The 57,671-nt window shown below is 55.2% G+C and carries 55 protein-coding genes (1 of these 55 running past the window's edge); 22 read left to right on the forward strand and 33 right to left on the reverse strand.

The window, feature by feature from the left end; all coding sequences use genetic code 11:
- Positions 1-60: 60 nt before the first annotated feature.
- The 3 genes from L2W58_RS07540 to citC are packed head-to-tail and all read right to left on the reverse strand — an operon-like array spanning position 61 to position 2,215.
- Positions 61-942 (reverse strand): triphosphoribosyl-dephospho-CoA synthase, encoded by an 882-nt coding sequence (locus tag L2W58_RS07540; RefSeq protein ID WP_236102739.1) that lies wholly within the window; start codon positions 940-942, stop codon positions 61-63.
- A gap of 11 nt (positions 943-953) precedes the next feature.
- A complete protein-coding gene (gene citD, locus L2W58_RS07545) occupies positions 954-1,220 on the reverse strand; it encodes a citrate lyase acyl carrier protein (RefSeq protein ID WP_236102740.1) in 267 nt (88 codons plus the stop codon).
- Positions 1,221-1,225: 5 nt separating this feature from the next.
- A complete protein-coding gene (gene citC / locus L2W58_RS07550; protein ID WP_236102741.1) occupies positions 1,226-2,215 on the reverse strand; it encodes a [citrate (pro-3S)-lyase] ligase in 990 nt (329 codons plus the stop codon).
- Between the two features lie 171 nt (positions 2,216-2,386).
- Here citC and L2W58_RS07555 point away from each other — a divergent pair, with 171 nt between their 5' ends.
- From L2W58_RS07555 to citF, 6 genes are all read left to right on the forward strand, one after another.
- Positions 2,387-3,097 carry a GntR family transcriptional regulator gene (locus L2W58_RS07555; protein ID WP_236102742.1) on the forward strand — a complete coding sequence of 237 codons (711 nt, stop codon included), beginning with the start codon at positions 2,387-2,389 and terminating at the stop codon, positions 3,095-3,097.
- 110 nt (positions 3,098-3,207) lie between these two features.
- The gene (locus L2W58_RS07560) at positions 3,208-4,185 is read left to right on the forward strand and encodes a Bug family tripartite tricarboxylate transporter substrate binding protein (protein ID WP_236102743.1); all 978 of its coding nucleotides are present in this window, start codon (positions 3,208-3,210) and stop codon (positions 4,183-4,185) included.
- Positions 4,186-4,301: 116 nt separating this feature from the next.
- Positions 4,302-4,772 (forward strand): tripartite tricarboxylate transporter TctB family protein, encoded by a 471-nt coding sequence (locus L2W58_RS07565; protein WP_236102744.1) that lies wholly within the window; start codon positions 4,302-4,304, stop codon positions 4,770-4,772.
- Positions 4,773-4,786: 14 nt separating this feature from the next.
- The gene (locus tag L2W58_RS07570) at positions 4,787-6,277 is read left to right on the forward strand and encodes a tripartite tricarboxylate transporter permease (protein WP_236102745.1); all 1,491 of its coding nucleotides are present in this window, start codon (positions 4,787-4,789) and stop codon (positions 6,275-6,277) included.
- Positions 6,278-7,177, forward strand: coding sequence for an HpcH/HpaI aldolase/citrate lyase family protein (locus tag L2W58_RS07575; protein WP_236102746.1), 900 nt, complete (start codon positions 6,278-6,280; stop codon positions 7,175-7,177).
- Positions 7,174-8,736, forward strand: a complete 1,563-nt coding sequence (gene citF / locus L2W58_RS07580) for a citrate lyase subunit alpha (RefSeq protein ID WP_420827988.1) — start codon at positions 7,174-7,176, stop codon at positions 8,734-8,736. The genes L2W58_RS07575 and citF overlap by 4 nt, the downstream gene beginning before the upstream one ends.
- 49 nt (positions 8,737-8,785) lie before the next feature.
- On the opposite strand, the gene L2W58_RS07585 is transcribed toward citF, so the two are convergent.
- The 3 genes from L2W58_RS07585 to mnmL all read right to left on the reverse strand — a co-directional run bounded on the left by L2W58_RS07585 (position 8,786) and on the right by mnmL (position 12,922).
- A complete protein-coding gene (locus L2W58_RS07585; RefSeq protein WP_236102747.1) occupies positions 8,786-9,961 on the reverse strand; it encodes a hypothetical protein in 1,176 nt (391 codons plus the stop codon).
- Positions 9,962-9,970: 9 nt separating this feature from the next.
- Complete coding sequence (locus tag L2W58_RS07590) at positions 9,971-11,923, reverse strand: TcaA NTF2-like domain-containing protein (RefSeq protein ID WP_236102748.1); 1,953 nt, start codon at positions 11,921-11,923, stop codon at positions 9,971-9,973.
- A gap of 99 nt (positions 11,924-12,022) precedes the next feature.
- A complete protein-coding gene (mnmL, locus tag L2W58_RS07595; protein ID WP_236102749.1) occupies positions 12,023-12,922 on the reverse strand; it encodes a tRNA modification radical SAM protein MnmL/YtqA in 900 nt (299 codons plus the stop codon).
- 152 nt (positions 12,923-13,074) lie between these two features.
- Between mnmL and L2W58_RS07600 the strand changes: the two genes are divergently transcribed.
- The 5 genes from L2W58_RS07600 (at position 13,075) to L2W58_RS07620 (ending at position 17,915) form a co-directional block, all read left to right on the forward strand.
- Positions 13,075-15,180, forward strand: a complete 2,106-nt coding sequence (locus tag L2W58_RS07600; protein WP_236102750.1) for a HAMP domain-containing methyl-accepting chemotaxis protein — start codon at positions 13,075-13,077, stop codon at positions 15,178-15,180.
- A 58-nt stretch (positions 15,181-15,238) separates the two neighbouring features.
- Positions 15,239-15,781, forward strand: a complete 543-nt coding sequence (locus L2W58_RS07605; RefSeq protein ID WP_236102751.1) for a Fur family transcriptional regulator — start codon at positions 15,239-15,241, stop codon at positions 15,779-15,781.
- A gap of 79 nt (positions 15,782-15,860) precedes the next feature.
- Positions 15,861-16,211 carry a NifB/NifX family molybdenum-iron cluster-binding protein gene (locus L2W58_RS07610; RefSeq protein WP_236102752.1) on the forward strand — a complete coding sequence of 117 codons (351 nt, stop codon included), beginning with the start codon at positions 15,861-15,863 and terminating at the stop codon, positions 16,209-16,211.
- A 1-nt stretch (position 16,212) separates the two neighbouring features.
- The gene (locus L2W58_RS07615; RefSeq protein ID WP_236102753.1) at positions 16,213-17,058 is read left to right on the forward strand and encodes an ATP-binding protein; all 846 of its coding nucleotides are present in this window, start codon (positions 16,213-16,215) and stop codon (positions 17,056-17,058) included.
- A complete protein-coding gene (locus L2W58_RS07620; protein WP_236102754.1) occupies positions 17,055-17,915 on the forward strand; it encodes an ATP-binding protein in 861 nt (286 codons plus the stop codon). Before L2W58_RS07615 ends, L2W58_RS07620 begins: the two co-directional genes overlap by 4 nt.
- Positions 17,916-17,976: 61 nt before the next feature.
- Here the strand turns inward: L2W58_RS07620 and L2W58_RS07625 are convergent, their stop codons facing one another.
- The 12 genes from L2W58_RS07625 to L2W58_RS07680 all read right to left on the reverse strand — a co-directional run bounded on the left by L2W58_RS07625 (position 17,977) and on the right by L2W58_RS07680 (position 29,787).
- Positions 17,977-18,306: a NifB/NifX family molybdenum-iron cluster-binding protein gene (locus L2W58_RS07625; RefSeq protein ID WP_236102755.1), complete on the reverse strand. Its 330-nt coding sequence runs from the start codon at positions 18,304-18,306 to the stop codon at positions 17,977-17,979.
- Positions 18,307-18,394: 88 nt separating this feature from the next.
- Complete coding sequence (locus L2W58_RS07630) at positions 18,395-19,351, reverse strand: MBL fold metallo-hydrolase (RefSeq protein ID WP_236102756.1); 957 nt, start codon at positions 19,349-19,351, stop codon at positions 18,395-18,397.
- Positions 19,335-19,739: a cytidine deaminase gene (locus tag L2W58_RS07635; protein ID WP_236102757.1), complete on the reverse strand. Its 405-nt coding sequence runs from the start codon at positions 19,737-19,739 to the stop codon at positions 19,335-19,337. The genes L2W58_RS07630 and L2W58_RS07635 overlap by 17 nt, the downstream gene beginning before the upstream one ends.
- Positions 19,736-20,044, reverse strand: a complete 309-nt coding sequence (locus L2W58_RS07640) for a helix-turn-helix domain-containing protein (RefSeq protein ID WP_005660825.1) — start codon at positions 20,042-20,044, stop codon at positions 19,736-19,738. The genes L2W58_RS07635 and L2W58_RS07640 overlap by 4 nt, the downstream gene beginning before the upstream one ends.
- A gap of 148 nt (positions 20,045-20,192) precedes the next feature.
- Entirely contained in the window at positions 20,193-21,359 is a 1,167-nt protein-coding gene (locus tag L2W58_RS07645; RefSeq protein ID WP_236102758.1) for a succinylglutamate desuccinylase, read from the reverse strand.
- Between the two features lie 14 nt (positions 21,360-21,373).
- Positions 21,374-21,544, reverse strand: coding sequence for a hypothetical protein (locus L2W58_RS07650; protein ID WP_005660822.1), 171 nt, complete (start codon positions 21,542-21,544; stop codon positions 21,374-21,376).
- A 4-nt stretch (positions 21,545-21,548) separates the two neighbouring features.
- Positions 21,549-22,880 carry a TRAP transporter large permease subunit gene (locus tag L2W58_RS07655; RefSeq protein WP_236102759.1) on the reverse strand — a complete coding sequence of 444 codons (1,332 nt, stop codon included), beginning with the start codon at positions 22,878-22,880 and terminating at the stop codon, positions 21,549-21,551.
- Positions 22,881-22,946: 66 nt separating this feature from the next.
- Entirely contained in the window at positions 22,947-23,501 is a 555-nt protein-coding gene (locus L2W58_RS07660) for a DUF6305 family protein (protein ID WP_236099480.1), read from the reverse strand.
- A gap of 230 nt (positions 23,502-23,731) precedes the next feature.
- Positions 23,732-25,366 carry a dipeptidase gene (locus L2W58_RS07665; protein WP_236102760.1) on the reverse strand — a complete coding sequence of 545 codons (1,635 nt, stop codon included), beginning with the start codon at positions 25,364-25,366 and terminating at the stop codon, positions 23,732-23,734.
- A 202-nt stretch (positions 25,367-25,568) separates the two neighbouring features.
- Positions 25,569-26,252, reverse strand: a complete 684-nt coding sequence (locus tag L2W58_RS07670; protein ID WP_236102761.1) for a response regulator — start codon at positions 26,250-26,252, stop codon at positions 25,569-25,571.
- Between the two features lie 2 nt (positions 26,253-26,254).
- The gene (locus tag L2W58_RS07675) at positions 26,255-28,192 is read right to left on the reverse strand and encodes an ATP-binding protein (protein ID WP_236102762.1); all 1,938 of its coding nucleotides are present in this window, start codon (positions 28,190-28,192) and stop codon (positions 26,255-26,257) included.
- Positions 28,192-29,787, reverse strand: a complete 1,596-nt coding sequence (locus tag L2W58_RS07680; protein WP_236102763.1) for a dipeptidase — start codon at positions 29,785-29,787, stop codon at positions 28,192-28,194. The genes L2W58_RS07675 and L2W58_RS07680 overlap by 1 nt, the downstream gene beginning before the upstream one ends.
- Before the next feature lie 144 nt (positions 29,788-29,931).
- Between L2W58_RS07680 and L2W58_RS07685 the strand changes: the two genes are divergently transcribed.
- The gene (locus L2W58_RS07685; protein ID WP_236102764.1) at positions 29,932-30,999 is read left to right on the forward strand and encodes an NAD(P)H-dependent flavin oxidoreductase; all 1,068 of its coding nucleotides are present in this window, start codon (positions 29,932-29,934) and stop codon (positions 30,997-30,999) included.
- A 67-nt stretch (positions 31,000-31,066) separates the two neighbouring features.
- Here L2W58_RS07685 and ilvB read toward each other — a convergent pair whose 3' ends face one another.
- From ilvB to L2W58_RS07730, 9 genes are all read right to left on the reverse strand, one after another.
- Positions 31,067-32,734 carry a biosynthetic-type acetolactate synthase large subunit gene (ilvB, locus tag L2W58_RS07690; RefSeq protein WP_236102765.1) on the reverse strand — a complete coding sequence of 556 codons (1,668 nt, stop codon included), beginning with the start codon at positions 32,732-32,734 and terminating at the stop codon, positions 31,067-31,069.
- 38 nt (positions 32,735-32,772) lie between these two features.
- Positions 32,773-33,780, reverse strand: coding sequence for a ketol-acid reductoisomerase (ilvC, locus tag L2W58_RS07695; protein ID WP_236102766.1), 1,008 nt, complete (start codon positions 33,778-33,780; stop codon positions 32,773-32,775).
- A 4-nt stretch (positions 33,781-33,784) separates the two neighbouring features.
- Complete coding sequence (locus tag L2W58_RS07700) at positions 33,785-34,054, reverse strand: ACT domain-containing protein (RefSeq protein WP_236102767.1); 270 nt, start codon at positions 34,052-34,054, stop codon at positions 33,785-33,787.
- 244 nt (positions 34,055-34,298) lie between these two features.
- Positions 34,299-34,766: a hypothetical protein gene (locus tag L2W58_RS07705; protein ID WP_236102768.1), complete on the reverse strand. Its 468-nt coding sequence runs from the start codon at positions 34,764-34,766 to the stop codon at positions 34,299-34,301.
- Positions 34,751-35,605 carry a bifunctional 5,10-methylenetetrahydrofolate dehydrogenase/5,10-methenyltetrahydrofolate cyclohydrolase gene (locus L2W58_RS07710; RefSeq protein WP_236102769.1) on the reverse strand — a complete coding sequence of 285 codons (855 nt, stop codon included), beginning with the start codon at positions 35,603-35,605 and terminating at the stop codon, positions 34,751-34,753. The genes L2W58_RS07705 and L2W58_RS07710 overlap by 16 nt, the downstream gene beginning before the upstream one ends.
- Positions 35,606-35,697: 92 nt before the next feature.
- Positions 35,698-36,606 carry a glycine betaine ABC transporter substrate-binding protein gene (locus L2W58_RS07715; RefSeq protein ID WP_236102770.1) on the reverse strand — a complete coding sequence of 303 codons (909 nt, stop codon included), beginning with the start codon at positions 36,604-36,606 and terminating at the stop codon, positions 35,698-35,700.
- A gap of 16 nt (positions 36,607-36,622) precedes the next feature.
- Positions 36,623-37,264 (reverse strand): ABC transporter permease, encoded by a 642-nt coding sequence (locus L2W58_RS07720; protein WP_236102771.1) that lies wholly within the window; start codon positions 37,262-37,264, stop codon positions 36,623-36,625.
- The gene (locus tag L2W58_RS07725) at positions 37,261-38,370 is read right to left on the reverse strand and encodes an ABC transporter ATP-binding protein (protein WP_236102772.1); all 1,110 of its coding nucleotides are present in this window, start codon (positions 38,368-38,370) and stop codon (positions 37,261-37,263) included. Before L2W58_RS07725 ends, L2W58_RS07720 begins: the two co-directional genes overlap by 4 nt.
- 12 nt (positions 38,371-38,382) lie before the next feature.
- A complete protein-coding gene (locus L2W58_RS07730) occupies positions 38,383-39,027 on the reverse strand; it encodes an ABC transporter permease (RefSeq protein ID WP_236102773.1) in 645 nt (214 codons plus the stop codon).
- Positions 39,028-39,183: 156 nt separating this feature from the next.
- Between L2W58_RS07730 and L2W58_RS07735 the strand changes: the two genes are divergently transcribed.
- Positions 39,184-39,540, forward strand: a complete 357-nt coding sequence (locus tag L2W58_RS07735; RefSeq protein WP_236102774.1) for a helix-turn-helix domain-containing protein — start codon at positions 39,184-39,186, stop codon at positions 39,538-39,540.
- Positions 39,541-39,603: 63 nt separating this feature from the next.
- Here L2W58_RS07735 and L2W58_RS07740 read toward each other — a convergent pair whose 3' ends face one another.
- Positions 39,604-41,889, reverse strand: a complete 2,286-nt coding sequence (locus tag L2W58_RS07740; protein ID WP_236102775.1) for a mechanosensitive ion channel family protein — start codon at positions 41,887-41,889, stop codon at positions 39,604-39,606.
- Positions 41,890-41,996: 107 nt separating this feature from the next.
- Here L2W58_RS07740 and L2W58_RS07745 point away from each other — a divergent pair, with 107 nt between their 5' ends.
- From L2W58_RS07745 to L2W58_RS07780, 8 genes are all read left to right on the forward strand, one after another.
- Complete coding sequence (locus L2W58_RS07745) at positions 41,997-42,839, forward strand: M55 family metallopeptidase (protein ID WP_236102776.1); 843 nt, start codon at positions 41,997-41,999, stop codon at positions 42,837-42,839.
- Between the two features lie 145 nt (positions 42,840-42,984).
- Entirely contained in the window at positions 42,985-43,677 is a 693-nt protein-coding gene (locus L2W58_RS07750) for a GntR family transcriptional regulator (protein ID WP_236102777.1), read from the forward strand.
- A gap of 42 nt (positions 43,678-43,719) precedes the next feature.
- The gene (locus L2W58_RS07755; protein ID WP_236102778.1) at positions 43,720-44,640 is read left to right on the forward strand and encodes an ABC transporter permease; all 921 of its coding nucleotides are present in this window, start codon (positions 43,720-43,722) and stop codon (positions 44,638-44,640) included.
- Positions 44,633-45,502 carry an ABC transporter permease gene (locus tag L2W58_RS07760; RefSeq protein ID WP_236102779.1) on the forward strand — a complete coding sequence of 290 codons (870 nt, stop codon included), beginning with the start codon at positions 44,633-44,635 and terminating at the stop codon, positions 45,500-45,502. Before L2W58_RS07755 ends, L2W58_RS07760 begins: the two co-directional genes overlap by 8 nt.
- Positions 45,503-45,507: 5 nt before the next feature.
- Entirely contained in the window at positions 45,508-46,476 is a 969-nt protein-coding gene (locus L2W58_RS07765) for an ABC transporter ATP-binding protein (protein ID WP_236102780.1), read from the forward strand.
- The gene (locus tag L2W58_RS07770) at positions 46,463-47,428 is read left to right on the forward strand and encodes an ABC transporter ATP-binding protein (RefSeq protein ID WP_236102781.1); all 966 of its coding nucleotides are present in this window, start codon (positions 46,463-46,465) and stop codon (positions 47,426-47,428) included. The genes L2W58_RS07765 and L2W58_RS07770 overlap by 14 nt, the downstream gene beginning before the upstream one ends.
- 53 nt (positions 47,429-47,481) lie before the next feature.
- Entirely contained in the window at positions 47,482-49,065 is a 1,584-nt protein-coding gene (locus tag L2W58_RS07775) for a glutathione ABC transporter substrate-binding protein (protein ID WP_236102782.1), read from the forward strand.
- Between the two features lie 63 nt (positions 49,066-49,128).
- Positions 49,129-50,913 (forward strand): C69 family dipeptidase, encoded by a 1,785-nt coding sequence (locus L2W58_RS07780; protein WP_236102783.1) that lies wholly within the window; start codon positions 49,129-49,131, stop codon positions 50,911-50,913.
- A gap of 59 nt (positions 50,914-50,972) precedes the next feature.
- Here L2W58_RS07780 and L2W58_RS07785 read toward each other — a convergent pair whose 3' ends face one another.
- The 5 genes from L2W58_RS07785 to xth all read right to left on the reverse strand — a co-directional run bounded on the left by L2W58_RS07785 (position 50,973) and on the right by xth (position 57,114).
- Positions 50,973-53,027, reverse strand: a complete 2,055-nt coding sequence (locus tag L2W58_RS07785; RefSeq protein WP_236102784.1) for a methyl-accepting chemotaxis protein — start codon at positions 53,025-53,027, stop codon at positions 50,973-50,975.
- Positions 53,028-53,202: 175 nt separating this feature from the next.
- Entirely contained in the window at positions 53,203-53,679 is a 477-nt protein-coding gene (gene grdA, locus L2W58_RS07790; protein ID WP_236102785.1) for a glycine/sarcosine/betaine reductase complex selenoprotein A, read from the reverse strand.
- Between the two features lie 79 nt (positions 53,680-53,758).
- Positions 53,759-55,273, reverse strand: coding sequence for a YbaK/EbsC family protein (locus tag L2W58_RS07795; protein WP_236102786.1), 1,515 nt, complete (start codon positions 55,271-55,273; stop codon positions 53,759-53,761).
- Complete coding sequence (locus L2W58_RS07800; protein ID WP_236102787.1) at positions 55,267-56,322, reverse strand: DmpA family aminopeptidase; 1,056 nt, start codon at positions 56,320-56,322, stop codon at positions 55,267-55,269. Before L2W58_RS07800 ends, L2W58_RS07795 begins: the two co-directional genes overlap by 7 nt.
- 12 nt (positions 56,323-56,334) lie before the next feature.
- On the reverse strand, positions 56,335-57,114 hold the full coding sequence (gene xth / locus L2W58_RS07805) for an exodeoxyribonuclease III (protein ID WP_236102788.1): 780 nt from the start codon (positions 57,112-57,114) through the stop codon (positions 56,335-56,337).
- 73 nt (positions 57,115-57,187) lie between these two features.
- Between xth and L2W58_RS07810 the strand changes: the two genes are divergently transcribed.
- On the forward strand, positions 57,188-57,671 hold the 5' portion of the coding sequence (locus L2W58_RS07810; RefSeq protein ID WP_236102789.1) for a potassium channel family protein. Its footprint extends 521 nt past the window's final position; the window shows 484 of its 1,005 coding nt (coding positions 1-484); it begins with the start codon at positions 57,188-57,190; its stop codon lies beyond the right edge, outside the window.

Consider the following 57,671-nt stretch of genomic DNA (forward strand, 5'->3'; position numbering starts at 1 on the left):
TACGGTTCCAGATATCCGGCGACCACACCGCGTCGGACATAGACGCTGTACTGGATATCCTCAGGGAGTACAGGGAGAAACGGTAGGGTATATCAGCCACTCTCGCTCCACCAGGACAAGGAATACCGCCAAAGCCAGCATGTCGGCACTGCCTCCGGGACTTACCCAGTTGTCCAGACAGTAGCGTTCCATGGCGGCGACCTTGCGACGTCCCTCGGAGGTATTCATGCAACCAAGGCGCAAAGCCTCCTCGGCGGCCTCAGCCAGGTAGGCCATTTTTTCCCCTCCTCCTCGGGACAACACGTTGGTATCGTTTCCCGAGGCCACAACGGAGAGCAAAGCGTCGCACATGGCGGGAGACGATAGAGGATCGGGGTAGGCTCTAAGACGGGACAGGGCGACGAGAGCGCTGGGGAACCCTCTCTCCGCCTCTCCCCTGATCCCGTCGATCCCCATGTGGACGAAGAGCCTCTCTCCGGCGGAGAGGGGCTCTTCGTGCCTCAGGAGCAAAGGAGTCAGTTCCCTCTCGACTATTCCAGCCACGAAGGATCCTGCAGCCTTCGCCACGGCCTCTCCATGAGGGACCTCTCCTAAAGCCACGGTCCTCGATACTGCCGCCACGGCCAGCCCCATAGAGAAGATCGCGCCCCTGTGGGTGTTCACACCTCCGGTGGCCTCCTCCATCGACGACTCCGCCTCTCTTCCGGCGAATCTCAACGCCTCCAGACATTCCTCCGGAGGTTCACTGTGAAGCTTCGTTCCTATAGTGGCAGCCTGCTTGAAAAAACGCCCCAAGGCCAAAGCGCTGGCAACGAAGGACCCGAAATCCATGTCGTGGTGGGCTCCTCTGTCGATAGACGTTACCAACCCGGGTTTGGGCGAGGAAGCGGCCTCGTGGATAAGAGCCCTCTGAGCCAAGGTCGCCAACCTGTCGGACAGCATACTAGAGGAGCTCAGCGGGCTCCAGCCCTGTCTAAAACGGTGTTTATCCTCGCCCTCAGGGTGCACTCCAAGGCGCCTTTATCCTGAACTCTAAGGACACCCTTATCAAGGCCGACTTGGGAGACCAGCTCGTCGACTACCTCCCTTATTCTCCTGCCTCTTTGCTTCATAACGATACTCTCGACCTCTACCTCCAAAACCTCGTCCGATGGAGAGAAACTAACCATTACATCGCTGGATTCAAGGGTACCTGCCACCGCGGCGGAACTGAACTCCATGCCCATCACTCCTCGTTCTCTTTATATCGATTTAAAAGGTAATTCCAGGTTACGTCGGGAACCAGTGGGCGGATGGAATCCATCTCCCCCGACTCCAGCAAAGCCCTAACCCTGGAAGCGCTTATAGGAACACCGCCGCTCTCTATCCGAGACAGTTCCTCCACCGCGACTCCCAGAGGGGGGAGATCGGTCTTCATGGTCTCGTTGTAGAGAGCGGTGAGACGACAGTTCGGTTCGCTACCCACGAATCGTCTGGAAACGCCGAGTGCCGGAGCTATTTTAGTACCGAACAAACGTATGTCCAGAGCCGCGTGTACCGACTCCGCCTCCCCTCCCTTGGTGAAATAGGTGGGGAAGGTAGCTGAGGAGATGACGTAAGGTCCACTGGGTATCACCGTAACGTTGTCCAGGTCGGACAACCCGGAACTCACCAAATGGAGCCGGTCCTCGAAGGGAAAGATCGACCGATCCTCCTCCACCACGAGGACGAAAAGGTGGGACGAAGAAGAGGAGGCCCTCTCGAGGAGCCATCGATGGCCCAGGGTAAAGGGGTTGCAGTTTACGACCACCGCCGAGCTGTCCCTTCCCGTGGCCATTTCGGAGAGGCCGACAAGGTATTTGTCCAGACCGGGACTTCCCCACTCCAAAAGAGAGGCTCCTTGAACCGAGACGATCTCCCTGAACCCTAGACGGGAAAAACTGAGGGCCTCCGACGGCTTGGTAAAAAGAAAAAGGTGACCGACTCCCTCCGAAACCGCCAGAGAGATGACCCTGGAGATAAGGGAAGCAGCTAATCCCTCTCCCTCGAAGGAATCGTCTACCGCCACACCCTGAACGACCGATCGAATCAAAGAGGCGGTACCTACAAGCCTATCGGAATCGAAAGCCCCCAAAACTCTGCCATTTCCATCTGGTACGGAAAGCCCCCTGGAGGCCAGAAGCGAGGCCCTCTCCTTCATCTCGCTTTCGAAACAAAGTTCCCTTATCTCTACCACAAAAAAGACCTCCCAATAAGGGGAAACAGTAGGCTGAACATTCAGAGACTGCCTTGCCGTGCATATATAGCGTCTTGTGAGAAAACGTACTTTACAAACTCCCCTTTTGAGCATAGTATAACAGATATGGATTCTGCATCAAGCATCCTGGATCCAAAAAGGAGACTGAACATGCCATTACTTTCTAAAGCTAAGGAAATAAAGATCAAGCCGGTAAGGGAAATCGTCTACGAACACATCAGACAGGCCATCGTAGGCGGCGAACTTGAACCGGGCACTAGGTTCACCGATGGAGAGATCGCAACCGAGTTCAACATCAGCAGGACTCCCGTCAGAGAGGCTATTCAAAAACTGGAGACCGAGGGCCTGATAGAGAGGGTTCCCATGAAGGGCAACGTGGTAAAGGGCCTGCTCCCCAAGGACGTGGCTCAGATATTCGCCTTGAGAAAGGCGCTGGAATGTCTGGCGGTACGTTATGTGGCGGTCAACGCCACGGAGGAGGAACTCTGCCGAATAAGGGCCACCCTGGATCAGGCAAAGACCTATATGAACACCCTACAGGGGGACGCCCTGGCGGACGCATACGTCCTCATAGTGGCGAGGTATAACAAGGCCATGTTCGAGGCATCCCACGCTCCCAGGGTGGTGGACCTCATATGGAGCCACCGTGAGATGCTGGACCGGTACAGAGTCGTAAGGATCGTCATAGCAAAGAGACTCCACGAGAGCTACAGCACGAGAGAACAGATGTACGGCTATTTCGCGGACAGGAAACCCGACGACGCGGCGATCCTCTGGGCAAGCCATATAGACAGATCCTACAGGATATGGACCGAGGTTATAGGATGCTCCGAGGACATAGGACCGCACGACTATATGTGAGAGACCCCCTACGGGGTTATTTGTTTGAGGAGCGGGTAGGAAGAGAACGGTAAAGAGCTTCACAAGAGGGGTAACAAAGTCCGTCCAAAATCGAAGGGAGGAAACGCTTCATGAAAAAGCTTTTCGTATTGTTCTGCGCAACTCTGTTGGTCGTAGCCTCTTCCGGCTCGGCCCTGGCCGACTGGTCTCCCAAAAGACCTATCGAGCTCATCGCACCGGCCGGTCCCGGAGGTGGTTGGGACCTGCTATGCCGCACCATACAGAAGACCCTTAAAGAGGAAAAACTGGTCGATCGCCCCGTGCTCGTCACCAACAAACCCGGTGGAGGCGGAGCTACCGGATGGAACTACCTCAAGGGCAAGGAAGGCAAGGGCGAGTATATAGCGGCGACCTCCACCCTTCTCATACTGAACAATCTGTTCGGGAAGAGTCCTCTCTCCTACAAGGACTTCACCGTCCTCGCCAACCTTCAAGCCGAGTGGATCGCCGTAGCTGTGGCCAAGGACGCTCCCTGGACCAACGGCAAAGAGCTTTTCGAGGCTATCGACGCCGATCCGGACGGCATGGTCATAGGGGTTGGACCGGCTCTCGGAAACGACGACCACATATCCTTCCTCATGCTGGCACAGAAATACGGCGTAGATCCCCAGAAGATCAAGTTCGTCGTCTATCCCAAGACCGCCGCTGAGCAGATCCCCGCTCTCATGGGCGGGCACGTCAAGGCCATCACCATCGGCCTGGCCGAGGTTATGGAGCAGCACAAGGCCGACAACCTGAGGATAATCGGCATCAGCTCAAAAGAGCGTCTCGAGTCCCTCCCGAACGTAAAACCCTGGGTTGAGCAGGGAGTCGATATGGTATTCCCCCACTGGAGGGGCATCATCGCCGCCCCCGGGCTGAGCGAGGAGCAGATCGCCTATTGGCAGGGGACCATAGAGAAGATGATAGAGACCCCCACCTGGAAGGATCAGCTCGAAAAACTGGAGTGGGCCCCCTTCTACGAGAACCCCGCGGAGTTCGCCGCATCCCTTGCAGACCAGACCGAAAACTTCCAGTCTACCCTCAAGAGGGTCGGACTCATCAAGTAGACAGGGACAAAAGCACAGCCGAAAAGGACGGGGCTTATAACTCACCCCGTCCTTCTCTTCCACCCCCCTCTATACGTTTTGACTTTGGCCCATCCAAATAACAGGAGGTAAGTGAAATGACGAAAAACATGATCTCCGGACTTCTCTCCGTCGTCCTGGGCTTGGCCTATATCTACGGGGCCACCCTGATTCCGGAGGTAAAAGCGGGAGACGAGATAGGACCAAGGCTTTTCCCCTACATAATAGGAATCTCTGCCGTGATATGCGGAGGTTTGCTGACCCTGGCGGAACTACGAAAGAAGGAGAGGGAGCCGTTTTCCTTCGGTTTCGTGACGGAAAGACCCATATGGATCAAGATATTCGCCATCATAGTCCTGGGGATATTCTACGGAGAGACTCTGGACTATCTGGGCTACGTCATAGGGACGATCCTCTTCATGGTTCTAGTGGGATCGATCCTTAACAAAGGACGGCTCGTTCAAAACGCAATCATAGCCGTTTCCTTTTCCTGCGTGTGTTACGGAGTGTTCTCCATAGCCCTGAAGCTGAGCCTACCCAGAGGGCTGCTGAGCTTCCTGCCCTTCTAGAAGAGGTGATATGAATGGACGCTGTTTTCGCAAATTTGGCTCTAGGATTTCAAACGGCTCTCACTGCGACCAACGTACTGTGGGTCTTCATCGGAGGATTTCTCGGCACCATAATGGGAATGCTGCCTGGACTGGGCCCCGCAACCGGGGTGGCCATACTGATACCTATAACATACGGGATGAACCCCACCACCGCCCTTATAACGATGTGCGCCGTCTACTACGGCGCGATGTTCGGAGGTTCCAGAGCCTCCATAATGATCAACACACCCGGAGACGCCTCCGCCATAGTCAGCTGTTTCGACGGATACCCGATGACGAAAAACGGCCAGGCAGGATCGGCCCTCGCCATATCCGCCATCGCCTCCTTCATCGGAGGAACCATCGGAATGATCCTGCTGGTGTTCCTGACGGGACCCATAGCCAGCTACGCCTTCAAGTTCGGTCCGGTGGAGATGTTCTCCCTGCTTATGTTCGCCCTGACCGCCACTGTCACCCTCTCGGAGGGCAGTATTCTCAAGGGATTCATCGCCGTGGCCATAGGCTTCATGATATCCACTATAGGGATAGACCCCCAGACGGGGATCAACCGCTTTACCCTCGGAGTTGAGCCCCTTCAGGACGGAGTGGATTTTCTGGTCGTCATGATAGGCCTTTACGCAGTATGCGAGGTATTCAAGAACATAAAGGACGTAAACGTACAGCATAAGATAGACTCCAAGACCATAGGCAAGGTATGGGTTTCCTGGCCGGACTTCAAGAAATGTCTCATGCCCATGCTCAGGAACTCGCCTCTGGGCTTCTTCATAGGCGTATTACCCGGAATGGGAGGAACTATAGCCACCTTCATGTCCTACGCCATGGAGAAATCGCTCAGCAAGACTCCCGAAAGATTCGGCAAAGGCGCCATCGAGGGACTAGCCGCTCCCGAGGCGGCCAATAACTCCTGCTCCTGCGGAGCCATGGTTCCCCTGCTCACACTGGGTATCCCCGGATCGGGGACGACTGCGGTCATGCTGGGAGCACTGATGTTATTGGGAGTTCGCCCCGGGCCTATTCTCTTCGCCCAGTACCCCGAGATAGCCTGGGGGGTCATAGCCTCTCTGATCGTCGGGAACATAGCTCTGCTGGTGATAAACCTGCCTCTGGCCATCCCGCTGGTCCAGCTTCTCAGGATACCTCAGAGGATCATGCTTCCTCTCATTCTGGGAATGGGATTCATGGGAGCCTATTTCCTGAACTACAGCGCCTTCGACTTCGTCCTGGTAACGGTGTTCGCCCTGGGAGGCTATATGTTCAGTAAACTGGGAATTCCTATACCGCCTCTGGTTCTGGCTCTGATACTTGGAAGCTCGACGGAACAGTATTTCAGAAACGCCATGACCATAGCCAACAGCGACCTGGCTATCTTCATCGAGAAACCCATCTCCGCCGTATTGCTCTCCATGGCCGCCATATCCTTCTGCTACGCTCTCTACAAAAGACGAAAGGTGGCGGCTGAATAGATGATCACGACAACGAGAAGAAGACCTCGTCGCTCTCTTCTCTACGTGCCGGGCAACAATCCGGCGATGGTACAGAACTGCAGCGTATACGGAGCCGACGGGGTACTGCTTGATCTGGAGGACGCCGTCGCCGTTACCGAGAAGGACGCGGCCAGACATCTGGTCTCCCAGGCCCTTGTGGACCTTCCCTTCGACGGAGTGGAAAAGGTCGTCAGGGTAAACGGCAGAGACACCCGATTTTTCGAGGACGACCTCAAGGCCATAGTCCCTGCCGGACCGGACAGCATAAGGCTACCGAAGACGGAATCCCCCGAGGACGTCATCAAGGCGGACCGCATAATCTCCGAGCTGGAGAGGAAAAACGATATACCGGTGGGATCGATAGAGATCCACGCAATGCTGGAGACCGCCTTGGCCCTCATCAACGCCTACTCCATAGCGACGTCGTCTCCCAGAGTCACGGCTCTTACCCTGGGCGGACAGGACCTGGCGGCTGACCTGGGGATAGCCCGATCCAGAGAGGGGATCGAGCTGCTATACGCCAGGAGCCACGTCATACTGGCCGCGAAAGCGGCGGGTAAGGAGGCTTTGGACACGGTCTTCACCGACGTAAACGATCAGGAAGGTCTGGAGGCCGAATGCCGTCTGGCGGTACAGCTGGGGTTCTCCGGCAAGGCCGCCATTCATCCGTCCCAGATAGGGACGATACACAGGGCCTATAGACCGGACGAAAACAAACTCATGAAGGCAATAAGGGTAGTCAAGGCAGCTAAAGACGCCGAGGCGAAGGGACTGGGAGTCATCGCGGTGGACGGCAAGATGGTGGACGCTCCGGTGGTGGCTCAGGCCAACAGGACCATCGAGCTGGCCAAGCTCTCCGGGATGGAGGTATCGCTTTGAAACTGGACACGATCGTAAACTCAATAGGGAGAGAGGTTCCCCGTTCCATCCCAGGGCTTGGAGATCTGGCCCCCTTCGACGGAGCCTTCGCCAGACTGGCCGGATCCTATCTCTGGTCCCCCGAGGCGAGGACCAGGACGATCGGAGCCTTCGGAGGCCGTAAGCTGGCCTCAAACCTTGCGGAGGCCATTAAGAGGTCCGGACTTCAGGACGGTATGACCATATCGTTCCACCATCACCTCAGAAACGGCGACGCGGTACTTCCGACAATCATAAAGGCCATCGAGGAATTGGGAATAAAGGGACTGACCCTGGCTCCCAGTTCCCTGACCGACGCACACGAGATCGTGGCCGATGCGGTCCGACGGGGAACCATAGCCAGGATACACACCTCCGGCGTCAGAGGCGAGATAGGCAGGATGATATCCCGAGGCGAGATGGAGATTCCCGTGATGATACACAGCCACGGAGGAAGAGCCAGAGCCATCGAAGAAGGCCGTATCTCGGTGGACGTGGCGTTTCTCGGCGCTCCCACCTGCGATACCATGGGCAATATGACGGGCTCCACCGGAAAATCCGCCTGCGGAACCCTGGGCTACGCCCAGATAGACGCCAGAAACGCCGGACACGTCATAGCTGTCACGGACAACCTCGTGGAGGCTCCTCTGCCCCACCACATATCGATTCCCCAGTACCTGGTGGACCAGATAGTAGTGGTCGATTCTCTAGGTGACGCCTCCAGGATAGCCTCCGGTCCTGCCAGGATATCCAAGGACCCGGTCAACCTGAGGATAGCAGAGAACGCCTTCGACCTGATCAGGGCATCCGGACTTCTGGTGGACGGATGCTCCTTCCAGGTAGGAGCGGGAGGAGCCAGTCTCGCCGTGGCCAAGTACGTCAGGGACTACATGAGGGAGAGCTCCGTCCAGGGAGGCTTCGGCATTGGGGGCATCACCGGCTACATGGCGGACATGCTCGGCGAGGGGCTCTTCAGAGCACTCTTCGACGTACAGAGCTTCGACGCAGCCGTCACCGAGTCGGTGGCGGGACACCCCAACCACATGGAGATAGACGCTTCCTGGTACGCCAACCCCTTCAGGAACTGCGTCGTGAACGACCTGGACGTGGTGGTTCTGGCGGCTCTGGACGTGGACGTGGATTTCAACGTCGACGTACTGACCGGCCACGACGGGATACTCAGAGGCGCATCGGGAGGGCATTCCGACACAGCGGCGGGTTCGAAGCTCTCGATAATAACCATACCTTCCATAAGGGAGGGAGTACCGTCCATAAGGGATCAGGTACAGACGGTGGTAACCCCGGGAGAGACGGTGGACGCCATAGTAACCGAGAGGGGTATCTGCATAAATCCCCGCAGGGAGGACCTGGCGAAGCTCGCCAAAGACGCCGGTCTGCCGGTCAAGGACATAGGTCGGCTCAAGGCCGAGATAGAGAACATGACCGGCGTTCCCGATCCTGTGGAGTTCGACGACGAGATCGTAGGAGTGGTCGAATACAGAGATGGAACCATAGTGGACTCTATAAGGAAGGTCCGCTGATCCGACCGAGGAAACGAAAAAAATGCCCCTGCTCAAGCAGGGGCATTTTTCATTTCTTCAGACCTTCGGTAATGGCGATAAACTCCTTCTTCAGCCTATCGTTGGAGAAAACCACCACGTCGGGAATCTCCAAAGAGGCCAGAGCGTCGAAATCCTTCCTGTTGGCCTTGACCAGGTCCAGCAGTCCTCTGGCGAGCCTCATGGTTCTGTAGGCGTTGTAGGCCACTCCGTAATCCCTTCCGAAGGCATCCACGTTTTTCAAGGCAAAATCCCTCTGCTCCTCCAGATATCCCCTGTATGCCTCTATAGCCCTAAGGGTGATGGCGGTAGAGTCGAGATTGCTCCTCAAAAGAGCCCTCTGAGAGGAGGTAAGAGACGGATCGTCCATCTGAGCTCCCATCTCAGCGGCAAGGCCTTCGGCGGAGGTCTCCATGTCGTTCAGCTCCGGAATATAGCTGTTCTCTATCTTCTCCACGAATCTCTCGTTCATGACCAGACAGGTCCGGATCAGCAGGGCGTAGATCCCGTAGTATCTCTTGGCCACGGAGATATCGTCCGATGCGCTCTCCATCAGCTCGGTCAACTTATCCGCAAATAGTCTGACGTTGAGGTATACCCCCTGCATGGCCACTATATCGTCGGCGGTAACCCCTGCCAGCATTCCACGGATGCTCTCGTCCGATCCGTTTAAACCGGATTTTTTCATCGCAGACACGAAGTCGTCCTCCAGGGAGGCCAAGGTTCTTTCGTCGGACACCATGGCCTTCGTCTCCGACTCTATGGTCTCGTCCAGATCGTCCTTGCCTCGGTTGAGAAGCCCTCCCTCGGAAGGGGCGGAGACCCTACGTTCCTGAAGCGACGCCAACTTGGCCCTCCGAGAGGAGATCCTCTCTCTCAGAGCCATTATCTCCGTCCGAAGATTTGAGGCCTCCGAGTCACCCAGTATCTCCACGACCTCCTCCAATATAGAGTCGATCTTTCTGTCGTTTTTCGATCTGTCGTTCCCGATCAGCCGTTCATCCGGAAGGTATTCGGCTTCGTCGAGACGCCCCAGTGCATCGTCCAACTCCCCCATCGCCTCGTCCCACAGGGAGGAAAACCTGTCCGAGTCGGACCCCGTAAGCCAGGACGGAAGGGACAGAGAGGGCAATTTCAGGTCCCATCCGTAGGCGGGGGAACAGATCAACAACAAAGAGGCTAAAAACGTGCAAAGGCGGGATGTCATACAGATCCTCTATCTGATCAACTTCACAGAGATACTGCCCTCCCGCCTGGAGGACACCCTCATTACAAAGGACGATATGTGGGAGGACCCTTCCATGAAGGCCTCGATCCCTTTCCGAATATCGTCGTCCTGGAGGAAAATGCTGTTGGCGTCCACTATATCCTTGACCGCCTCGCGAAGATCGGCGACGGAGATCGCCACTACCGCCAGGTTCTCCTCGTCCAGAATCGGAGCCAGCACGGCAGGGACCTTTCCGGGAAGACCTATCTTCTCGTAGTCCACAGCTCCAAGGAGCAACCGTCTATCTCCCACCGCAACCGTCGCGCTGGCCATACCGTTCATACCGTAGGCCTTGTTCCAACCGTCCAGATCCAGCTCTTTCAGCCCTACGGGAGGGGCCATCGCATATATCCGCGGCAGGGCCTCTGCGACCTTGGCCAGCACGTCGGATTTTTCAGGCTCCATCAGGAGAAACAGTCCAGGCACGTCTCCTATGGGACTTCTGCTCCTGGCTCCCAGTATCAGGGAGATCCGACCGCCCAGAAGATCGAGAAGGTCCTCCACCTTGAGCCCCGTCGCCTCGTAAAGCTGTTCCATCCCTCTGTCGAACTCCTCCATGTCTCCGGAGGACAGACCACTGCCGAGCGATGCGAACAGCCTGTCCCTGTCGATCCTGGCCAATCGTGCCGAGAGGAAACCGAGGATCCGATCTCCCAACAAGGGAACGTCTTTGCCTATAGGAAGAAGGGCTCCTCCGACGGTGGGATCGACGAAGAGATCCATGGCGTTGGTGAACCATTTAAGAGAGACCTCCTCCGTTCCTCCCATCAAAGCTACCTCGAAATCCAGAGGGTCATTGCCGTAAAGGACCATCTCATCGTCCATCTCGGACCGAAGCAGCTCGTTGGAGACGAAGGCCTTCATAAGAATCTGAGGAGCCCCCTCGAAACGACAGCTTGCGTCGACGGTTTTTCCATGTCCCGAGGCTACGTCGATCATTTCCCTCAGCCCCTTGCCGGAAAGGGCTATCAGCACCGTCCTCCTGTCCTGTTTCCACAGGGCGGAGTAAAGCCTGGGCATATCGTCGTCGTCAGGAAACTCCACTATGGAAAGGGGAATGAGCTCCTTCCCCAGCTCTTCGTCGAAGGGCTTCAAAAGCACCTCTTCGTCGTCGGCCATGCGAGACACGGTCAACCTCATGGCGTCGGATGGATCCACGTCCTCCAGGGATCTGAAGGCCCCGTAGATAGACGCGATCTCGTCGGACTTCACCGTGAGGACCATCGCTCCCTCGGCGACCGGAGGCATCTGATCGGCTATCTCGTCCATCTCCTTCTCGGAAACGGCGTTACCTGCCAGTTCCTTGAAAAGCCCTATCGGGGCGTTCCAGCGGATGAAAAAAGACACCTGGTCCTCCTCGGGAGCGGGGAGAAAGCTCTCCGGTATGGCCGACTCGGGAACGGCTGCCTCCTTCCGGCTCTCGGACTTGCCGGAGGAAACGATGGGAACCTGTTTTTCTGCACTTTCACCGTTCAGAACGGGGAAAATTCGGTCGAAGCTGGACCTCTCCTCCACGATCTTTCCATCTGATAAACCGTAGATCCTTCGATAGGAGAAGGTCTTGGTCCTCTCGTCCGGATATGTGATGGTCATGACGTCCTCGACGGGAATGCCCGTCTTTCCGTCTTTATCCACGACCTGCCCCACCGATAACCTATTGAATTGAACGGTAGCATCCATTCGGCTGAGTCTAACGACCCAGGACAGGGTCTCTCTGCCGTAATCGGTATCAACGTTCAGAAACGGAGAGAGATACTCCGGATTGCCGTCCGAAACGGACCTCTCCAGAGCACCGTAATAACCCTCTATAAAATTCGACATATCCGCCCCGTAGGATACACCGCAAAGAGCGGTTACCACCAGGGAAAGGGCTAAAAACGACAAAAATTTGCGCATTCTCATCGGGTTGACCTCCTCGTTTTGACTTTATTCGGCCCCGGACATCTCCACCGAGATAAAGGGAGAAAAACCCAGGTTCTAAGATTATGACACATAGAGGCGCTATTCCCCAAGCCTCGACCTCACCTTCTCGTCTATGGCCGCCATAACCCCGTTCTTGTCGGCCAGCCAAGAGGGGGCCACCAGACGTCCGCCCCATACGTCGGCGGTAAGCCTCTGGACCACAAAGCGACTGCCCTCCAGGACCAGAACTTCGGCGACCTTCGAGACGTATAGATCCATCGACAGGGGCTCGAACCGTCCGCTCATATAAAGGACCTCCAAGGGTGTATCCCTCAGGACGTAGAGAGGATGAAACTTGAGGCCGGTGACGCCACGGTCCAAAAGCCACCTTGCCGAACGGAGAAGCTGATCGTCCCGTTCACCGGGGATACCTGCTATCAGGTGTGCCGACACTGAAAAAGGCTCTCCTAGACACCTGTTCAGAGTATCTTCGACACAGGCCAGATCGTGCCCTCTTCTCAACCATCTCAGGCCGTCCTCGTCGGTGGTCTGCACCCCCAGTTCCAACCATACCTCGAAATCCGATCTACAGAGAGAGGAAAGATAGGAGACGACCTCGTCCGAGACGAGATCTGGCCTGGTTCCCACTGCCAATCCCCAAACCGGAAGATGACGAGAGGCCTCGGCTCGGGCTCTTTCGACCGCCTCCTTCAACCTGTACAGAGGACCGTAGGTGGATGAATAACTTTGAAAGTAAAGGATGCAACCTTTAGCCTTGTAGTGCTCTACGGCTGACTTCATGCCTTTTCGAACCTGGAGTTCCAGACTTTCTCCTCTCATCCAGGCCCCGTTCCCCCCCCCGGACGAATCGCAAAAGACACAGCCCCCCTCCCCTAGACCGTTCCTGTTGGGGCAACCGGAACCGATGTCCAGGCTTATTTTCTGGACACGGTCACCAAACCTGCGCCTCAGATCGGCGGACCATTTTCTATACAGCAAAGAATCTCCTCCAATTCCGAATAATCGAACTAACGGATACGAAAAAAACACACTTGACTTTACCCTCAAATAGGCCCTATCGTTGAATTAGAATATTTATTTTTGTTCATTCAAGAACCCCTACATCTACGAAAAGAAAGGAGATGTTAAAAATGAAGTTATTGAGCAGAATAACGATAAGGACCAAACTGGTGATCGCCTTCGGATTTCTCATATCGGCCATGATATCGGTATCAACCGTAGGCATAGATGGCATGGCAAAAATAGCTCGAAGGGTAAAACTAGCCGACGACATGAACCGTCTGGTGAAGATGGCACGACAGGTTAGGGTAAACGAGAAAAACTATATCATACGCCAAGATGCCGCCTCTCGTGAAGCGGTGTCCGAGGAGATCTCAAACATAAAAAAGCAGATATCCCTCAGCAAGGAACTTTTTCTCGATGAAAATAAAAAAACAAATCTGGGAAAAGCCGAGGTCATTTTACAGCATTACGAGAAAAGCATCTTTTCCTTGATAGAGGCTATAGATGAAAAGACGAACTCTCAGATTAAAATGGAAGAATCGGCTAGAAACGCACTTAATTTTGCAGAGGAAATCCGAAGAATACAAAAAGAAATGACTGAGCAGATTATGGAAGAGTTTCGCAAAGAAGACGCTCTTTTCGGAGAGGACATACTCTTCACAGCTGACATGCTTTCGGAGGGGAACGACAGGGCCGATATAGCCAACAGACTCATAAAACTAGTCCTACAGGCAAGAAGGGAGGAAAAGAACTTTATCCTAAGAGAAGACGAAGAATTCTACAAAAACGCCGTCTCTTCTTTGGAAAACCTTGTAGGGCAGGCTAAGATATTGGGAGAAAGCTCTCCAGATCAAGAGATAAAGAAGCTTACAGAAGGCATAATATCCGCTTCGAATGCGTATAAAGAAGCTCTCGATTTGTATCGAAAAAGCTGGGAAAAAGCCAGCGCCCAGACACCTATTCTACTGGAAAACGCAAGATCGTTCGTGAAATTAGCGGAAGGCCTTCGTGCCGACGAAAAAGATGCGACCGCTTTCGCCGAAAAAGTCACGGCTAGAATTTTTATGTCGATCGCCATAGCCTCGGTTTTGTTCGGCATCGTCTCGGCCTGGCTAATAACGTCAAGTATACTGAAATCCATATCCGAGAAAATAAAACTCATAGAAAAATTCAGCGACAAAGATCTAACTGTAGACTTCAGGACCGATAGCAAAGACGAACTGGCAAGAATAAACGTCGCCCTGGAGTCGATGGGGAAAGCGATTTCGCAAAGTTTTATGCATTTAAAAGAAAAGGCCGACAGATTCGCCGATATGTCGGAAAATATGGCGGCCCTGTCGGAGGAGACGGCAGCATCGATAACCGAGATAGAGACATCGGTCGACCGTTCCACCGAACTGGCAGAGAGCAACTCGGCCGGTCTGGAAGAGGCGAACGCCGGGATAGAGGAAGTAGCAGGAGGAGCTACCAACAGTGCCTCTTCGGCGGCAAAGGGACTGGAAGCAGCGGAAGAAACCGGTCATAGAAGTAGGGAAGCGATGAATTCGATGAAAGAAGTCTCCGATAGGATGACCCAACTAGGAGAACATTCAAAACTGATAACCAAGACGATGGAATCCGTTGGACATTCGGTAACAGGAATATCCGGTTTCGTGGAGACCATCGCCTCCATAGCCGATCAGACTAATCTGTTGGCCCTTAACGCGGCCATTGAAGCGGCAAGAGCGGGAGATGCAGGAAAGGGTTTTGCCGTCGTGGCGGAGGAAGTAAGAAAGCTGGCAGAGGAATCCAATCAAGCGGCTCAGGAGGTAGGACGGGTTATAGCGGAGCTGAAAGAACATTCGTCTGAAGCAGAACAGGCTATGAACAGATCGAACGACCTAGTACAGGAAACCCTAGGAGTCACAGAAAAAACCAGAGAAGACATGGAAGAGATGCTGTCCGTTGCGGAATCGCTGCAAGAGGTAGTCAGATCTGTAGCCACTACGGCGGAGGAACAGGCCGCCTCTTCTCAGGAGATGGCATCATCCATAGACATGATAACCAAAGGAACGGTGGAAATGGTTGAGGCGTTCGAGACCATCAAAAACTCCGTCGTTGAAACAGCCAAAGCATCTCGAGGTTTCGCAGAAGACTCGCAGGAAATCTCCTCCGGTGCCGCGGAAATACAGTCCATCGTCGGGGAATTCAGGATAGAAAATCAAGGAAGAGAACTCCGTCCCGTAGAGCTGTAGACCTGAAGCTCAAAGGGTGGTAATCTGGTGGGAAAAGCAGGGCTTCGGGGGGACTCAGATGAACGAGGAAAGGTTCAAGGCTAAAAAAGAGGAGATAATGGCCGCCATCAAGGAAAGCGGCTTTCGCATGACGAGACAGAGGGATCTCATCGTGGCGACGGTGCTGGAGCGGATAGAGAAAGAGGACGTCGCTCCGGGAATGCAGGAGATACTTACGTCGGTCCAGGAACTGGACCCTTCCATAGGTATGGCCACCATATACAGAACGGTGGAGGTGCTATCCAAACTGGGGTTCATAAGCCTGATAGACCAAGGAGAGGGATTCAACAGGGTCACCCTCAACCAGGGGGATATCACCATACACGCCTTCTGCCGAAACTGCGGCAAATCGGTCTCCATACCGAACGAGAAGGACCTGGTCGACTCCATAAGAGAGTTGACTCTATGCGACAAATTCACCCTTCTTCCTCAGGCCTTCAGGATATGCGGCATATGCGACGACTGCCGCAACGAAGGCGTCTCATTAGAAGACCTTCCTCCCGGTCGAGGACGGGGGATGGGACGGAGATGCCGAAGGAGACGGGGATACAGGGAAGATTGACATACGAGCCGAATGGACGTATCCTGCTTATGATAATCAATATCATAAGCAGGATTTTTTTTGAGGAGGAATAGACGCCATGAAGATAGCTTTTCCAGTTGAAAATGGGCTTATATGCCCTCATTTCGGCCATGCACCGGAGTTCGTATTCGTAGAAATCAAGGACGGAGTTCAGGGGAAAAGGGAGACGGAGACGCCGCCCAAACACGAGCCCGGAGTGCTTCCGAGGTGGCTAAAGGAAAACGGTACGGATGTACTCATCTCGGGAGGACTGGGCAGCAGAGCGTCGGAGATTCTGGTATCCCAGGGAATTCAGGTCATCACCGGAATAACCGGTCCGATAGATCAGGCCATAGCCAAACTCGTCGACGGTGAACTGAAGGGAACCGGATCTCTCTGCTCTCACGATCACGGAGATTGCGACCACTGATATGACCGTATTGGCGGTAGCCAGCGGAAAGGGAGGAACCGGCAAGAGTTGCATCGCCTCCTCCTTGGCCTTGGCCGCTGGGCAGGTCGTGGCGGTGGACGCCGACGTCGAGGAGCCCAACCTAGGCAAGCTTTTGGGCATGGCTCCAAAGGAGATATACTCTGTGTCCCTTCCAATGCCCGTTTTCGACGAAAAGCTGTGCAAGAGATGCGGCCTATGCGCCAAGGAATGCCGGTTCAACGCCCTGGTGCAGTTCGGAGATCTCCTTCCCAGGTTGAACGAAGGACTATGTCACGGCTGCGGCGTTTGTTCCATGGTATGCCCTCATGGAGCGGTAACCGAAGGGTCTCACGTCATAGGCAAGGTCTCCAGGGATCAAGCGGGAGACCTCGCATTCCTGGAGGGAAGACTCGACGTGGGATGTCCCAACCCGGTACCGGTCATAAAATCCGTAATAGATACGGCCAAGAAAGAGGGAGATCTCATAATAGTGGACTCCCCTCCCGGGACGGCTTGCTCCATGGTAGAGGCGACCGAGCAGGCGGACTATGTGTTGCTGGTCACCGAGGGGACCCCCTTCGGAATGGCGGACCTTGAACTCGCCCTCGAGGTAGTGTCGGATCTGAAGCGTCCGGCAGGGGTCGTGGTAAACCGAAGCGACCTAGGAGGAAGCGATCCCAAGGAGATCTGTCGTCGCCACGACGTACCGGTCCTCGCCAGGATCCCCTTTTCCAGACAGGTAGCTCAGGTCTACGGACTAGGAGAGTCTCCCTACAGAGGATCGTCCCTCTGGAGAGAACAAATGGACCGCCTCTGGAATTCGGTCAAGAAGGAGGCGGGACTATGAAAGAGATAGTCATAGTAAGCGGCAAAGGCGGCACCGGAAAAACCTCGGTAACAGCCGCCCTTGCCTCTCTTGCCTCTCAGGAAGGGGTCGTGCTCTGCGACGCAGACGTCGACGCACCGGACCTGTGGCTGTTGATTCCTCCCAAGGAACAGGAGGAAATCCCCTTCATGGGCATGGACGGCGCAGAGGTGGACGAAGAGGTCTGCATAGGATGCGGGAAATGTCGTGATTTCTGTCGTTTCGACGCAGTGGCCATGTTGGACGGCAAGGCCAAAATAAGACAGGGCAAATGCGAGGGCTGCGCAGGCTGCACTATGGTCTGTCCCGTACAGGCCATATCCATGGTCCCAAGACGCCAGGGAAATTGGTATAAGGCAGAGACGGAAAAGGGCAAACTGGTCTACGCCAGGCTATATCCCGGAGGGGAAAACAGCGGGATGCTGGTCACCACCGTCAAAAAAGCGGCGGAGGAAACGGCGAAAAGAGAGGGACGCCCCTTCGTTTTGGTGGACGGACCTCCCGGCATAGCCTGCCCTGCCATAGCTGCTTTGACTGGAGCTTCTCTGGCGGTAGCGGTCACTGAGCCGACCGAATCGGGCATACACGACCTGCTCCGGCTACATCAGATAGCAACCAAGCTGGACGTACCTACGGCGGTCATCCTGAATAAATGGGACGTGACCTCCTTAGCTCCCAGGGTGAGAGAGGTCTGCATGGAGACGGGTATCCCAATACTGGGAGAGATCCCCTTCTCCAAGGAGATCCCCGAGGCGGTGGCTTCCGCCGAGGTACCCTTAGAACCGATGACCCCTGCGATACAGAAAATCTGGTCAGACATAAAGGAACTGACGAAATAACGAAGAGGGTCGAACCTGAAAAAAGGTTCGACCCTCTTTTGTTTTCTTGAAAAAGGAAGTTCTACACCGACCTTTTGAGCTCACCGGCGATACACAGCCTTACCGCCTCGGAAGCGGAGACCCCGGAGGCGGAAAAAGCGGTTATTCCACCGGCCCTCATGGAGGACTCCGCGTTGGGTCCGAACTGGGGCCCTATGACGATCTTGGCACCTTCGGACGCGACCATGGCGACAGCCTGACCGCCGGCACCGTGAGCCACTGACGAGGTGTCGTTCCTGAGGGACTTGATGTAAGATCCCTTTTCGTCGAATATAACGAAATAAGCGGCTCGACCGAAACGATCGGCCACCAAAGCTTCCGAACCCTCTCCTTGAGCTGCAACAGCATACATAAGAAGACCTCCTATTGATATCAAAATTCCTTATCATTGTAGCACAGAGACCTCTCCCGTCGAGTAGCAAACTCTAACTTCTGTAAGGCTAGAAGAGAATCGGAACTATCGAATCCATCTCCATTCCGTCCGAATCGACGTGTATGGAGATGCCGGTCCTGAGGGGAAAGAACTTACCCTCTAGTGTGGCCGCCAGCGCCATCTGACCTCCGAAACCGGTGCAATGCCCCGCTCCTACCCAGCTGGGAGACCTCTCTGCCAGGGCCCCGGCGGTCCACTCTATCCGTTCCGGCTCGGCCTCTATAAGATGGAGTCCTCCCACTATGCCGCACAGCGATTCGCCGGGGAAAAGGGCCGCTCCCATATCCAGAATGTTTATTATACCGGCGTGGGCACAGCCGGTAAGCACGGTCATCCCGCCGCCTTCAACCAGTGCATAGAGAGAGATGTCGTCGTCCATACGATCGGGTACGGCCATGCCTCCTCTGGAGGTGCGCAGCCCCGTCGGTGGAAGCTCCACCTCGTTCAATCTGGGAACCTCTCCGGAAACATAGAGCCCGGGAAATATCTCCATGGGATCGGATGTGAGAATCAGCTTGCCTCCGGAAGCCTCTATACGCTCCGCAGAATCCTCCTCGGACATCCCTATGTTCCTCCACTCGGGATCGACGACGAAATGGGGTCTGAATATGTCGGGATGGGCGATCACGGGGATGCCGCTGGAGGAGGAGGCGGCCAGAAGCTGAGCTATCCCTCTCGTGTGGTCGTAATGACAATGGGTCAGTACCACTGCATCCAGATCGTCCAGATCTATCGACAGTTCCTCCATGTTGTTTACCAAAGCCAGAGGATTCTGACCTACGTCCACCAAGATCCTACGCACTACCCCGTCTCTCAAGGTCTCAACATAAAGAGAGATTCCATGCTGTCCGAGAAAGGGCGACTCATATAGGACCGTGTCCTCCGCCAGGATCGTTATAGACAGACTGTCCAGACGGGAGACGTTAGGATATTCTTTCGTGATCTTTTTAAAGGGAGAAGCCATCGGGCAACAGTCCTTCCACCGTCCACCGCAACTCGTCCGGTCCGTCGCAGAAGGCACGAACCTCGGAGGACGGATCGAAGAACTCGGCCAGGACCTGACGACAGGCGCCGCAGGGAGAGTTTGCCTTCTCTCCCGGGGTAAATACCGCCAAGGCCACGAAGTCCCCTCTACGATAACCGGAGGCCACGGCGGAGAAAACGGCGGTACGTTCGGCACAGTTGGTCAGTCCGAAAGAGGAGTTCTCCACGTTACAACCGGACAGGATATCCCCATCGGCCATCAAGATGGCCGCTCCCACGGGAAACCCGCTGTAGGGGGACCAGGATCTGGTCGATGCCTCTGAGGCCGCCTTAGCAAGACGGTTCCAGTCCACAGAGACGGAGCTCATCGTTCATCCCCTCCGACCACGTCGTCCACGATCCTGCCCAGAATATCGTCCTCAAGAGGATCTCCTCTGTCTCTCATGCTTATGGCTCTGTCCACTATCGCTCGAAGTTCCTTCATGGACACCGACCCCAGTCGAGGATAAGCCGATTGCTCAGCAAGCCAACGATCTATGATCTCCCTCTGAAAGCGCCAGTGTCGTCCCACCTTGTGTCCCGGGACCTTGCCCTCCTGGCAGAGTTTATACATGCTCGACTTGGAGATCTTAAGATATTTAGCCAGTTCCTCTATGGTCATTATCTCGCTCAAATACGGACACCTCCCTAAAAGACGGCGCGTTCAATATACGACCGATTATAGCAATATCGACAGCAACAGACAAAAAAAGGCTATCGAAAACAGAAAGAGGCACGACGGAGTAACGTCGCACCTCTTAGAAATTCAATCCTATACTGGATTAATCGTAAAACACCTTATCCTTCGGGGCAGCTTCCGGATCATGGAAAAATACGCCGACGCCTTTGTCAACGATCTCCTGGTAGGAGGGGATACCAGAGATCACTACCGCTCCGTCTGGAGCCGTCTGGTTGAAGACCTGAAGCATGGTCATAAAGGTCGTAACATGACGGCCGACCCTTACATCGATATGCCAGCCGTTCTCATCGATGGGAGCATAGAGAAGCCTGTGCTCCCCGGCCTTCATGACGAAACGATCCCTACCGGTCATAAGCAGTTCCTCGTCGGTTATGCCTCTGATTCGGTCCAGCATGGGCTCCGCCACCTCGGCCAGCAGAGACATGGCCTGGCTGTGATCCCCGATCTCCCTGTGGGAGAGTCCGTGAAGGGCGGCCGGAGAGAACTCCATACCAATCGGGACGGGAAACACACCGGAGCTCAACATCATGGAAGTCATGGCTGCCACTGCCTGTCCCTTTTCATGGGTAACTATGGTGTTCTCCACGGGGTATTCCAGCTCGGCCTCGTGATAGTCCATGGCCAGATCGACGTTCTCGTTGCGGATCAGCTCCATCATGGCGAAGTTGGTCCGCTCTGTGATCAGTCCATCGGGACGACCGGGCCAGGTCCTGTTGAGGTTTCTTACATCCATGTAGGCCAGGTTCTGACCGCTGGGATAGTGGACGTAGACCTCGGGATCGGGCCAGGAGTCCAGTGCGTTGCTGCAGCGATCCCCCATCCTCCAGGTTTTCGTTCCCCAGGGGGTCTTGACGCTGTAAAAGCGTGGATAGGCCTCGCCATTTCTGGTGATCTGAGATGCGCTGGTGTTGGCCCTGGTTACCACTATGAGTCGTCCCTGCTCCACCACAGCGTTCTCTACGAACACCTGAGCGGCCAAGTTGCTGGCCGGCTCCTCCGGATGGGTACCTCCTATGAGAAAGGCAGTTCCCCCCGGAACCCCGCTATCCAGTATGTACACGTTGCAATCGTTCACCGTGTCGGCCACTACCGGGCTGAAATCGCCGAGTTTCTTTACCTCCGTGACGCCGGGCCCAGCAACGGTAGGCTCCTTGAAAAGACGATGCTCTCTGAACATGGAACCCGACAGGGCCACCAGAGCACCGGCCGCTATAACGGCGGCAAGCTTGACTGTCTTCAGATTGCTCATTCCGTCCACTTCCCTTATTTAAGCCGAAGAATCCGGAGGACGAAGGGCATCATTATGATGCTGTAGAGAATCGCCTCCTGGGGACTCCTGGTCTTTACGAAATTCCTGATTACTGCTACCAGGAAAAACACGCTGATGGCGTAGTAAAGGGCCATCACGCCGTTGTTGAGGGTAACGAGACTCATCGATCTAACCTCCCAGGAAAGCCAGTTTCTTGCTGTATATCAAGAAGAGAGTACACAGCAAAGCTACGAAGAGGGACGGGACTATGCAGGCCTTCACGAAGTCACTGAAGTACCTCCCCTTGTAATCCATCTCCATGACGGTAGCTCTTCCCACCACCGCTGTCGGAGGCAGACAGTCTCCCAGAGGCCACATGACGGCCCAGGCGGAGAGAGACACTATCGGGTCGAGTCCCTTCATGTTGAAGAGCATTATCAGAGGGACCCCTATCAGAGGTGCTACCGCGTACTGAACCAGCCCTTCGGAAAGAGGAAGGATTATCCACAGAGTAGCGAAAAGCACCGTCATGGGCAGGGTCACCACCGCCAGGGATATCAACCCTCTGGCTCCACTGAGAGCCATCACCTGTATGAGAGAGCCGACGACCACCATGATGCCAACCAAACCGAGAAGGTTCTTAACCGTATCGGTCGCTACGTCGAGGATCCTGAGCTTAACAGGACTGAGGATTATCGTAACGGCGGCACAGATCATGAAGATAAGGGGCAATCCCACGGTGGGGAAGGTGTAGGGCCAGATCCTGCCGGCCAAGACCAAAGCGACCAACGTCAGGAAGGGAAGAGCGGCCTTGAACCAGTTCCATCCCTCGGGAGCCTCCGGCAGTTCGGAAAGGGCCTTTTCCGTATCGACAGGATCGCCCTTGCCGGCGAGATAGAAGGTGGAGAAAAGAGCTCCCGCCACCGACAGTATCAGCAGAGGCTTGGCGAATCCAACGTAGGGCATGTTGGCACCGGCGGCGGCCATCATGGCCCACAGGTTGATCGGAGGAGCCGCAGCGCTCATGGCCGCCAGCATGAACACCAGGGCGACTCTTCTGGTCTCAGGAACTCCCATGGCGGCCAGGACAGACCCCACCAGGGCTCCGACTGTGAGGACCGTGGTAGCACCGGACCCCGTGATAGCACCGGGGATGAGCATGACGACGGTCAGCAGAAGCAGACAGACGAAACGATGCCCGGCGAAGGAACGAACTATCTTGCGGACTATGAAAGCCACTCCTCCGGCCTCTTTGAAAAGGGCCATAAAGAATGTGGCGCTCATGAAGATCAGACATACGTCGTAGTAGGTAAAGGCACCTTCGACGACGTGGCGCAGGAGTTCCGCCAAAGTAATGGAGGAACGGGGGTCCACCCCTTTGGGCAGGATCATGTGAGCCAGGGCTCCAAAAAGGGCGGCAAGGAACATCGAGAGCTCGGTGGTCACCTTCATCCTCTTCGCCAGAGCGAAGACGACCGCGATGACTATCAGGACTCCGATGGAGTGATGGAACATGGTCATTCTCGGCTACGTCCTTTCCTCTTCCAAAAATAAAGGGGCCCGTAAAGGCCCCGTACGGAGTCTCCTCTAGTTTTTCAGACCCTGTCCGATTCCGAGAGCGTCCTTCACTTTGATGATAGGGATATTGTGCTCCTCGGCGTATTTGGTAAAGTAACCATCGCTGTCGCTGTCGACCGTTGCGAGAACGGCGTCGGCATTGGAGAGAACCGCGTCTATGGATGCCTGGTCGGACTGGTCGGTCCTACGGGCCATCCCCTCGACGTGGGCTCCTATGACCAACATTCCCTCGGCCTTGGCCGCCTCCATGAGCTCCTGGACTCGAGCGATCTCCTTGTCGACATTGGTTCCGGCGGCGCCCATGCCCTTCATGCTGGTACCGCTGGTGACGATAAGGGTCTTGTATCCCTTGCCCTTTATGTCGGCGGCGGTAAGGTTATTGTTATGCTCCGCCTTGAATCCGGCCTGCATGCTGGACATCTTCACCATCACGGCACCGGGGCTCTGTCCGCAGGTGGTGACTATCAGAGGATCTTCGATAACTGGTTTATCCGCAGCAAAGGCAACCGAGGCAAAAACGACGGTCAGAGCGACGAACAAAAAGGCTACAAACGTTTTTCTCATTGTCAACACAACCTCCCTAAATTGTATCTCTTCGACATCAACGTTGTATATCGCTGTAAAGTATAGTGGACGGAGCGGAGAGCGCAAGAAAAAGTACACTTATGTCCTCTTTATTGCCTCATTTGGTTCAAATTGGCCATCTTCCCCGAACAAAATCAGGCAGTGAGGGGGGACGTCGGATCTAAGCGGGGACCGAGATCATCCGACGATCCCCGCGACGTTACCGAGTATCAGTCCTTGAAGTCCTCGCCGAAACCGACGGCCTCAAGCCACCAGGTGGGGTATCCTACGGACTGCTGTTTCCCCTCGGGGGTCATTACATAGCCGTCATAGTACTTTCCGACCAGCTTCCAGGCAAGGCCCCACATGGCGTTCTGAACCTTCTCCATGTTGCCGTAGGTGTAATCGGTGAGGTAGGCGACGGCCTTCTTGGGATCCTTCTTGTAAAGGTCGACGGCTTCCTTCTCTACGGCGTTCTGCTGCATGAAGAACTCCTTCTCCCACTTCTGCTGTTCGGCGTTGACGTCCTTGATCATAGAATCCCAGCGAAGCTGAGCCCAGTTGTTGATGAAGTTGAACGCCCACCAGGCGGAGTTGGGATCGAACTCGTGGCGTTTGCCCTCGCTCCAACCGGCAGGGACCTTGGTCACGCCGCAGTAGAGAGGTACGTATACCGTGGTGTCAGGAGAGTCCTGTCCGAACCACAGCACTCCACCTACGGGATCGGGAAGCCACTCACGGCTCTGGGACACGAAACTGTAGGAGCAGCGGAACATGGAGATGGCTCTGGGCCAGTCCTTATCCTTTTTGCCCTCGGGACGGACGTCCTTGGGGGTGGGCCAACGATGGGGGTTGCCGAAAGGTCCGGCAGCCATGCCCTTGGTGAGATCGTAGTCGGTTCCCTCAAGGTGATCCCTGAACACGGCCATGATATCCTTAACCGCGACCTTCTTGTCGGGCTTCACGGAGAAGGGATAGTGACTCTTCTGGGAGGTAAGCTCGAAGTTCTTCGAGGGAGCCAGGAGGCTGAAGGCCCTCCATTCGCGGATGGACTGGTAATGATCCGATCCGTAGGGGTTGGGGTTGTAAGCCTCGGAGAAGTTGAAGGGGGTGCCGGATTTCCACCAACCCATTTCCTTGGCCAGATCGGTTACGTTGGAGGAATACATGAAATTATCCTTATCCTCGAAGTCGATGACGCCGATACGGGAGCGGTTGGAGCAGACGACCACGTGCTCGTCCGGAACCCTGCGGGCGGCCCAGATTGCGCCGGGCTTGCCGCTATCCTTGTTCCAGAGCATCCCGGGACCACAGATGTCGAATACCCAGAGCTCCTTGGTATCGGCGATGATGAGGGTCTCTCCTCCATCGCCGTAGCCGTATTTCTCGGCCAGCTCGCCCATGACCTTGATCGCCTCTCTGGCGGTCTTGGCCCTCTGAAGTCCGAAGATCTCGAGGGTCTCGATCCAGAAGGCGCCGTCCTTTGCGTAGAGCTCGTCACGACCGCTCCAGGTATCCTCGCCGAAAACGAGCTGATGCTCGTTCATGAAAGGATAGCCTATGTGAAAATAGGTATAGGTCTTCTCGACCTGGGGAATGTCCAGAACCTTCTTGAGAGGCCTGGTGGGCTGGGTCCCGTGGCAGACGTCCTGGTAGACCGGTGTGGTGGCACCGTCCTCGAAGGTCTGTCCAGGGATTATCTGAATCCTGTTGTCGTACCATCCATCGCAGGTATGGCTGGTAATTACCGAACCGTCCACGGTGGCGTTACGACCTGCTCCGATAGGAGAACAGGCCAGGGCCGCAGAGGCCATAAAGGTACCGGCCAAACCAAGAAGCAGGCTTTTTACCAAAGCTTTCTTCATAAAAAAACACCCTCCTCGCACACTACATACCGAGATGTCTCCGGTACGTCTCGATCTCGACACCCCTCCGCACCGTCCAAAATAGGATGCCATTGGACCTATCTATCATTGTACGGGAAAGCCGCGAGGAAGGACAGAATAATAAAAATTTATGGCAGAAATTGTACTATTTTGTTCACGAAAAAAGGCCCTTGAAGTACCTCTATCGGATCAGCTCGTACTTGTTTATAGGCCTTCCGACCTCCTGGTACTCCCTCTCCATCACAGCCTTATCGGAGGCGACCAGATACTCGAGATATCTTCTGGCCGTTATCCTGGAGACCCCTATGGCATCGGCGGTTTCCACCGACGAAAGAGGCTTGTCAACCTTGGTAAGCAAGGCTTCCACCTTTTCCAGGACATTGGGATTCAACCCCTTGGGCAGCACGGTCTGCACGTTTTTCTTATTTCGCGCCAACAGAAGATTGTCTATGTCCTGCTGGTCCACCTGGTTGGGCCCCTCGGTCAATCGATGAACCACCTGGCGGAAGGCCTGAAGGGCCGCCTTCATCCTATCGAAGGCGAAGGGCTTGACTATATAGTCGAAAGCGCCAGCCTGAAGGGTTTTGTTCACCGTAGCCTTATCCCTGGAAGCGGAGATTATGATGACGTCCACATTGCTGCCACTCTCCCTTATTCTCTCGAGCGTCCCCAGACCGTCCAATCCGGGAAGAAATATATCCAATATAACCAGACGGACCGGTCTTTTTCGGAGGAAATCCAGGGCTTTGAGCCCGTTGTCCACCATGCCGACCACTCGGAATCCATCCACCGAGTTGACGTAGTTTTGATGTATATCGGCTACCATAGGATCGTCCTCTACTACCAGGACATCTATATAATCCATGCTCAGATACCTCCGTTAGGTAAAGTCACTATAAACTCGGTGAATCCCCCCGAAACATAATCTACCGAGAGATCACCGCCCATGGCGTCCACCAGTTTTTTAACGTTGTAGAGCCCGAACCCTGAGGGACGGCTCTTGGTCTTGGTGGAGAAGCCCTTGTCGAACATACGGGACTCTATATCGTGAGTGAGTGTACCACCGTTGTCCTCGACGCTTATCATAATCCGGTTGGACTCGTCGAATATGGCAAAATCGATTCTGGGATTATCGACTCCCGAGGAAAGCACCGCCTCCATGCCGTTCTCCAGCAGGTTGCCTATTATCACCACCATGGCCTGATCGCTTATGCCGACGCATTCGCCACAGTAGCTGTCCGGATCTATACGTATCTCTATGCCAAGCTCCCGGCATCTCCCTACTTTTCCTATTACGATTCCTCCTACGGCGGGGTTTTTTATGTTCTCCGATATGAAGGACGTAGTAGAGCTTTCCGGGTTCGTCTCGGACGTTATGAACTCGATGGCCTTCTCGTGTCTTCCCATCTGGATCAAGCCCGCTATAGCCTGCAATTTGTTCTGAAATTCGTGGTTCTGAACCCTCAGGGACTCTACGTACATCCTGACACCGGTTATCTCCTCCGCCAAAGCGTGCATCTCCGTCATATCCCTGAAAGTGGCTATAGCTCCGTATACCACGCCTCTGTACACCACGGGGGCCTTGTTGCCTATCACCAAAGTTCCTCTCAAGTTCTGCTCCAGGTCAAAGACGGGCTCCTCTGTCTCCAGTACCTTGACCAGATCGACGTCGGGAACGACCTCTTCGGCCGGTTTTCCCACCACCTCCAGGCCAACGGCCAAAAGTTCCTGAGCGACCTTGTTGATCATGGACACCCTGCCGTCTTTGTCCACGGCGACTATCCCATCTCTTATAAAGTCCAGGATCTTCTCCCTCTCGCCGGAGATCCGAACGACCTCTCTCTTGAGCATGACGTTCCAACCGACTATCGTGGCCAGTATAGCCAAAAAGAGGCCGCCTATCTTCATCAGGGTATCCCTGTCGACGATAGGTCCGTCGTAACCTCCGAACCACTTGCCAACCAGCCTTCGATATGTACCGTTCTGTCTGAGGGTCTCGAAGGCCTTGCCCAACCTTATGGCTAGTTCAGAGTCGCCTCTGGTCACGACCATCCCCTTCTCCAACGTGAACACAGGAGGGGAGATGTACTCCAGATTGCGGACCCCCATCTCCTTCCAAAGGTAGAGCCCCTGATAGGTTCCCACCAGAGCTCCGGGATAGAGACCGGACGAAACCATTCTGACAGCCTCGTCCAGGGTCTTTACCGAAACCACCCTCGATGTGAGCCCACCGGAGGTCAGAAACGCCAATCCTGCTCCGTTCTTCTCGACGACCAAAGGTTTTTCCCTGAGATCCCTTATGGACTCCACCCCTCCCTCTTTCCGAACGAGACAGGAATAGGGCTCCTCAGCTATGGGAAAGGAAAAACAGATATCCCAGACATCCTTGCCCGATATTCCCTGGGTCGGCAATTTCAAGGGATTGGTTCCGCCTAGCTCCGAAGGATCGACGTTGTATACTTGCATATAGGAAAAGGGTTCCACGTCCCTGGGAACAGGATGAGGTGTCCCCAGCACGACGTCTATGCGGCTTCTGTGCATCGATTGACGAAGATCCTCCCAGTTTCCGATCCGAAGACTGATCCTCATATTTTCAACCGAGGCGATCTCCTTCATGAGGTCGACGAAGAATCCGGAAGGAGGGGCCCCTTTCTCCTCCACCAAAAAAGGAGGGGCGGCGGGAAGGCAGAGGACGTGTACGGTCCGTCCGACCCCCTCTATCAAGGTCGGTTCTTCGAAGGCAAAGGCCGCAGAGGTCCAGCACAACCAGAGGATCGATGCCAAGATCGGCAAAACCCTCGTCATCACCAGAACTTGTTCCCGTTGTACTTGGCGATGAGCTCCCGGCACAACCTCCAGTAACCGTCTCGAACTCCCTTCATCCTGTCGACGGTAAGCTCCGTCAGGTAGGATGAACACCTTTCCGGAGATCTCTCGTAAAGTTCCATGGCCTCCTTATCGACGTGGGGAATAGACCCCATAAAACTCTTTTCCAGAGGGTTTCTGAACAAAACCAGGTCTTTTATAGCTCTCTGATATCTTCTGTTTACCAGGTCGCTGGCCAGACTGACACACCAACGGGCCGAGGCGGGATCGAAGAAATCGGCTTCGAAAGTACACCAGCTGTCGGCGGTATCGGTCACTCCGGCGTATATGGGAACGTAGCAGGAGAAAAGAGGCAATCCCATGCCGAACCACATAATCCCCCCGACGGGATCGGGCAACCAGCCTCTGTTCTGAGCGACGAAGCTGTAGGAGGTCCTGGCTGCTATAGGTCTGGAATAGGGTATATTCAACAGAGACCTGGTAGCTCTATCGGGCACAGGGGTGGCCAACTCGCTCTTTACGAGCTCCCCGTTTACCCCTGGGACAAGCCAGGCCTGGTTGTCCTCCATGGAAAAAGGGGTATCGTCCAATCTGGAACGGAAAATATCGAATACATCCGATACAGAGATCGGCCTCTCCGGCTTAAAGGAGAAAGGATACGATCGAAGCTCTCCGTAAGGATCCCAACGAGTAGAGGGAACCAGATCGGAATAGATGCAGAAAAGCCTGCTTCTCACCCACATTGAGGACGGGGACCACGGTCCGTAGCCGGGGGAGTATATCTCCGTCCAGTTGAAGGGCTCGTCCGAGGCGGGATCGAACCATCCGTTGCTCACCGCCGGATCCATGTAGTTTTCGGAGACCATAAAACGTTCGGCGTCGTCGGGATCGACTACGCCTATCCTACTGGCGTTGGCTATGACAGCTACGTGGTCATCCGGCACTCTCCTGGCCGCCCAGATGGCTCCGGGACGGCCGGAATCGGGACTCCAATCGTATCCGACGCTCATTATCTCCAATATCCATATCTCGTCGGTGTCCGCTATGGCAAGGGACTCCCCCTCGTTGGCACAGGACCCCAGAAAACCGTATCTCTCGGCCATCTCGCCGATAAGCCTTACGGCGTCTCGAGCGGTCCTAGTTCTCTGAAGAGCCAGTATGGACAGCTGTTCTACCGTCATTACGGATTTCGTATCGGGATAGAAGGCCTTGAGCTCGTCCTTCTGCCCTATGGTGGACTCCGCTATGGCTAGTTGGTGTTCGTTGTAGCTGGAGTAGCCCGTCCTGAAGTATCCGTATGTCCTCTCAACCTCGGGGATCTCGGCTATCTTGACCGGTTTTCTGTCGTCCTCCCCTAAAAGGTTTAAGTATATCGGCGTAGATTCATCCGGGCCATGTTTCTTTCCCGGAACGTATCTGATGTCGGAATCGTACCATCCGTCGGCGGTCTGGGAGGCTATCACGGAACCGTCCACGGTAGCGTCCTTTCCGGCAACCACGACGGTACATCCGAAAGCAGCGTAATTACAGACTAAAGACAGCCAGACCACCATTGCGATCTTGCAATATCTCATCGTAACTCCTCCTTTCCCCCTACACAGCCTTATGATACCATCCAGTTTTACAAGGTTCATTGGTCCTCGTTTTGAATATGCGATAAAATAGGTCCGTCACGACCTGCCCTTCATGAGGCGGGACATCGAAGGGAGAGAAAGTTTATGGATATGCCTGTTCTAAAGATCGGCAAACACAGCCCTCGCCATCCTCTGATACAGGGGGGCATGGGGGTTCTAGTGTCCGGCCCCAAACTGGCTGGGGCAGTTGCCCGATCGGGGGCCATCGGTACCATAGCATCGGTAGGGCTTGCGGCGGCTCACCCCGATTTCACCGGACGCAACTACTTCGAGATCAACCAGAAAGCCATCAAGGAATACCTGGCGGAGGCCAGAGAGATCGCCGGCCCCAACGGTATACTCGCGGTAAACTGCATGGTGGCTTTGACAGACTACGAACTTCACGTAAAGGCGGCCTGCGAGGGAGGAGCTCAGATAATAATCTCCGGAGCCGGGCTTCCTCTGAAACTACCAGAGTATACCAAAGACTACCCGGATGTAGCACTGGTACCCATAGTCAGTTCCGCCAAGGCAGCCCAACTGATAATGAGAAGATGGAAGAAGACCTGCGGCAGGATCCCCGACGGATTCGTAGTGGAGACCCCCCTATACGCGGGAGGCCATCTCGGAGCCAGAGACGAGGCGATGGTAAAAGATCCGTCTTTGTCCCTGGAGGTAGTGGTCCCGGAGCTGGTGTCTTTCCTGGAAAAAGAGGGGCTGGACATACCGGTTATAGCCGCAGGGGGCATATGGGACAGAGAGGACGTCCTCAAGGCGTTCGATCTGGGGGCCAAGGGAGTCCAGATGGGAACCAGGTTCGCCGCAACCGAGGAGGGAGACGCCGACATCAGGTTCAAGCAGGCCTACGTGGACGCAACGGAAGACGATGTGGTTATAATACACAGCCCTGCCGGACTTCCAGGTAGAGCGCTCCGATCCCCCATGGTGGACCGGTACCTGAATGGAGATGTCGAAAGCAAGCCCTGTATGGCCAACTGTCTAACTCACTGTAGATATCGTAAAACGAAGGAGACCTTCTGCATAGCCCAAGCCTTGGTAGACGCCTACAGAGGAGACTGGGAGCACGGACTTTTCTTCTGCGGGAGCAACGTCACGAAGGTTAAAAGCATCGAGAAGGTCGAGGACGTGATCCGATCGCTTTTCCCGGAATAGGCATAGTCAAAAGAAAAAAAAGAGGGTTCCGAGACAAAATCGATCTCGGAACCCTCTTTTTTCTAGTTCAACCTTCAACCAACATATCCTCCAGTCCACCTCCGGGAGTCACCATGGGAAAGACCTTGAAGTCGTCGCTGATGGGACATTCTATGAGACTCGGCCCGGGATATCCGAAGGCCCTGTCGAGACAGGCATCCAGATCCTTCCTTGACAAAGCCCTTAATCCCTGAGCCCCGTAAGCCCTGGCCAGGGCTACGAAGTCACAGACCGGGCTTTCCACCGTGGCACTGAACCTCCCATTCCAGAAAAGCTCCTGCCATTGGCGGACCATTCCCAGGGAACCGTTGTTGAACAGGATTATCTTGACCGGCAACTCCATGCGAACGGCGGTCTCCATCTCCTGAGAGTTCATTAAAAAACTTCCATCTCCGGAGAGACAGACCACCGGTCTCCCCGGCTTGGCCATGGAGGCACCTATGGCGGCGGGCAACCCGAATCCCATGGTGCCCTGGCCACCGGAAGAGAGAAAGGTCCTCGGCTTCAGGGACTTCCAGAAGAGAGCTCCCCACATCTGATGCTGTCCTACATCGGTAGTCACGACATCCTCCGGGGAAAGCCTATTGCGAACCGTGCCCATTATCTCTTCGGGAGATAGAGGTCCGCCAGGCCTGACCTGCTTGGATATCGGAGGATACCACCGGGAGGCCCAGCCCTCGAAAGAACGTCCGGGAGGCTGGCCGTTCAATATCCCCAACCCTCTCTTGAGATCGGACAGAACTGCCAGATCAACAGGGATATTTTTTCCTATCTCCGCTCTGTCCAGATCCATATGTACTATAGAGGCGCCATTTGCAAAACCGGAGACCTTGGCGGTGGTCCTGTCTCCGAGCCGACAGCCCAGCACCAGCACCAGATCGGACCGAGACAGGGCCCTGTTGGCCCTTACCGTCCCGTGCATTCCCGCCATGCCCAGGGAGAGACGATGGTCTTCCGGGAAAGCCCCTTTGCCCATCAGGCTGGTGGCCACAGGGATGGAGCGAGAGGAGGCGAAGCGAAATAACTCGTCGGAGGCTCCGGAGAGGGTGGCCCCTCCTCCGGCCAGTATCACCGGTCGCTCCGATTCGTCCAACATATCCAGAATAGGAAGGATCGCCGAAACCCCATCCTGGTCGAAACTCTCTCCGGGAAAGGTCCTCTCTACTACCTGTTGTTCTCCATCGATAACACTCTGACGTTGAACGTCAACCGGGAGATCGACCAGGACCGGTCCGGGACGACCGGAGGAGGCGAGTCGAAAAGCGGATCGAACGGTGGGAACCAGGTCCTCCACCCTCTCGACGGAAAAGCTGTGTTTGACCATGGACAACGATGCTCCGTAGAGGTCTGCCTCCTGAAAAGCATCGCTGCCCTTGAGATTCCCCGCCACCTGCCCAGTCAACACGACAATGGGAACAGAGTCCGCCTGGGAGTCGGCCAGAGCCGTCAAGGTATTCAATGCTCCCGGTCCCGAGGTGGCTATACATAGACCGACCTTGCCGGAGGCCCTGGCGTAACCGGCAGCGGCAAAGCAAGCCCCCTGTTCGTGTCGAAACAAGACGTGCTTTATCGACGACCCATAGAGGGAATCGTACAGAGGTATAACCGTTCCCCCGGGAACTCCGAAGGCCACGTCGGTGCCGCAGCTCTCGAGGGTCTTTATCAATATATCCGCTCCGGTGAAGGACGACTTCATCTCTAGATCCCCTCCTGGGTAAAAAACCGTCTCTGGCCCTATCTAGGGGCCTTTTTAGCCTCCAACCAGGGCATCATGTCCCTGAGATCTGCTCCTACCCGCTCCAGCTGCTGAGAGGCCTCTCTTCTCCTCCAGGCTTTCATTCTCGGACGACCGGTCTGATTTTCCAGGATCCAGTCCTTTGCGAAGCTACCGTCCTGGACCTCTCTAAGCAGTTCCTTCATGGCCGCTCTAGACTCCGATCCGATCACCCTGGGGCCGGCCGCCATGTCTCCGTACTCGGCGGTGTCGCTTATGGAGTATCTCATCCAGGAGAGACCTCCCTCGTATATGAGATCGACTATGAGCTTCATCTCGTTGAGACACTCGAAGTAGGCGATCTCCGGCTGATATCCCGCCTCCACCAGGGTCTCGAAACCTGCCTTCATGAGTTCCGTGACGCCTCCGCAGAGCACCGCCTGTTCCCCGAAAAGATCCGTCTCCGTCTCCTCCTCGAAGGTGGTCTCGATAACCCCGGCCCTTCCGCAGCCTATGGCGGAGGCGTAGGCCAGTCCCAGATCCTTGGCGGATCCCGTGGCATCGTTGTAGACGGCCAACAGTCCCGGGGTTCCCTTGCCCTGGGTATAGAGACGCCTCACAATGTGCCCCGGGCTCTTTGGAGCCACCATGAAGACGTCCACGTCCTCCGGCGGCTCTATCTGATGGTAGTGGACGGCAAACCCGTGAGCGAAGGCCAGGGCCATGCCAGGCTTCAGGTTGGGGGCTATCGATTCCCTGTAGACCGACGGCTGGACCGTATCGGGCATCAATACCATGACGAGATCTGCCTTGGTGACCGACTGGGCCACGGAGAGCACCTCGAAACCGTCCTCTCTGGCCACCCCGGCGGAGCGACTGCCTTCGTGAAGACCAACTACCACAGAGACCCCGCTGTCCCTGAGATTCTGGGCGTGAGCGTGCCCCTGGCTGCCGTAACCCAACACCGCCACCGTCTTGCCCTCCAGCTTTGCCGATACCGCGTCTCCGTCGTAGTAGACCTTTGCCATAACCTTAAGCACTCCTTCGCTCTCTCTCGAAATCGGAGGCTCCCTCGAAGAGGACGACCTCCACCGTCTCCATCAACCGCCGAAGTTGCAGAATCATACGATCGCACCTCTCCTGCCCCTCGGCCACCTCCAGACGACACCAGCAAAGCCCGTCGTCCCTGCCTCTCTCGGCGGAGAAACTGACGAGATCATAGCCTCTCCGCAGCACCATCGAAGCTATCCTCACCATGGTTCCGGCCTCGTCCTGGGCTAGAACCCCTATCCTTCGGTACAAAGCACTCCCTCCTTTTCGACCATAAAAAAAGGCCGGGATCCTCTACGAGGATCCCGGCCCGGCGTCGCGGTCGGACTATACGCCGACAGTCACTCCAGGAAGGACCCCGCAGCAGATAACGACGACTATAATAATGACAAATAGGTTAAAGTTTGCCGTTGCTTTCATAGCGAGCTCCTTTCCCGGTCCAAGACCAGCGGGTATTGGCGGAAATGATACGAGCGAAAGAGTTTTTTGTCAACCCCTACTTCTCGGATTCTTCCGAAATCGACTTTTTCAGTTCGTTAAGCTTCAATCCGATCTCCAAATACCGGGTCTCCATTTCCTGAAAGGACTTCATATCCTCCAGATACGGACCCTTTCGGTATTTCCTGTCCTTTTTGTGTCTCTCCAGCTTCACGCACAGGTCCCTGAAGGACTCCATCGCTTCCGACATCGCTCTGGAGTAGGCCCTCAAGACCATCAGAAAACGCCCCTCCTCGGACTCGTCCGACGGAGACAGCCCCCTTATCCCGATACGAACCTTCTCCAGTCTGTCGAGAAGGGGAACGACCGCCTCGGAAGCCTCGAGAGGATCCGGCCTGAAAAGCCCGAGGGCTTTCTTGAGTGAGAACTTGAAGATGCGGTTCTGTATCGAAAGATACTCCCTGAGTACCGAGTTGACCTCCAGAGCGAGATCTGCGACCTCCCCTGTCATCACGATTCGGAGCATCTCCTCTCGGCGGAAGTCACCACGTTGCCCAAAAGCATGGCGATGGTCAAGGGCCCTACGCCGCCGGGAACGGGGGATATGGCTCCCGCAACGGAGGCGACCGAATCGTAATCGACGTCGCCGACGATACCGTCCTCGGTGCTGTTTATACCGACGTCGACAACGACCGCACCGGGCTTTATCATTTCGCCTGTAATCATTTTAGGACGGCCCACCGCAGCCACAACGATATCGGCGGAGCGAAGTACCTCCGTGAGGTTCGCCGTTCTGCTGTGACAGTATGTGACAGTGGCGTTTTTCTCCAGAAGCATCATCCCTACAGGTTTACCCACTATGTTGCTTCGCCCAACTACCACGGCGTGCTTGCCCTCGAACTCCACGTCGTAGTTATCCATGAGATACATCGCCCCCTGAGGTGTACAGGGCCGGAGGGACGGCAGGCCGGACATCAACCGTCCCAGATTGGCGGGGTTGGAGCCATCCACGTCCTTATCGGGGTCTATGGCGGCCTGGATTCTCTCGTTGGATATATGGCCGGGAAGGGGCATCTCCACCAGGATACCGTTAACTCCGTCGTCTCGATTCAGTTCCTCAACAAGATCGAGAAGCTCATTCTCCGAGGTATCTCCGGGAAGCTGACGAAAGTCGAAGGAGATCCCGACGGATTCGCAGTTCTTCTTTTTCTGACCGGCGTACACCTTGGACGCGGGATCGTCTCCCACCAGCACTACCGCCAGAGAGGGAACTATCCCCTTTTTCCCTAGCTCCAGGACCTTCGCCGCTATAGCTTCCTTGGCTTTCTTGGATACGGCTCTACCGTCCATCACGATATTATTCAAGTCACGACCTCCCTATCGTCATGAATTTACGATCTATCCGTTATTCTATCTCAAAAGGACCGAAACGACAGGGAAGTCGCCGAAGGATGCGGTTAAATAAGTCCTTTTTCCTCCAGATATTCCCTCGCCACCACGTCGGCGGGAAGTCCCACGGCGTCGACCTTATAGTTCAGCTCCTGCATTATGTCGTTGTCCAGCTCCGATATGGGGGCCAGGATCTCCACCACGTCGGGATTGGCATCGAGAAACTCCTTCCTGACGGTCACGCACAGGTTATAGGCAGGGAAAAATTTCTTGTCGTCCTCGAGGACCAGAAGGTCGAATTTAACCAGCTTCCCGTCGGTAGGATAGGCCATGGCGACGTCTATCTGCCCCCTGTCGATAGCCTCGAAAGTCAGACCTATGTCCATCAGCTTTCTCTGCCCCGTGGTCAGCTCGATTCCGTAGGTCTCGATTATCCCGGGGATGCCGTCTGGGCGTTCGTTGAACTCAGAGCCTATACCGAACACGACCTCCTCTGGGTGAGAGTTGTTGTACTCGGTGAGCTCCGAGATGGACGTGCCCAATTTCTCCGCATCGCCTTTTCTTATGGCCAATGCGAAGGTGTTGTTGATCTTGGAACGATCAAGCCAAACCACGCCGTTTCGCTCCAGGTCCTCGGACTTGACCTTCTCGTAAAGCTCCTTGGGATCCCCCACCTTTTCATCGTGTTTTAGGTAAAGAGGCCAAGCGGTTCCGGTATACTCGGCGTAGATATCGATCTGGCCGGAGGTGAGAGCCGTCCTGGTGATGGAGCTTCCTGTTCCCATCTTCTTCGATACGTCGTAGCCCCCGTTCTCCACGAGAAGTGCCATCATCTCGCCAACCACGTACTGCTCGGTGAAGTTCTTTGCCCCTACCGTGACCTCTTTGGCAGAAACAGAAGACGCCCCGACGGTCAAGAGCAGAGTAAAAATCCCTAACGCTAAAACCTTTGACGCTGACTTACTAAAAAAATTCATGTTTACCTCCTAAACATTATCTTCCCTGGGATAATCCCTTGGGAACGACCTTTCTCTCTACGAACGCGAATACGAAATCGACGATCAGGGCCAAGATGGCAGAGAGCCCGGCTCCCACCAGGATTGCCCCGTTGTCCTGCATCTTCAACCCGGTGAAGATGATATCTCCCAGACCGCCGCCTCCTATTACCGCCGCCACTGTGGCGGTCCCTATGTTTATGGTGGCGGCGCTTCTAACCCCGGACATGATGACCTCCGAGGCCAAAGGCAGCTTGACCTTCAGGAGAATCTGACCTCTGGTCATGCCGATCCCCCTGGCCGCCTCCACGACCTCGCCGGGCACCCCCAGAAGGCCGGACACCACGTTGAATACCACAGGAACGAGACAGTAAATTACCAGAGCGAGGATAGCCGGAGCCTTTCCTATCCCGACGAAGAGGAATGAAAAGGCCACTACCGCTATGGAAGGGGTAGCCTGAGAGGCTCCCAGGATAGTAAGAAGAGAACGTCCCAACCCCTTGCCGCCGCCGGTGGCTATGAAGATGCCCAACAGCAACCCCAGGATGATTGATATAGCCATGGAGGAGAGAAAAAGGGAGATATGGGATGAAAAGGCTATCCATATCTGTTCTCCGTGACCGGCAATATAGGAGATCACCTACGATCACCCTCTACCTGGGAAAACACGTCGGAGAGGTGGATAGCTCCCAACAGTTTTCCGCCTCGATCCACCACCGGAAGCTGCCTGGCTCCTACCTCCAGCATCCTCGAAAGGGAGTCGGTGACGCTGGTGTTCCTCTCCACTCTGGCACAGTTTTCCTCGTAGTCCATGGAGATACGCCCCTTTTTGTTCCCCTTATCCAGGACGTATCTGCCCAACAGAACTCCTCCGTCATCGGTCAGATAGGCGGTGTTGGTAACCTCTCCCTCCAGTCGATTCATCAGGGCCTCTCTTGTCTGAGAGACAGTATCCTCCCTGACGATGGAGAAGAACCCCCTGTCCGAGACGAACTCCTTGGCCCTCCTGAGAGACAAGGCCTTGAGGGTCCTGTCGTGTCCGAGCAGATTCTCGACGAACTCGTCAGAGGGATTGTCCAATATTTCCGATACCGAATCGTGCTGGACAACCGATCCATCCTTCATCACCACAACACTGTCCCCCATCTTGATGGCTTCGTTTATATCGTGGGTGACGAAGACGATGGTCTTTCCTATTTCCTCTTGGACCTCCAGGAAAGAGTCCTGGATGGTGGTCCTGTTTATCGGGTCTATCGCTCCGAAGGGCTCGTCCATCAGGAGGACCTCCGGGTCCGCCCCCAAAGCTCTGGCAAGACCTACCCTCTGTCGCTCTCCTCCGGAGAGCTGAAGGGGATACTTTTCGGCGTAGCTTCCATCCAGGGTCACCAGATCGAGCAGCTCGTAGACCCGCTTGGAGATTTTGTCCTCCTTCCAGCCCAGAAGCCTGGGTACGGTCGCGACGTTGTCGAACACCGTGTAGTGAGGGAATAGGCCGACGTGCTGTATGACGTACCCTATGGACCTCCTCAGGTCCACCGGGTTCATATCGGTGACGTCCTCTCCGCCTATCATTATCCTTCCGCCCGACGGCTCTATCAGACGGTTGATCATCTTAAGGGTCGTCGTCTTCCCGCATCCGGAAGGACCTATGAGCATGGTTATCTTGCCCTTCTCTATCGAGACGTTCAGGGAATCGACCGCGATCTGATCGTCAAAATTCTTGGTTACGTCTATGAGATCTATCAACTATTTCAGCTCCTAATCTTCTGGCGATAAGCCCTTAGGGGTTACTATCGTCTCGAAACGCAGCAAAAGCCAGTTGGCCAATATCCCCAAGAGAGCAACCGACAGAGCTCCGGCTCCCACCATCATTATGTTCGAACGGGCTATCCCAGAAAAGATAAAACCACCCAACCCGCCGGCTCCGACAAGCGAAGCAAAAGCGGCCACGCTGATCCCCATGACTACGGCGAGACGGATCCCGGCCATTATCACCGGCAGGGCCAGAGGTATGCGGACCTTCCAGAGAACCTGCATCCTTGAAAGACCGATTCCCGTAGCGGCCTCGATGATCGCCGGAGACACTCCGTTCAAGGCGGTATAGGTGTTTCTCGTTATGGGAAGAAGGGAATATATGGATATGGCCAAGACGGCCGGGACCATCCCTAGCCCCATCTTGACGGATGCAAGAAGGGCCACCATTATGCCGAAAAGTGCCAGGCTGGGTACGGTCATCAAGATGCTGGAACCGTATATGACTAAACGGGCTATTCTGGGACGAGATGATATCCATATCCCCAGGGGAAGGCTGATGGAGATCGCTATGGGAACGCTTATTCCAACTATGAGGAGATGTTGAAGAAGAGCCTCTAGAAGCTTTACGTGATAGTACTTTAAAAACATCGATAACGATATAGGACATTCACTCCTTTCCGTCGACAAAAAGATCCGACACATATAAAATAACACTAATAGCCGAATAGGACAACATAAAACACCACAAAGCAATGTATCCGCAACGTAAAAAGACAAAAAAATCGAAAAAGGGGAACTTTGAAGATGGCTAAGAAAAGATACATTACACCGGAAGAGGCCGCGACGACCAGAGGGGTGACTCCGGCGACCATTAGAAAATGGCTCAGGGAAGGATATATCGAAGGAATAAAGATGGGGAGACTGTGGAGAGTCATAGAGGACGGCGACGTCGAGATAGAGAAAATGGACAAGAAGACGGAAACCCTGTTGGTAGGATCTCTCGAGAAACTACAGGAATCGATGGACCAAATAACCGAGTTGATCGGATCAGGCGGAAATGTCCAGCTGATAAGGGCATTGTGCACCGTTCTCCCCCAACTCGAGGACGCCTCGGATAAGATCCGAGCTCTCTCCGAGATGGCGTCGCAAGACGAGAGATGAAAAATCGGAGCGACGGGCTCGGCTTGAGGACCGTCGATCCGATTTTTAAAAACTCTACGCCGGTTAAACCGGGTCGGGAGCTCCTACCTCCGGTTTTCCCATATGGACATCCACCTGAGGAAACGGTATCTCTATTCCCTCCTTCTCGAATATCTCCTGGATCCTGTAACGCATATCGCTGGCCACTCCGGTCGGAAAACCGTTCTTGACGTCGACCCAGAAATACAGGATGAAGTTCATAGAACTGTCCGCATATTCCGAAAAAAGAACGAAGGGCTTCGGATCGGGAAGCACGGTCTGATGATCCCTGGCCAGCCCCAACAGGATCTCCTCGACCTTTCTGGCGGGAGTGCCGTAGGCTACTCCGATCTCCAGCTTACCCCTTATGATCTTGTCCGACAGGGTCCAGTTGGTTATTCGATTATCCAGAAAATAGCTGTTCGGCACCAGAACGTCGTAGTTATCGAAGGTCCTGATCTTGGTGGAACGAGAGTCGATCTCCAACACGGTGGCGGTGATATCGTCCACCTGGACTATATCGTTGATCTTGAACGGCTGCTGAACCATGAGTATAAACCCGCTGATCAGGTTGTTGAACAGGTTCTGGGCTCCGAAACCGATACCGATGGCAACGGCACCACCTAGAAAAGCGAAGGCGGTGAGAGGCACGTTGACGACCTTGAGGGCGATGAGAAAGCTTCCGCATATCAGGACGTAGTAGATAAGCCTCTCTATTGCATGAACACCGGTAACGTCGACTCTCCTAGAGTGAATCAAAAGCCACTTACGGATGAACTTGGCTATCCTTCTGCTGGCCATAAGGCCGAAGGACAACACCACCAGGGCTATCACGAACTCCCTCAGCCTGACGGCGTAGCCACCCATATGCCAAAGTTCGGTGTTCAATATCTCGGCCGTCCTGGTCCGCCAGATGGAGGAGACCTTCTCCGTTATGGCGACCTCCTTTATATGGCTCTTGATCTCCTCCAGCAACCTCCTGTTCATGGTGTCCAATGTTATCAGGGATACCATGTAGTTCATGTTTTGGGACATTATGTCGTCAAGAATCTTGGATCTTTTCTTTAGTGAAGCTACAACGACCTTGTCCTTCGCCTGATCAAGCTCTCCACTCAGAGCTATCGACCTGGCGTGAAGGGCGGCCTGATATTTCTGCTGTGAGATGAGGACATCCTCGAAACGGCCGATCCTCTGCTCGACATCGTCCCTCTGTTTCAGCAGTACGTCCGCACTTACCCCGCCGGGCTTCAAAAGATCGTATCGGTCCATCCATATGTCTTTCATCTCGTTGAGAAAGCCGACCATCTCCTGGGCCTGCTCCATGGTTAGATGCAGATACTCTCTCTCTATTTCCGCCATGGAGAACACCCTCTGAGCCTCTTTCACCGCCTTATCGCCTGTCGCGGCGCTGAGCTTGGCATGAGCTTCCGCATAGGCATCTTCGGCCTTGGCTATATCGTCTTCCAGGGTCTCCATCTTTTTCTGAAGAGCCTTGAGACCCTCCTCGTATCTGGCCACACCGGCCTTCATGTCCCCTTCGTCGAAAGAGACGTTAGAATAGATGTATTTCTTGACGTCTTCGGCCTGCCCCAGACGGAGCCTCGCAGCGTCCCTCTGGAGACGAAGATTCTCGAGGTTCCTCTCCAGATAGGCCAAGGTCACCTTCCAGAGCTCCTCGTTCACCTGCGCTTTCTGAAAGGCCCAGAGTTTTTCGTTCTTCTCTCCGGTACCCTCCGATCTATCCAGCTCGCTTTGAGCCAATCGAAGTTTTTTCCCCACCTCGTCCAGCTGGGATCTAGCGCTGACTATGGCTTTCTGCTCTCTGGCTATGGACTCCTCCAACGTCTCCAGCTTGGATAACAGATCGTCAGCGTTGGCCAGGTATTCATCATAGAAACTCAGCTTATAGGGAGGCTCCTCCTTCAGAGATAGTCTGGCCTGCCCCTTTTCGGACTCCCTCTTCTTCAGATCCTCCTTGAAACCGGCGGTCTTCTCGACCGCACCGTTAAGTCGCTTGTAGAAATTTTGGAGCGAAGACAAAACGGTGATCCTGTCCTCCACCTGGGCCTCCGACACCCCGTATCGAGCGGCCGACTCGGCTACCGGCACGGATGCCCAGGATCCTATGGATCGGTCCAGCTCTGCTATCCTGTTCTCGTTCTTCGCGACGTCGTATATGTCGCCAGATGAGGTATCGCCCGACGCAGGGCCATCCTGAGTCTCTTCGATCGCTCCTTCCTTGACGACGGCGGTAAGAGCGCTTCCATAGGAGACCTCGGGAAAGATCGTCAAGGATAGCAACAGAACGAAGATCAAAAACGTTTTTCTCATCCTACCTCCCCCTATCGTAATTTTATGGTACCACAACGTAGTGGAGTCCAACCCCTCTCCGGTGTATTATCGCTATAGTTTTTTATTCCAACGAGGAGGTTATCGACATGAAAATATACATGAGCGTCGACATGGAAGGCGCCACAGGAGTAGTCAGATCGGAGCAGACGAAAGCTTCTCGGGACGAATACCGTTTCGGCAAAGCCATGCAGACCCACGACCTCAGGGCCGCGATAGAGGGGGCGTTGGAAGGAGGGGCGAAGGAGATCCTGGTAAACGACTCCCACGACGGAATGATAAACATATCCCCCTCGGATCTTTCCGAATACGGCGGCCGGGTCAGGATAATATCCGGCTCCCCAAAGAAACTCGGCATGATGGAGGGGATAGAGGACTGCGACGGAGCCTTTTTTCTGTGCTACCACGCGATGGCAGGAACGGAGAGAGCCATCCTCGATCACACCATATCGGGAAGAGCGGTGTACGGGGTCAGGCTTAACGGCCATGAAGTCGGAGAGATAGGGCTCAACGCCGCGGTATGCTCGGATCGTTCGATCCCGGTAATTCTCGTGACGGGAGACGTCGCCGCCTGCGAGGAGGCCCGTTCCGCCCTGGGACAGGAGGTCCTAACCTGTTCGGTAAAACGAGGAATCGGCCACTCCTCCGCCGACTGCCTTCCCCCCGACGAGACTTTCGAGATCATCCGAAAAGGGGCCTTCGAAGCGGCAAAGAGACTGAAGGACGGAGGACCAGTAAAAAAAGAGGTCTCCAAGAGAGCTTTCCAACTGGAGATATCGTTCCACTACACCTCTCAGGCGGACTGCGCCGCCACGATCCCCGGGACAAAGAGACTCGACGGAAGGACCGTCATGATAGAGGGCATAGGCATGGACCTGATGAGAAGATGGGCGGGATCTCTCATCTCCTTAGGCGGAACGGAAGCGTTTTAAAATCGGTAAGTCGATAGGGGCGTATGAACTCGAGTTCATACGCCCCTATTGACTTTTTTTGGACAAATCTCTAAGATGAAAACGTATCCACTTTTGAATCCATTCAGACCAAGGATGCATGTAGAGGAAGAAAGGGAGGCTAGCCATGGAGATACTGGCCGATGAACAGGCTTTCAGGACGATTATCGGTTTGATAGTGGAACACAGGCTTTCTCCGGGGGAGAGGCTGTACGAGCCGGAACTGGTCGAGATGCTGGGGATGAGCAGAACTCCCATAAGACAGGCTCTCGGCAGACTGATGACAGAGGGAATCCTGGAGAAGATCCCGGGGCAGAAGGGATACAGGATTCCCGCCTTGACCAAGGAGGACCTGCTTCAGGTTTTCGTGGCTCGATCCACCCTGGAGGGCAGAGCGGCGGAGCTGGCGGCAGAACTGGCGACGGAGGAGGACATAGAGACCCTTTTAGAGCTCAACGACAGGGAGTCCGATTTCGTAGAGCTCTACGGGAACCAGAGGAAGGGGCTTTTCGCCGAGCTCAACGAGGATTTTCACACCAGGATAGTGAGACTCAGCGGGAATCTCTATTTTCAACGTCATTTCAGCCAACTCTACCATCGGTCTTCCCTTTACACCTTCTATTTCTCGCCCTACTACATACTGGATGTTAACGCCCCGGAGTATGTAGCCCGCAGAAAAGACGGAAGGTATAAAAGCTCGATGGAACATAAGCTGATAGTCAGGGCTCTGAGCGAGAGAGACGGTTTGATGGCTCGAAAACACATGGAGGAACACATACTGAACACGGTGAAACACAGGCTCAGCCTCGGTATGCTGTAGAGAAAGCTAGAACCGATATCAACTCGAAAAGGAGGAAGGAATTTGGGTAGATTCATAGTTAGGAGGCTGATGCTGGCGATTCCGGTATTGATAGGGGTCTCCATAATAGCCTTCTTGATTCTTCATCTATCCCCGGGAGATCCGGCGGAGCTCCTGGCCGGAGACGAGGCGACCCAGGCGGATATCCAGCTGATCAGGGAGGAGTTCGGACTCGACAAACCCCTGACGACCCAGTACTTCCGCTTTATCCGAGGGGTTTTCACAGGAGATCTGATCTCCATGAAATACGAGATACCGGTGATGGAGATAGTCGGCAAGAGGCTCAAGAACACGCTGATCCTCTCCTCCGCCGCCATACTAATCTCCGTCGTGATAGGGATAATGGCCGGAATTCTCTCGGCGGTGCATCGGTACTCGTGGATAGACTATCTGTCGACCTTCATAGCCCTTCTCGGGGTATCGATGCCGGTCTTCTGGTGGGGGCTTCTGATGATCCTCCTGTTCTCCGTAACCCTGATGTGGCTTCCGTCGGGAGGGATGGGCGGCATAAGACATCTGATAATGCCGGCCATTGCCCTGGGAACGGCGTCAACCGGGATCATCGCCAGGATGACCCGCTCCAGCATGTTGGACGTACTCCAGCAGGACTATATCACGACCGCCGTCGCCAAAGGACTGAGACAGAAACTGGTCATATATCGTCACGCCCTGAGAAACGCCCTCATCCCGACGGTGACGGTGATAGGCCTCCAGTTCGGGTATATGCTGGCGGGAGCTGTCCTGACCGAGTCGGTCTTCTCCTGGCCGGGAATAGGTCGGCTTCTGGTCGACTCCATAATGGGAAGGGACTATCCGGTCGTCCAGACGGCCCTGCTGGTAATAGCCCTCATATTCGTACTGGCGAACCTGGTGGTTGACGTCCTGTACGCGCTTTTGGATCCGAGGATCAGATACAATGATTGACGTTAAAAAAACGGCGAAAAATAGATCGCACCTGAGCATAATATGGCGAAGACTCAGCCGCAGCAAGACCGCCGTGCTGGGACTGTTTATAGTGACCCTTTACGTCCTCATAGCTTTGGTGGGGCCCCATATGGCCCCATACGATCCCATGGCCCAGAACCTCAGCGACGCATTTCTGGCACCGTCGGGAGATCACCTGATGGGCTGCGACGAGTTCGGACGGGATATATTCAGCAGGATAATCCACGGAGCCAGGGTCTCGCTGATAATTCAGTTCAACTCGGTGGTAATAGCGTTGGTCATAGGCATAGCCCTCGGAGCGATGGGAGGTTATTTCGGAGGTCTGATCGACGAGATAATAATGAGACTGATGGACATAATGCTGGCCTTTCCCGGCATGCTCCTGGCCCTGGCCATAGTGGCCATGCTGGGCCCCAATTTGACAAACCTCATAGTCGCAATAGGGATATACTCGGTGCCTCAGTTCGCCAGGGTAACCAGAGGTGCGGTCATATCGGTGAAGAAAAACGACTACGTCACGGCGGCCCAGGCCATAGGGGAGTCGAATCGATCGGTGATAATGAGATACGTGCTGCCAAACGCCCTCTCCCCCATCATCGTCCAGACCACCTTGAGGATGGCAACTGTTCTCCTCACAGCGGCGGGGCTGGGATTTCTCGGACTGGGAGTACAGCCCCCCACCCCGGAGTGGGGCACCATGCTCAGCGGAGCCAGGATGTACCTTCGGACCGCCCCCTTCGTGGCGTTCTTTCCCGGCCTGGCAATAATGATAGTTGTCCTGGGATTCAACTTTTTCGGAGACGGGCTTCAGGATGCCTTGAACCCCAGACTTAAGGAGTGACCGTCGTGGCTGAGAAGATATTGGAGGTCAAGGACCTCTCTACGTGGTTCTACACGGAGGAAGGGATCGTGAAAGCCCTGGAAAAGGTGAGCTTCTCCATAGATCAGGGGGAGATCCTGGGCATAGTGGGGGAGACCGGATGCGGTAAATCCGTCACATCTCGTTCCATAATGGGCCTGATTCCCCAGCCTCCGGGAAAGATAGTGGAAGGGCAGGTCCTGTTTCAGGACAGGGATCTGCTCACCCTACCGGACGACGAGATGCGCTCCATCAGAGGCTGCGACATGGCGATGATATTTCAGGATCCCATGAGCAGTCTGAACCCGGTACTGAAGGTCGGATTCCAGGTCGAGGAGGCAATAAAGGCCCACGGTTCGGTCTCCGACGAGGAGGCAAGGTCCAGAGCCCTCGAGATGTTCCGTAAGGTCAACATACCGGACCCGGAGAAGTCGCTGGGAAGATATCCCCATCAGTTCTCCGGAGGGATGAAACAGAGGGTGATGATAGCCATGGCCCTCTGCTGCAACCCCAAGCTGTTGATCGCCGACGAGCCTACGACCGCCCTGGACGTGTCGATACAGGCCCAGATACTGTCGCTCATCAAGGCTCTCCAAAGGGATTTCGGCAGCTCGATAATGCTGATCTCCCACGACCTGGGAGTGATAGCCACGATGGCGCAGAAGGTAGCGGTAATGTACGCCGGCAGCATCATAGAGTACGGAACGGTTAACGACATATTCGACTCGCCCCTCCACCCCTACACGAAGGGGCTCATAGGGGCGATCCCGAGGCTGGACAGGGATCAGGAGCGGCTGGACGTCATAAAAGGATCCCTGCCGAATCTCATACATCTTCCGGAGGGATGCAAATTCCGGGAGCGCTGCCCCATGGCGGAGCCGATCTGCGCCACGGCCCGTCCTCCCAGGATTACCGACGAAAACGGACACGAGGTGGCCTGCTATGCCTATCGTTGAGGTTTCCAAACTTAAGAAGCACTTCCCCATCGACAAAGGGATCGTTTTTCCCAAGGTCGTCGGCCACGTAAAGGCAGTCGACGGAGTATCCTTCTCCATCCCGGAGGGAGAGACCCTAGGGCTGGTAGGAGAGTCGGGAAGCGGAAAGTCCACGGCGGGGAACATGATCCTCCGTCTGCTCTCCCCCACGTCGGGCGACGTCCTCTACAGGGGGAGATCGGTGCTCGAGATGGACGACGCCGAGCTTCACCGGTTCAGATCGAAGGCCCAGATGGTGTTCCAGAACCCCTTCGCCTCCCTCAATCCCAGGATGATAGTCCGGGACATAGTGGGACGGGTGCTGAAGGTGCACGGTGTAAGGGACGAAAACGACATATCCGACAGGGTGCTAAAAATCCTCCTCGAAGTGGGGCTCAAGGAAGAACACATGACCCGCTATCCACACGAGTTCTCCGGAGGACAGAGACAGAGGATCGCGGTGGCCAGAGCTCTCATATCCGACCCGGACTTCATCGTCCTGGACGAGCCCACCTCGGCCCTGGACGTGTCGGTTCAGGCCCAGATCCTGAACCTTTTCAAGAATCTCCAGAGCGAGAGAGGTCTGACGTATCTGTTCATATCGCACGACCTCAGCGTCATAAGGCACATAAGCCACAGTGTGGCGGTACTCTATCTGGGAAAGATGATGGAATACGCTTCGAAAAGGGATCTGTTCTCCTCGCCTCTCCATCCCTATACCAGAGCTCTCCTGGAGAGCATTCCCAAACCCTACGTCACGGGAGAGGACATAGAGGACAAGGTCATAAAGGGAGACATACCCAGTCCCATAGATCCTCCGGCTGGGTGCAGATTCCACACCAGGTGCCCCGAGGCCTGCGAACGATGCAGAGACGAGGAACCGGCTTGGAGGGAGGTGGGAGAGGGACACTTCGTGGCGTGCCACCGCGTCTGACAGGCCGGGGAACCGGCATAACGAACCTAAAGGACAAAAGGAGGTCTAAAAGAATGTTGCGAATCGGAAGAAAAGGACTGTTGCTCGCCCTCTTGACGGCCCTGGCGGCCACTAGCTTTACCGCGGCCGCCTTCGGAGGCGGCAAGGAACTCGTGATAGCCAAGAGCAGAGAGGCCCTCGCCCTTGATCCCCAGGACATAAGCGACACTCCCTCGGAGGAGATAAACCACGCCATATACGAGGGACTGGTTACCTTCGACGAAGAGCTGAACGTAGTGCCTATGCTGGCGAAGGAATGGAGCCACTCGGAGGACGGCCTGGAGTGGACCTTCAAGCTTAAAGAGGGGATCGCGTTCCACAGCGGCACCCCCTTCGACGCCGAGGCGGTAAAGGTCAACTTCGACCGGATACTGAACGGCAAATACAAGAGGACCTCCCTTTACGCCCCTGTCATAAAGGAGGTCTCCGTGGTGGACGACCATACGGTCAAGTTCACATTGAAGGAGTCCTTCGGCCCGTTTCTGAACGTGCTGGCCCATACCGCCGGTCTGATCCTGGACCCCAGCTACGTCCAGGACCCTAAGAAGAACGAGTCGATCAAACACAGGCCCTCCGGAACCGGCCCCTTCATGCTGGACGAGTGGGAACAGGGAGACTATATCGCCCTCAAGGCCAACAAAAAATACTGGCAGGGCAAGCCCAAGATCGACCGCCTCGTGTTCCGCACCGTCCCGGAGGACAGCGCCAGGGCGATGATGATAGAGACCGGAGAGGTCGACATAGCGGAGCAGATTCCTCCAACCGACGTGGAGAGGCTCGGGAAAAACAAGCGTATCGACATGAAGGTCCTGCCCTCCATAGTCGTCCAGTTCGTGGGGGTCAACTGCCAGAACGAAGTGTTGAAGGATCCGGCTGTCCGAAGGGCTCTGGCCTACTCCATAGACCGCCAGGCCATATGCGATAAGATCCTCCTGGGATACGCAGAGCCGGTCAACTCCATGGTGGCCCCTCTGGTGAACGGATACAGCGAGGTCCCCGGCTTCGCCTACGATCCCGAGAAGGCCAAGGCCATACTGGAGGAAGCGGGATGGACCGACTCCGATGGGGACGGGATCAGGGATAAAGACGGCAAGAAACTCACCGTAGAATTCTGGACCCACGGAAGAGATACCCTGTCACTGAAGGTTCCCCAGGCGGTCCAGTCCTTCGCCTCGGCCGTCGGTTTCGACTGCCAGATGAAGGTCATGGACTGGGGCGCATTCCTTGCCGCGACGAGAAAACCCGTCGAGGAGAGCACCTCTCAGCTTATGTGGCTGGGCTGGAGCCCCTCCACGGGAGACGCCGACTGGGTATATCGCCCTCTCGTCCACTCGGACTACTGGCAGCCCAAGGGCCCCAACCGGCCGTTCTACAGCAACGAGACCGTGGACGAGAACATAATGGTCGGCTTCCACAGCGTAGATCAGGACGAACGTAGAGAGGCATACAGAAAGGCCCAGGAAATACTCAACCAGGAGCTTCCCTGGATCCCCCTCTACACCAGAAAGACCCTTCACGCCTTCAGCAAAAAGCTGGAGAACGTGGAATATCTTCCGCTGGACTTCGTGGTCATATCTCACGAAACCGACAAAAAGTAGCGTTTAAGACAGGCCTCCTCTAATCGGAGGGGGCCTTTTTACGACCTCTGGGAGGGGACGAATTTGATCTCTTTCGGCATAGCCCTTTTACTCGTCGCAGCTTCGCTGTTTCTTATACCTACAAAAGCCCGAGGCTGTACCTGCATCGTGGCGGGGAAAAACGCATCCGCCACCGGCAGGGTTTTGGTGGGACACAACGAGGACGACTCGGGAAGATGCGTCATGGCCCACCACCTGGTACCTCCTGTCGACAGGCCCGTGGGAACAGCAACTTCCTTCGAACCCTGTTCCGCCTCGATAGACCGCTCCGGAAGATCTCTGGGATACATATGGTCTCAGGCCCGTTCGGTACCGGCCCTGTCCGGGGCGGACTGTTTCCTGAACGAGAAAGGGGTCTTCGTCGCGAGCGACAGCTGCCGGCATTCCAGACAGGATAACGAACCGGATCTGTCAAACGGAGGCCTGGTATACGGACTCAGAATATCCATAGCTGAAAGGGCCCGATCGGCCCGTGATGGGGTCAAAATAGCGGCGGATCTCATCGAACGATACGGATACGACAACACCGGCAGATGCTACATAATAGCCGACGCCGAGGAAGCCTGGCTCCTACAGGTCATGAAGGGGAAACACTACTGCGCCAAGAGGGTGGACGACGACGAGGTAGCCTTCATACCGAACCACTACACCATAAGACACGTCGTCCCGGGAGAAGAAGGGGTTCTTATGTCCCGAGGATTTATCGAAATGGGCGAAAAAAAGGGATGGCTGACGGGAAAGAACGACTGTTTCGACTTCGCCAGGACGGTACAGGACCGCAGCAGTGTAAACCTTCGAGGGAACCTGTACAGACACAGACACGCCCTGTCTCGGATAACCGGAATCGACTGGAGCGAAGAAGAGGACCTTCCCTTCTCGGTCGAACCGAGACGTCCCATGGACGTCAAGGACGTCATGGGGGTCCTCAGGGACCACTACGAAGGAAGCCCCGACGACGTCAGAGGAAAATGGGACAGCTCGCCCCACTACACAGAGATCCGCCGGATATGCACCGGCACCACATTAGGAGCCCTGGTGGTCCGGTTCAGAGACCGCCCGGAGCTCAACACCCTCTGGACCTCCACCGGGAGACCTTGCACGTCTCCATTCGTTCCCTGGTACGGAGGGGTTCTAGGTATGCCCCAGGAGTTTTTGGTCGAGGATCACGAGAGCTCTCTGAAGAGACACTTTCACTTCACCCCTAAGGACATGGCCTACGACCCTTCCATACCTTGGTGGGAGATACAGCAATTTCAGTCGCTCCTGGACGGCCAGTTCGACGACAGCTTCGAGACGGTGAAAAGTCACGTCGAAGAGGTGGAGAAAAACTGGATCGACGAGGACGACGTAATAGCGGAAAAGGCCCGATCCCTCATGGACAAGGACAGGGAAGAGGCTTTGCTGATACTGACCGGCGAGACCGCGAAAAAGGCGAGACAGTCGATGGACGTGGTCCGCTACATGGCAGGCAGACTCCCCAGAACGGAGCTATCGACCGACTCGAAAAGGATCACCTACAAATCGAGAGAAGAGGAGATAACCCTTTTCCTCAAATACGACGGCCACCCCGTCGAGAAAAGACTCGTTTTCGGTCAGGGAATGCAGTCCCCCGAAAGCTGGGCTACTGCGATAAGAGGCTCCCTCAGGAGGAGGGACTCGGACTGGGAGGTCTCCTTCAGGGTGAGGGAACTCACGGAAAAGTGCACTCCCTGCTACAGCGACTTCTGGCTCTACGGAGAGGACGACTCGGGCAACCCCATCGTTGGTAGTGTAGTCATAGACGTGGTCGAAATGGAAAAAGATAGATAAAAAGAGAGGCGGGACCATCCAGATGATCCCGCCTCTCTTCAGTTTCTCAAGTTCTCAAGCTATATATCCTCTTTCAATTTAGCCACCGCTTTTTCGTTCCCCAGAGAGAACCTGCCTAATTGAGATTGAATCTCGCCGGACAGATTAGACAGCAACTCTGCCTCCTTCGCCACGTTTTCCGCCACATCGGCGGTCCTGTCGGCTCCATCTTTCACCGAAGAGACCTTAACGGCCATGTCCTCCGTGGACTGGGCAGCTTGATCCACCGCATTGGCCATCTCCCCGGCGGAAGCTGCCTGTTCTTCCGCAGCGGCCGCTATATTCTGCATGGCCTCGTTGACCAGATCGACCTGTTTCAACACCTCGTCGAGTCCTCGCTTGGCTTCGTCGGCATCCTCCAGAGTTCTGTCCATCACATCTCCGGATTCCTGGGCATGCTGAACGGTTCGCTCCGTCTGATCACGAAGTTCCTCTATAAGCCCACCTATTTTTTGGGATGCACCGGCAGACTCCTCCGCCAACTTGCGGACCTCCTCGGCCACCACCGCGAAGCCCCTGCCAGCCTCTCCGGCCCTGGCAGCCTCTATGGCGGCGTTCAGAGCCAACAGATTCGTCTGATCCGCTATGGCATTTATCGTGTCGATAAAACCGGTCACCTCCTGCACGGATCTACTGAGGCTGGTCATGGTATCCACCGTATACTTCGTCTTCTCGCCTACGTCGCCGATGCTTTGGATAATCTTATCGACCCTTTTAGCCGCATCCCTGGAGGTCTCCATGGCGATAGCGGTGGATTCCGCTCCCTTGGTGGCGGAATCGGCGGTGATCGTCGTGCTTGAAGAGACCTCTTCCACTCCGGCGTTCGTCTCCTCCAAAGCTGCCGAGTTGCCCTCCGCCAAGGCGGAGATCTCCGTTATGGCCTGTAACACTGATTCCGCATCGTGACTGGAATTGTCGCTTAGGAGCCTTAATCCTCCGGCGCTCTCGGCCACTTTATCGCTCTCTAAACTCAGAGAAGAGATGGTCTCCCTCAAAGACCCCACCATATTGGAAAGAGCCTCTATCATATCCCCCAAAGAATCCCTGGCCATATAGCCTATCGTCTTGGGATCGACCGAAAGATCTCCATCCCCGACGGATCCGGCCATGGCCGCCACGGCCTTAAGGGGACGGTCGATCCCCCTATAGGTCACGAAGGTTATCCCGACGATTATGGCCAACGCCAGGGCCGATACCAACAGAAGGATCGAGGTAAGTCCCCTTACTATTTCCGTGACGGCCGAAAGAGGATAGAGAATAGCCAGAGACAACCCGGAGGATACGGGCCCATAGAAAGCCCTGTACCTCTCCCCTTCCTCCGTTACTTCCATCACACCGGACCGACCGGCTATCATATCGGAGGCCATGGCCGCCATAGAGGAATCCTGACCGTCCTTGTTCAATAGATTGGTCTTCATGGAATCCTTTTCATCGGGCCCCACTATTATGGTTCCGGCAGGACTCAAAAGAAAAGTTCGTCCTCTGCCGAGGATCTTTATTCCCTTCACGAACTCTGTCATTGCGTCCATCTCGACGTCTGCAGCCACCACGCCTAGAGTCTTTCCAGATCCATCTCTAACAGCCTGAGACACGGAAAAAAGGGCCTTGCCCGTGTAGGCATCCCGATAGGGTTCGGTAATCGCCACTCGACCACCCCCCTTCTTGCCCTTAACGTACCACTCTCTTTCCCTCGGATCGTAGTCATCTCCGGCCTTCTCTCTGAGACCGTCGGAAAACCCTCCGTCCTCTTCAAAACCAAAATAAACGGTAAATATACCTAGTTTACCGTTTAACCCCAGAATCGAGGCCATATGGTCCTCCATTCCAGCCTGAGTCCTGTCAGATTGATTTCCCCAAACTCGGCTTACCCACAGGGAGGAGTTTTCCACGACGTTTATTATCTTCTCGGTGTATTCCTCCAGAGTAACCAAAGAGGTCTTCAGGGTTTCTTCTCCTACCTCTAAGACCTGCTCGGAAAGAATTTCTCTGCTCCTCCTGTATGTAATGGCGGTCATGGATAAAACCACTATCATAACCGTCACTGTCATGGATATAAACTTAGCTCTTACGGTCAAAAAACGCACCTCCTATCGAATCTACCCATAACATACATCGTCATCAGTGAATTCACAAGAGGAGAAAGTAAACAAAAGAAGGACGCATGATTCGTCAGACAATATATAGCCATACCGAAAACATAACAAAAGAAGAGGCGCCGAAAACGGCGCCTCTTCTCTTTATTTACAAGACTTACAGGCTGAACTTAGAGAACTGATCTCTCATGCCCTTTACGGCTTCAGCCAAAGCCTCGGGCTCGAGAACCATTTCCATCATGCTGATCTGGTTCTCCCATTCCTCCGGATCCGCCTCATCGCGGATTTCCTGATCGAAAATGTCGTAGACGGCTAGTCCTAACTGGACGCCGGCGAGTGGTCCTGCGTAGGTGGGGTCTCCGTTACACACGGTCTCGGCGTAAATCTCTGCGCCTTCCGCATCGGAGGAACCCAGTATAACCACGATATCCTCGGGGTTGTACTTCTCAGCAGCGTCTTTGACGCGCTGCTGATTCTGCAGGTCCATCGCTCCAGCCGCCGTTCAGACGAAGCACTCGGTGACGGAGAAGATCACCTCGGCTCCACTGTTCTTGAAACACGCCTCCATGGCAGGTGCGGGAACACCGTCACGCTCGCCGAGGAGGATAAGTTTCTTTCCGGCCAATTTGCCCATGCTTTTCACCTCCCTCTTCTTTATGACGGATCTTGACAAAGGGGCGACACGAGCCCTTATGCCACCGTCTAAGGCCACATTATAACCGAAAAGGTGTTTTTTTGTATCCCCCTATTACGTTTTTCTGGGGCCGTTTTTTAAGTATTTCCCCTACTACACCGTCCTCGTCCTTGCTCTCCGTTTCTCCGTCGGGACGGCGAAGCTCCACGCCCTCTTCCACGATGGCGATATCCCACGGGAAAGGGAAAGTTCCCTTCGAGAGCTTCCCGCCTTCATCGTCGAGCAAGACCGATAGCCCCTCCGATTCGAGCTTCATTCCAATCGACACAGCCCGAGCCTCGTCCTCCTCTCTTTCGAAGCGGATCGAGACCTCCAAGGGCGAGACTACATCGGGCAAAGAGGAAAGATCGAACATGGCCCCCTCCAAGGAGATCATGTGTACCCTAATGGTCCAGCAAAACGGCCTGGCCCTCTTCCTCTCCTCGTCCACGTAGGTAAGGGAAGGTTCCGAATCGGCGAGCTCGTTCCAAAGCTCCAACGTCGCCAAAGGGGTTACCGACGCCTCGAAAAGAGGGGCACCACAGAGAGGACACATATCCCCGGGCTCCATCGCAGCAATGTCCGCCACGGGAGCAGAGAAATCCCTCCCCCACCTGGCGCCGGTGAGATGGTAATCCCTCTCGTTGGCCCCCACGACCGCCCATGAGATTCCCTCCACCGATCTGTCCGCAAACAGGACGATTCCCTCGGGGAGCCCGATGGGACCTAGGTACCCGACCAGGTTTCCAAGGAGATCCCGAAGCTCGTCGTCCGACGACGGATGCAGATCCGCACCGGCAGCGGCGGACAGCTTGTCCAGAGAGACCGACCTGTCCCCCCTTATAAGAGCGATTACGCCCTTGCCGTCCCGATCGGAGAAACACATGGTCTTGACGGTCTTCTCCGGCGACAGGGACAGAAAATCGCATAGAGAATCTATGGTGCCGACCCCGGGGGTATGGACCCTGGCGAGCTCGGCCTCGTCTTCGACGGGAGCCCCTCCGAACTCCATAGGGGAGGAGGCAGCCCCTCTCCAGCCGCAGGAACATCCCAGTCCATCAAGCAGGGAGAGATCGCCTCTCTCACCGTCACGGATCAGACGACACCTCGTTCCCTGACGGACGGTCTCGTCCCATCGTCTGACGGCAAGCCCGACCTCGGCCAGGGCGATTCCCAGGGCCCTGAAGACGGAGATAGCCATGGAGGCACCCTCTTCTTCGTCGAGACAGTAACCCTGCAGTTCCAGATCGTCTCCCCGCCTCTGGAGGAACAACGCCGGCAGCTGGACCGATCTCTTTATGTGACGCACCGCTATAGCCAAAGCCCCTTCCGGCACGGGGCAATGGATTCTCTGAGGGGACCAGGAAGCGAGGCCCTCTACGAGGTAATCCTCAAGCCGCCTGTCCATATACTCTCCCATAGGAAGCCTCATCACCGCGTGGGCGTTGGGGTTCCACATGGCGAATCCGGCCTTCACCATGGCTATTACGCCTCCGTCTTTAAGTTTGGACGGGGTCTTTCCTCTAGGCGCCAACAGTTCGCTGGACTTCAACAACGTTCATACCCCCCGACTATGTGTTCTTTGAACTCGGCCAGGCTTCTCCTCTTCCTGCCCTCCCGTCCCTCAACCGGGGAAGAGAGGAGCATGGAGTCGATCACAGATTCCTCCGTAGCCTCCACTACGGCCCGGAAGAAGCGGTTCGCCAAGTTATCGCTGACAGGGGAGACCTCGACCGGTTTCACCCCTTCGTGGGGTATCCTGTAAGCCGTAGAGAAGGCCAATGCGATCTCTCCGCTCCCGTTTCCGATGTAGGCACCGGTCCTGACTATGCCCACCGACGCCCTCTTGCAGAGTCGCTTAAGTTGTCTGGAGGTCATGGGAGCATCGGTGGCGACGATCGCTATTATCGATCCCTGTTCCTTCAGTCTCTCCGGAGGAGCCTCCCGGAAAATAGCCTTCCCCACCTTGATCCCGTCGATCGACAGGTCTCTCATCTCGCCGAAATTCGAGAGCACCAACACTCCCACGGTGTAGCGGACCCCGTCCAGATCCACCAGACGGGAAGAGCTCCCGATGCCCCCCTTGAGCTGATAGCAGGACATGCCCTTGCCCGCTCCGACGTCTCCCATGGAGAAATCCGGCGAGGCAGATCTAACTGCCTCTCCTACATGTCGGGGGTTAACGTTAAGCCCTCTTATATCGTTCAGAAAACCGTCGTTACACTCACACACCACCGAATTTACCGTTCCTGTGGTGTCTCCGATCCCCTCGTCCAAGGCCAGCATCTCGTCGACCAGCCCTCTGACGCAGTCTCCCACCGAAAGGGTGTTGGTCAGCACGATCGGGGTCTCCAGGGTTCCCAGTTCCTCCATCTGGACTAGTCCCACCGACTTTCCGAACCCGTTTATGACGTGGCAACCGGCGGGGAACTTGTGTCTGAAGGTATTTCCCGGTCCCGGTATTATCGCCGTTACCCCGGTCTTCACCGGTCCGTCGTCCAAGGTGACGTGCCCCACCGATACTCCCTGGACATCGCCTATGGAGTTTTTCGGACCGATTGGCATAAAACCGATCTCTATTCCCATCTCCCTGGCTCTTACCATATCGACGTCTCCCTAAAGGTCGAAAGAGGCCAATACCGGCGTGTGATCCGAGGGTTTTTCCCAACCTCGAGGGTCCCGATATACCCAGCTGTCCGACGATAACCTGGCCAGATCGGGAGAAGCCAGGATATGATCTATCCTCCAGCCGATGTTTCTGTCCAGGGCGTTCTTAACCCGATAGTCCCAGAAGGAAAACTCCCCTTCCTCCGGCCGATGGGACCGGAAAACGTCCACCAGCCCCTGACAGACGGCCCCGAAGAGGTCCCTGATATCCCTGTGAAAGCATACATGATTCGTCTTGTTCTTGGGGTTGGCGACGTCCTTTTCCTCCGGAGCTACGTTCATATCCCCCACCCACAGGACCCTCTTGCCGTCGGAGATACGGTCGGAGATGGTCGTCTGGGTCCGTCTCAGAAACTCCTGTTTCATCAGATAATCGTCGTGATCGATGGATTTTCCCTGAGGAACGTAGGTGTTCATAACCCAGATATCGCCGAAGCGAACCGACAGAGCCCTTGTGTCGAAGACAGGTTCCTTTCCGTCGTCGAGACCGTAGACTATTTCGTCCGGCTCCTCCAGGGAGGCGATCGCCACGCCGTTGTAGCTTTTCTGGCCTCTGAAGGCCACAAAGTACCCCATGTCCACGAAGGCCTGGAGAGGAAAATCCTCGTCCCTCGCCTTGGTTTCCTGAAGACACAGGACGTCCACTTTGCTATCATTGAGCCATCTCTCCAAAACGGGAAGTCGGCTTCTCACCGAGTTGACGTTGAAGGTCGCTATGGTCCAGGACACTGAGATCCCCGCCTTTCTAGTCGATTTAGCCTACATTCTACATCAATCGGGGAGACGAAGAGGAGGTCGGTAAATGAAGATACAAAGACAGAGTCGCTACCTTTTGGGCTGGATATCGGGAGTGACCTTGACGGGGATACTGGGAATGAGGTTTTTTCTTGGCCTGTCGTGGGTGGACTCGATCTTCTATACCGCCACCACAGTCTCCACCGTGGGATACGGAGCCCCTCCGGGAGTGAACGACTCGGACAAGCTTTTTCTCGCTATTCTCATCGCCGCCAGTCTGGGGACGGTGGGATACGCCATAGGCATAGTCAGCCAGAATTTCTTCACCATGCACATAAGGGCCTCCCTGGGCAAGGGACACGACAGGAGGATAAAAAGGATGGACAATCACTGGATAATATGCGGACTGGGAAGATACGGTCGACAGGTGGCGGCGATGCTGCGACACGAGGAAGTGCCCTTCTCCGTAATAGAGAGCAAAGAGGAGGTGGTCCTGGAGGCCAGGGATCAGGGGTATCTCATGGTACAGGGCGACGCCAGCGAGGAGGACG

Source organism: Dethiosulfovibrio faecalis, assembly GCF_021568795.1.
In the GTDB taxonomy this organism is placed as follows: Bacteria; Synergistota; Synergistia; order Synergistales; family Dethiosulfovibrionaceae; genus Dethiosulfovibrio; species Dethiosulfovibrio faecalis.

What these genes read in the sequence shown, in the direction of transcription:
- L2W58_RS07585 (WP_236102747.1), bottom strand. Translation starts at nt 9,961, where the DNA reads ATGACATCCCGCCTTTGCACGTTTTTAGCCTCTTTGTTGTTGATCTGT.
- L2W58_RS07715 (WP_236102770.1), bottom strand. Translation starts at nt 36,606, where the DNA reads ATGAATTTTTTTAGTAAGTCAGCGTCAAAGGTTTTAGCGTTAGGGATT.
- L2W58_RS07730 (WP_236102773.1), bottom strand. Translation starts at nt 39,027, where the DNA reads ATGTTTTTAAAGTACTATCACGTAAAGCTTCTAGAGGCTCTTCTTCAA.
- L2W58_RS07555 (WP_236102742.1), top strand. Translation starts at nt 2,387, where the DNA reads ATGCCATTACTTTCTAAAGCTAAGGAAATAAAGATCAAGCCGGTAAGG.
- L2W58_RS07565 (WP_236102744.1), top strand. Translation starts at nt 4,302, where the DNA reads ATGACGAAAAACATGATCTCCGGACTTCTCTCCGTCGTCCTGGGCTTG.
- L2W58_RS07760 (WP_236102779.1), top strand. Translation starts at nt 44,633, where the DNA reads ATGATTGACGTTAAAAAAACGGCGAAAAATAGATCGCACCTGAGCATA.
- L2W58_RS07685 (WP_236102764.1), top strand. Translation starts at nt 29,932, where the DNA reads ATGGATATGCCTGTTCTAAAGATCGGCAAACACAGCCCTCGCCATCCT.
- L2W58_RS07670 (WP_236102761.1), bottom strand. Translation starts at nt 26,252, where the DNA reads ATGGATTATATAGATGTCCTGGTAGTAGAGGACGATCCTATGGTAGCC.
- L2W58_RS07775 (WP_236102782.1), top strand. Translation starts at nt 47,482, where the DNA reads ATGTTGCGAATCGGAAGAAAAGGACTGTTGCTCGCCCTCTTGACGGCC.
- L2W58_RS07740 (WP_236102775.1), bottom strand. Translation starts at nt 41,889, where the DNA reads ATGAGAAAAACGTTTTTGATCTTCGTTCTGTTGCTATCCTTGACGATC.
- L2W58_RS07800 (WP_236102787.1), bottom strand. Translation starts at nt 56,322, where the DNA reads ATGGTAAGAGCCAGGGAGATGGGAATAGAGATCGGTTTTATGCCAATC.
- L2W58_RS07575 (WP_236102746.1), top strand. Translation starts at nt 6,278, where the DNA reads ATGATCACGACAACGAGAAGAAGACCTCGTCGCTCTCTTCTCTACGTG.
- L2W58_RS07750 (WP_236102777.1), top strand. Translation starts at nt 42,985, where the DNA reads ATGGAGATACTGGCCGATGAACAGGCTTTCAGGACGATTATCGGTTTG.
- L2W58_RS07770 (WP_236102781.1), top strand. Translation starts at nt 46,463, where the DNA reads ATGCCTATCGTTGAGGTTTCCAAACTTAAGAAGCACTTCCCCATCGAC.
- ilvC (WP_236102766.1), bottom strand. Translation starts at nt 33,780, where the DNA reads ATGGCAAAGGTCTACTACGACGGAGACGCGGTATCGGCAAAGCTGGAG.
- L2W58_RS07590 (WP_236102748.1), bottom strand. Translation starts at nt 11,923, where the DNA reads ATGAGAATGCGCAAATTTTTGTCGTTTTTAGCCCTTTCCCTGGTGGTA.
- L2W58_RS07675 (WP_236102762.1), bottom strand. Translation starts at nt 28,192, where the DNA reads ATGACGAGGGTTTTGCCGATCTTGGCATCGATCCTCTGGTTGTGCTGG.
- L2W58_RS07620 (WP_236102754.1), top strand. Translation starts at nt 17,055, where the DNA reads ATGAAAGAGATAGTCATAGTAAGCGGCAAAGGCGGCACCGGAAAAACC.
- L2W58_RS07635 (WP_236102757.1), bottom strand. Translation starts at nt 19,739, where the DNA reads ATGAGCTCCGTCTCTGTGGACTGGAACCGTCTTGCTAAGGCGGCCTCA.
- L2W58_RS07570 (WP_236102745.1), top strand. Translation starts at nt 4,787, where the DNA reads ATGGACGCTGTTTTCGCAAATTTGGCTCTAGGATTTCAAACGGCTCTC.
- L2W58_RS07680 (WP_236102763.1), bottom strand. Translation starts at nt 29,787, where the DNA reads ATGAGATATTGCAAGATCGCAATGGTGGTCTGGCTGTCTTTAGTCTGT.
- L2W58_RS07610 (WP_236102752.1), top strand. Translation starts at nt 15,861, where the DNA reads ATGAAGATAGCTTTTCCAGTTGAAAATGGGCTTATATGCCCTCATTTC.
- L2W58_RS07540 (WP_236102739.1), bottom strand. Translation starts at nt 942, where the DNA reads ATGCTGTCCGACAGGTTGGCGACCTTGGCTCAGAGGGCTCTTATCCAC.
- L2W58_RS07660 (WP_236099480.1), bottom strand. Translation starts at nt 23,501, where the DNA reads ATGAGAAAAACGTTTGTAGCCTTTTTGTTCGTCGCTCTGACCGTCGTT.
- L2W58_RS07650 (WP_005660822.1), bottom strand. Translation starts at nt 21,544, where the DNA reads ATGAGTCTCGTTACCCTCAACAACGGCGTGATGGCCCTTTACTACGCC.
- L2W58_RS07735 (WP_236102774.1), top strand. Translation starts at nt 39,184, where the DNA reads ATGGCTAAGAAAAGATACATTACACCGGAAGAGGCCGCGACGACCAGA.
- L2W58_RS07655 (WP_236102759.1), bottom strand. Translation starts at nt 22,880, where the DNA reads ATGACCATGTTCCATCACTCCATCGGAGTCCTGATAGTCATCGCGGTC.
- L2W58_RS07615 (WP_236102753.1), top strand. Translation starts at nt 16,213, where the DNA reads ATGACCGTATTGGCGGTAGCCAGCGGAAAGGGAGGAACCGGCAAGAGT.
- L2W58_RS07645 (WP_236102758.1), bottom strand. Translation starts at nt 21,359, where the DNA reads ATGAGCAATCTGAAGACAGTCAAGCTTGCCGCCGTTATAGCGGCCGGT.
- L2W58_RS07705 (WP_236102768.1), bottom strand. Translation starts at nt 34,766, where the DNA reads ATGCTCCGAATCGTGATGACAGGGGAGGTCGCAGATCTCGCTCTGGAG.
- L2W58_RS07560 (WP_236102743.1), top strand. Translation starts at nt 3,208, where the DNA reads ATGAAAAAGCTTTTCGTATTGTTCTGCGCAACTCTGTTGGTCGTAGCC.
- L2W58_RS07625 (WP_236102755.1), bottom strand. Translation starts at nt 18,306, where the DNA reads ATGTATGCTGTTGCAGCTCAAGGAGAGGGTTCGGAAGCTTTGGTGGCC.
- L2W58_RS07745 (WP_236102776.1), top strand. Translation starts at nt 41,997, where the DNA reads ATGAAAATATACATGAGCGTCGACATGGAAGGCGCCACAGGAGTAGTC.
- ilvB (WP_236102765.1), bottom strand. Translation starts at nt 32,734, where the DNA reads ATGAAGTCGTCCTTCACCGGAGCGGATATATTGATAAAGACCCTCGAG.
- L2W58_RS07630 (WP_236102756.1), bottom strand. Translation starts at nt 19,351, where the DNA reads ATGGCTTCTCCCTTTAAAAAGATCACGAAAGAATATCCTAACGTCTCC.
- L2W58_RS07665 (WP_236102760.1), bottom strand. Translation starts at nt 25,366, where the DNA reads ATGAAGAAAGCTTTGGTAAAAAGCCTGCTTCTTGGTTTGGCCGGTACC.
- L2W58_RS07600 (WP_236102750.1), top strand. Translation starts at nt 13,075, where the DNA reads ATGAAGTTATTGAGCAGAATAACGATAAGGACCAAACTGGTGATCGCC.
- L2W58_RS07605 (WP_236102751.1), top strand. Translation starts at nt 15,239, where the DNA reads ATGAACGAGGAAAGGTTCAAGGCTAAAAAAGAGGAGATAATGGCCGCC.
- citD (WP_236102740.1), bottom strand. Translation starts at nt 1,220, where the DNA reads ATGGAGTTCAGTTCCGCCGCGGTGGCAGGTACCCTTGAATCCAGCGAT.